At 61.9% G+C, this 51,340-nt stretch carries 52 protein-coding genes and 1 pseudogene (1 of these 53 only partly in view); 30 read left to right on the forward strand and 23 right to left on the reverse strand.

Annotated elements, in window-relative coordinates; translation table 11 throughout:
- From BLP82_RS19685 to BLP82_RS19700, 4 genes are all read left to right on the forward strand, one after another.
- Positions 1–758, forward strand: partial view of a TRAP transporter substrate-binding protein gene (locus BLP82_RS19685; protein WP_092171916.1) — the 3' portion only. 211 nt of this gene lie to the left of the window's left edge; the window shows 758 of its 969 coding nt (coding positions 212–969); its start codon lies beyond the left edge, outside the window; its stop codon occupies positions 756–758.
- A 77-nt stretch (positions 759–835) separates the two neighbouring features.
- The gene (locus tag BLP82_RS19690; protein ID WP_092171919.1) at positions 836–1,363 is read left to right on the forward strand and encodes a TRAP transporter small permease; all 528 of its coding nucleotides are present in this window, start codon (positions 836–838) and stop codon (positions 1,361–1,363) included.
- Positions 1,363–2,643, forward strand: coding sequence for a TRAP transporter large permease (locus tag BLP82_RS19695; protein ID WP_092171923.1), 1,281 nt, complete (start codon positions 1,363–1,365; stop codon positions 2,641–2,643). Before BLP82_RS19690 ends, BLP82_RS19695 begins: the two co-directional genes overlap by 1 nt.
- Positions 2,644–2,860: 217 nt before the next feature.
- Positions 2,861–3,730, forward strand: coding sequence for an aldose 1-epimerase (locus tag BLP82_RS19700; RefSeq protein WP_092171927.1), 870 nt, complete (start codon positions 2,861–2,863; stop codon positions 3,728–3,730).
- Positions 3,731–3,771: 41 nt separating this feature from the next.
- Here BLP82_RS19700 and BLP82_RS30685 read toward each other — a convergent pair.
- Positions 3,772–3,894 (reverse strand): annotated as a pseudogene (locus tag BLP82_RS30685) (sulfite exporter TauE/SafE family protein); the annotation flags it as partial.
- 137 nt (positions 3,895–4,031) lie between these two features.
- On the opposite strand from BLP82_RS30685, the gene BLP82_RS19710 reads away from it, so the two are divergent.
- Complete coding sequence (locus tag BLP82_RS19710) at positions 4,032–4,895, forward strand: MBL fold metallo-hydrolase (RefSeq protein WP_092171937.1); 864 nt, start codon at positions 4,032–4,034, stop codon at positions 4,893–4,895.
- An 87-nt stretch (positions 4,896–4,982) separates the two neighbouring features.
- On the opposite strand, the gene bkdR is transcribed toward BLP82_RS19710, so the two are convergent.
- Positions 4,983–5,471: a Bkd operon transcriptional regulator BkdR gene (bkdR, locus tag BLP82_RS19715; protein WP_003202929.1), complete on the reverse strand. Its 489-nt coding sequence runs from the start codon at positions 5,469–5,471 to the stop codon at positions 4,983–4,985.
- 192 nt (positions 5,472–5,663) lie between these two features.
- Here bkdR and BLP82_RS19720 point away from each other — a divergent pair, with 192 nt between their 5' ends.
- The 5 genes from BLP82_RS19720 to BLP82_RS19740 all read left to right on the forward strand — a co-directional run bounded on the left by BLP82_RS19720 (position 5,664) and on the right by BLP82_RS19740 (position 11,893).
- Positions 5,664–6,899: a 3-methyl-2-oxobutanoate dehydrogenase (2-methylpropanoyl-transferring) subunit alpha gene (locus BLP82_RS19720; protein ID WP_092171941.1), complete on the forward strand. Its 1,236-nt coding sequence runs from the start codon at positions 5,664–5,666 to the stop codon at positions 6,897–6,899.
- A gap of 1 nt (position 6,900) precedes the next feature.
- Positions 6,901–7,959, forward strand: coding sequence for an alpha-ketoacid dehydrogenase subunit beta (locus BLP82_RS19725; protein ID WP_018605866.1), 1,059 nt, complete (start codon positions 6,901–6,903; stop codon positions 7,957–7,959).
- Positions 7,960–9,240 (forward strand): dihydrolipoamide acetyltransferase family protein, encoded by a 1,281-nt coding sequence (locus tag BLP82_RS19730; protein WP_092171946.1) that lies wholly within the window; start codon positions 7,960–7,962, stop codon positions 9,238–9,240.
- Between the two features lie 11 nt (positions 9,241–9,251).
- A complete protein-coding gene (gene lpdA / locus BLP82_RS19735) occupies positions 9,252–10,637 on the forward strand; it encodes a dihydrolipoyl dehydrogenase (RefSeq protein WP_092171951.1) in 1,386 nt (461 codons plus the stop codon).
- Positions 10,638–10,873: 236 nt separating this feature from the next.
- Complete coding sequence (locus BLP82_RS19740) at positions 10,874–11,893, forward strand: branched-chain amino acid aminotransferase (protein WP_092171955.1); 1,020 nt, start codon at positions 10,874–10,876, stop codon at positions 11,891–11,893.
- A gap of 200 nt (positions 11,894–12,093) precedes the next feature.
- On the opposite strand, the gene BLP82_RS19745 is transcribed toward BLP82_RS19740, so the two are convergent.
- Complete coding sequence (locus BLP82_RS19745) at positions 12,094–13,023, reverse strand: DMT family transporter (protein WP_092171958.1); 930 nt, start codon at positions 13,021–13,023, stop codon at positions 12,094–12,096.
- A 110-nt stretch (positions 13,024–13,133) separates the two neighbouring features.
- On the opposite strand from BLP82_RS19745, the gene BLP82_RS19750 reads away from it, so the two are divergent.
- A complete protein-coding gene (locus BLP82_RS19750; RefSeq protein WP_092171962.1) occupies positions 13,134–13,925 on the forward strand; it encodes an AraC family transcriptional regulator in 792 nt (263 codons plus the stop codon).
- A 79-nt stretch (positions 13,926–14,004) separates the two neighbouring features.
- Here BLP82_RS19750 and BLP82_RS19755 read toward each other — a convergent pair whose 3' ends face one another.
- Complete coding sequence (locus BLP82_RS19755; protein WP_092171965.1) at positions 14,005–14,760, reverse strand: ArsR/SmtB family transcription factor; 756 nt, start codon at positions 14,758–14,760, stop codon at positions 14,005–14,007.
- Positions 14,761–14,804: 44 nt separating this feature from the next.
- Positions 14,805–15,146, reverse strand: coding sequence for an FKBP-type peptidyl-prolyl cis-trans isomerase (locus tag BLP82_RS19760; RefSeq protein ID WP_060741696.1), 342 nt, complete (start codon positions 15,144–15,146; stop codon positions 14,805–14,807).
- Between the two features lie 295 nt (positions 15,147–15,441).
- On the opposite strand from BLP82_RS19760, the gene BLP82_RS19765 reads away from it, so the two are divergent.
- Together BLP82_RS19765 and BLP82_RS19770 are read left to right on the forward strand one after the other, a co-directional pair.
- Positions 15,442–16,503: a M4 family metallopeptidase gene (locus tag BLP82_RS19765; RefSeq protein ID WP_092171969.1), complete on the forward strand. Its 1,062-nt coding sequence runs from the start codon at positions 15,442–15,444 to the stop codon at positions 16,501–16,503.
- Positions 16,503–16,826: a protealysin inhibitor emfourin gene (locus BLP82_RS19770; RefSeq protein WP_092171974.1), complete on the forward strand. Its 324-nt coding sequence runs from the start codon at positions 16,503–16,505 to the stop codon at positions 16,824–16,826. The genes BLP82_RS19765 and BLP82_RS19770 overlap by 1 nt, the downstream gene beginning before the upstream one ends.
- A 4-nt stretch (positions 16,827–16,830) precedes the next feature.
- Here the strand turns inward: BLP82_RS19770 and BLP82_RS19775 are convergent, their stop codons facing one another.
- Positions 16,831–17,139 (reverse strand): RcnB family protein, encoded by a 309-nt coding sequence (locus BLP82_RS19775; protein WP_092171978.1) that lies wholly within the window; start codon positions 17,137–17,139, stop codon positions 16,831–16,833.
- Between the two features lie 285 nt (positions 17,140–17,424).
- Here BLP82_RS19775 and BLP82_RS19780 point away from each other — a divergent pair, with 285 nt between their 5' ends.
- Positions 17,425–18,528 carry a DNA alkylation repair protein gene (locus BLP82_RS19780; RefSeq protein ID WP_092171982.1) on the forward strand — a complete coding sequence of 368 codons (1,104 nt, stop codon included), beginning with the start codon at positions 17,425–17,427 and terminating at the stop codon, positions 18,526–18,528.
- 5 nt (positions 18,529–18,533) lie between these two features.
- On the opposite strand, the gene BLP82_RS19785 is transcribed toward BLP82_RS19780, so the two are convergent.
- The gene (locus BLP82_RS19785; RefSeq protein ID WP_092171986.1) at positions 18,534–20,612 is read right to left on the reverse strand and encodes a putative bifunctional diguanylate cyclase/phosphodiesterase; all 2,079 of its coding nucleotides are present in this window, start codon (positions 20,610–20,612) and stop codon (positions 18,534–18,536) included.
- A 582-nt stretch (positions 20,613–21,194) separates the two neighbouring features.
- On the opposite strand from BLP82_RS19785, the gene BLP82_RS19795 reads away from it, so the two are divergent.
- On the forward strand, positions 21,195–21,836 hold the full coding sequence (locus BLP82_RS19795; RefSeq protein WP_092171993.1) for a DUF1345 domain-containing protein: 642 nt from the start codon (positions 21,195–21,197) through the stop codon (positions 21,834–21,836).
- 153 nt (positions 21,837–21,989) lie between these two features.
- On the opposite strand, the gene BLP82_RS19800 is transcribed toward BLP82_RS19795, so the two are convergent.
- The 5 genes from BLP82_RS19800 to BLP82_RS19820 all read right to left on the reverse strand — a co-directional run bounded on the left by BLP82_RS19800 (position 21,990) and on the right by BLP82_RS19820 (position 27,980).
- Positions 21,990–23,291, reverse strand: a complete 1,302-nt coding sequence (locus BLP82_RS19800) for an ATP-binding protein (protein WP_092171998.1) — start codon at positions 23,289–23,291, stop codon at positions 21,990–21,992.
- A gap of 4 nt (positions 23,292–23,295) precedes the next feature.
- Positions 23,296–23,997, reverse strand: coding sequence for a response regulator (locus tag BLP82_RS19805; protein ID WP_060741688.1), 702 nt, complete (start codon positions 23,995–23,997; stop codon positions 23,296–23,298).
- Positions 23,998–24,284: 287 nt separating this feature from the next.
- Complete coding sequence (locus BLP82_RS19810) at positions 24,285–25,466, reverse strand: pyridoxal phosphate-dependent aminotransferase (RefSeq protein WP_092172002.1); 1,182 nt, start codon at positions 25,464–25,466, stop codon at positions 24,285–24,287.
- Between the two features lie 81 nt (positions 25,467–25,547).
- The gene (locus tag BLP82_RS19815; RefSeq protein ID WP_092172006.1) at positions 25,548–26,684 is read right to left on the reverse strand and encodes a glycerate kinase; all 1,137 of its coding nucleotides are present in this window, start codon (positions 26,682–26,684) and stop codon (positions 25,548–25,550) included.
- 171 nt (positions 26,685–26,855) lie between these two features.
- Complete coding sequence (locus BLP82_RS19820) at positions 26,856–27,980, reverse strand: sugar diacid recognition domain-containing protein (RefSeq protein ID WP_092172011.1); 1,125 nt, start codon at positions 27,978–27,980, stop codon at positions 26,856–26,858.
- 184 nt (positions 27,981–28,164) lie between these two features.
- Between BLP82_RS19820 and BLP82_RS19825 the strand changes: the two genes are divergently transcribed.
- The 3 genes from BLP82_RS19825 (at position 28,165) to rarD (ending at position 31,742) form a co-directional block, all read left to right on the forward strand.
- The gene (locus BLP82_RS19825; protein WP_092172016.1) at positions 28,165–29,475 is read left to right on the forward strand and encodes an MFS transporter; all 1,311 of its coding nucleotides are present in this window, start codon (positions 28,165–28,167) and stop codon (positions 29,473–29,475) included.
- Between the two features lie 194 nt (positions 29,476–29,669).
- On the forward strand, positions 29,670–30,683 hold the full coding sequence (locus BLP82_RS19830; RefSeq protein ID WP_092172021.1) for an aldo/keto reductase: 1,014 nt from the start codon (positions 29,670–29,672) through the stop codon (positions 30,681–30,683).
- A 174-nt stretch (positions 30,684–30,857) separates the two neighbouring features.
- Positions 30,858–31,742 (forward strand): EamA family transporter RarD, encoded by an 885-nt coding sequence (rarD, locus tag BLP82_RS19835; protein WP_092172024.1) that lies wholly within the window; start codon positions 30,858–30,860, stop codon positions 31,740–31,742.
- 175 nt (positions 31,743–31,917) lie between these two features.
- Here the strand turns inward: rarD and hppD are convergent, their stop codons facing one another.
- Together hppD and BLP82_RS19845 are read right to left on the reverse strand one after the other, a co-directional pair.
- On the reverse strand, positions 31,918–32,994 hold the full coding sequence (hppD, locus tag BLP82_RS19840) for a 4-hydroxyphenylpyruvate dioxygenase (RefSeq protein WP_092172026.1): 1,077 nt from the start codon (positions 32,992–32,994) through the stop codon (positions 31,918–31,920).
- Positions 32,995–33,244: 250 nt separating this feature from the next.
- Positions 33,245–34,189: a DMT family transporter gene (locus BLP82_RS19845; RefSeq protein ID WP_092172029.1), complete on the reverse strand. Its 945-nt coding sequence runs from the start codon at positions 34,187–34,189 to the stop codon at positions 33,245–33,247.
- Positions 34,190–34,429: 240 nt separating this feature from the next.
- Between BLP82_RS19845 and BLP82_RS19850 the strand changes: the two genes are divergently transcribed.
- The 3 genes from BLP82_RS19850 (at position 34,430) to BLP82_RS19860 (ending at position 37,580) form a co-directional block, all read left to right on the forward strand.
- The gene (locus BLP82_RS19850) at positions 34,430–35,293 is read left to right on the forward strand and encodes a LysR family transcriptional regulator (RefSeq protein WP_092172032.1); all 864 of its coding nucleotides are present in this window, start codon (positions 34,430–34,432) and stop codon (positions 35,291–35,293) included.
- A 152-nt stretch (positions 35,294–35,445) separates the two neighbouring features.
- Positions 35,446–36,990 (forward strand): EAL domain-containing protein, encoded by a 1,545-nt coding sequence (locus tag BLP82_RS19855; RefSeq protein WP_092172035.1) that lies wholly within the window; start codon positions 35,446–35,448, stop codon positions 36,988–36,990.
- Between the two features lie 224 nt (positions 36,991–37,214).
- A complete protein-coding gene (locus BLP82_RS19860; RefSeq protein ID WP_058544518.1) occupies positions 37,215–37,580 on the forward strand; it encodes a histone-like nucleoid-structuring protein, MvaT/MvaU family in 366 nt (121 codons plus the stop codon).
- 107 nt (positions 37,581–37,687) lie between these two features.
- On the opposite strand, the gene BLP82_RS19865 is transcribed toward BLP82_RS19860, so the two are convergent.
- Positions 37,688–38,224, reverse strand: coding sequence for a DUF4946 domain-containing protein (locus BLP82_RS19865; RefSeq protein WP_092172039.1), 537 nt, complete (start codon positions 38,222–38,224; stop codon positions 37,688–37,690).
- Between the two features lie 195 nt (positions 38,225–38,419).
- Between BLP82_RS19865 and gloA the strand changes: the two genes are divergently transcribed.
- A complete protein-coding gene (gene gloA, locus BLP82_RS19870) occupies positions 38,420–38,941 on the forward strand; it encodes a lactoylglutathione lyase (RefSeq protein WP_060741672.1) in 522 nt (173 codons plus the stop codon).
- 176 nt (positions 38,942–39,117) lie between these two features.
- On the opposite strand, the gene ahpF is transcribed toward gloA, so the two are convergent.
- From ahpF to galU, 4 genes are all read right to left on the reverse strand, one after another.
- Positions 39,118–40,680 (reverse strand): alkyl hydroperoxide reductase subunit F, encoded by a 1,563-nt coding sequence (ahpF, locus tag BLP82_RS19875; RefSeq protein ID WP_060741671.1) that lies wholly within the window; start codon positions 40,678–40,680, stop codon positions 39,118–39,120.
- Positions 40,681–40,804: 124 nt separating this feature from the next.
- Positions 40,805–41,368, reverse strand: a complete 564-nt coding sequence (gene ahpC, locus BLP82_RS19880) for an alkyl hydroperoxide reductase subunit C (protein WP_047227636.1) — start codon at positions 41,366–41,368, stop codon at positions 40,805–40,807.
- Positions 41,369–41,615: 247 nt separating this feature from the next.
- The gene (gorA, locus tag BLP82_RS19885; protein WP_092172044.1) at positions 41,616–42,971 is read right to left on the reverse strand and encodes a glutathione-disulfide reductase; all 1,356 of its coding nucleotides are present in this window, start codon (positions 42,969–42,971) and stop codon (positions 41,616–41,618) included.
- Positions 42,972–43,350: 379 nt separating this feature from the next.
- Positions 43,351–44,190: a UTP--glucose-1-phosphate uridylyltransferase GalU gene (gene galU, locus BLP82_RS19890; RefSeq protein WP_003182953.1), complete on the reverse strand. Its 840-nt coding sequence runs from the start codon at positions 44,188–44,190 to the stop codon at positions 43,351–43,353.
- Positions 44,191–44,424: 234 nt separating this feature from the next.
- Between galU and BLP82_RS19895 the strand changes: the two genes are divergently transcribed.
- The gene (locus BLP82_RS19895) at positions 44,425–44,637 is read left to right on the forward strand and encodes a hypothetical protein (RefSeq protein ID WP_060741669.1); all 213 of its coding nucleotides are present in this window, start codon (positions 44,425–44,427) and stop codon (positions 44,635–44,637) included.
- Between the two features lie 115 nt (positions 44,638–44,752).
- Positions 44,753–45,034 (forward strand): hypothetical protein, encoded by a 282-nt coding sequence (locus BLP82_RS19900; protein WP_053122949.1) that lies wholly within the window; start codon positions 44,753–44,755, stop codon positions 45,032–45,034.
- 30 nt (positions 45,035–45,064) lie between these two features.
- Here the strand turns inward: BLP82_RS19900 and BLP82_RS19905 are convergent, their stop codons facing one another.
- The gene (locus BLP82_RS19905) at positions 45,065–45,295 is read right to left on the reverse strand and encodes a hypothetical protein (protein ID WP_072411518.1); all 231 of its coding nucleotides are present in this window, start codon (positions 45,293–45,295) and stop codon (positions 45,065–45,067) included.
- 108 nt (positions 45,296–45,403) lie between these two features.
- Positions 45,404–45,754, reverse strand: a complete 351-nt coding sequence (locus BLP82_RS19910; protein ID WP_053122953.1) for a hypothetical protein — start codon at positions 45,752–45,754, stop codon at positions 45,404–45,406.
- A gap of 201 nt (positions 45,755–45,955) precedes the next feature.
- On the opposite strand from BLP82_RS19910, the gene BLP82_RS19915 reads away from it, so the two are divergent.
- From BLP82_RS19915 to ada, 5 genes are all read left to right on the forward strand, one after another.
- Positions 45,956–46,258 (forward strand): DUF1883 domain-containing protein, encoded by a 303-nt coding sequence (locus BLP82_RS19915; protein WP_003182962.1) that lies wholly within the window; start codon positions 45,956–45,958, stop codon positions 46,256–46,258.
- A gap of 28 nt (positions 46,259–46,286) precedes the next feature.
- On the forward strand, positions 46,287–46,457 hold the full coding sequence (locus BLP82_RS31210) for a hypothetical protein (RefSeq protein ID WP_092172049.1): 171 nt from the start codon (positions 46,287–46,289) through the stop codon (positions 46,455–46,457).
- Between the two features lie 259 nt (positions 46,458–46,716).
- A complete protein-coding gene (locus BLP82_RS19925; protein ID WP_170842346.1) occupies positions 46,717–47,445 on the forward strand; it encodes a 2OG-Fe(II) oxygenase in 729 nt (242 codons plus the stop codon).
- Complete coding sequence (alkB, locus tag BLP82_RS19930) at positions 47,435–48,115, forward strand: DNA oxidative demethylase AlkB (RefSeq protein ID WP_092172060.1); 681 nt, start codon at positions 47,435–47,437, stop codon at positions 48,113–48,115. The genes BLP82_RS19925 and alkB overlap by 11 nt, the downstream gene beginning before the upstream one ends.
- 87 nt (positions 48,116–48,202) lie before the next feature.
- A complete protein-coding gene (gene ada / locus BLP82_RS19935; RefSeq protein ID WP_092172052.1) occupies positions 48,203–49,276 on the forward strand; it encodes a bifunctional DNA-binding transcriptional regulator/O6-methylguanine-DNA methyltransferase Ada in 1,074 nt (357 codons plus the stop codon).
- On the opposite strand, the gene BLP82_RS19940 is transcribed toward ada, so the two are convergent.
- Entirely contained in the window at positions 49,240–49,728 is a 489-nt protein-coding gene (locus tag BLP82_RS19940) for a GyrI-like domain-containing protein (RefSeq protein ID WP_060741664.1), read from the reverse strand. The genes ada and BLP82_RS19940 overlap by 37 nt on opposite strands.
- Positions 49,729–49,877: 149 nt before the next feature.
- Between BLP82_RS19940 and BLP82_RS19945 the strand changes: the two genes are divergently transcribed.
- Positions 49,878–50,951, forward strand: a complete 1,074-nt coding sequence (locus tag BLP82_RS19945; protein ID WP_092172055.1) for an NAD(P)H-dependent flavin oxidoreductase — start codon at positions 49,878–49,880, stop codon at positions 50,949–50,951.
- Positions 50,952–51,028: 77 nt separating this feature from the next.
- On the opposite strand, the gene BLP82_RS19950 is transcribed toward BLP82_RS19945, so the two are convergent.
- Positions 51,029–51,340, reverse strand: a 312-nt coding sequence (locus BLP82_RS19950; RefSeq protein WP_139197885.1) for an integrase core domain-containing protein, incomplete at its 5' end; no start/stop codon positions are given.

The raw sequence follows: 51,340 nt of genomic DNA on the forward strand, positions 1-51,340 counted from the left end.
AAGAAGTCATCGAGCAAATGCAGGCCGGTGCGATCCAGATGTCCCGTGTCAGCCTCGGCATCGTCGGCCCTGTGGTGCCGGACGTGAACGTGTTCAACATGCCGTTCATCTTCCGCGACCAGGCCCACATGCGCGCCGTTATCGACGGAGCGGTGGGCGATGAGATCCTCGACCGCATCACCAACTCTGAATTCGGCCTGGTGGCACTGGCCTGGATGGACGGCGGTACGCGCAACCTCTACACCAAGAAACCGGTGCGCAAGCTCGAAGACCTCAAGGGTATGAAGATCCGCGTCCAAGGCAACCCGATGTTCATCGAGACCTTCAACGCCATGGGTGCCAACGGCATCGCCATGGACACCGGCGAGATCTTCAGCGCCTTGCAAACCGGCGTGATCGACGGTGCGGAAAACAACCCACCGACCATGCTCGAGCACAACCACTACCAGAACGCCAAGTTCTACAGCCTGACCGGTCACCTGATCCTGCCCGAGCCAATCGTGATGTCGAAAATCACCTGGGAAAAACTCACTCCGGCGCAACAGGACATGGTTAAAAAAGCTGCCAAGGCGGCCCAGGCTGAAGAGCGCGTGCTGTGGGACAAGAAGTCGGGTGAGAGTGAAGAAAAACTCAAGGCGGCTGGCGTCGAGTTCATCACCGTCGACAAGAAACCTTTCTACGACGCCACCGCGCCGATCCGGGCCAAGTACGGCGCGCCGTATGCCGACCTGATCAAGAAAATCGAAGCCGTGCAGTAAGCCCCCCTCAATCTGTATCCATGAAAAAGGCCCTGCGCGCCGGATGTTATGGGCGCGCCTGGTTACGGTGAAACCCGATGAAGAATTTGCTGCTGCGTATCAACGATAAAATCTACATGACGTGCATCTGGGTGGCCGGCCTTTCTGTCCTTGCCGTTGCGCTAATGATCCCCTGGGGGGTGTTTGCCCGCTACGTGCTTGGCTCAGGCTCGAGCTGGCCGGAACCTACCGCGATTCTACTCATGATCGTATTCACCTTCATCGGCGCCGCCGCCAGCTACCGCTCCGGCTCGCATATGGCCGTCGACATGGTTACCTCTCGCATGCCGCCGCACCTGAAAACCGCCGCGTCGGTTGTCTCTCAGCTGTTGATGGCAGCCGTGTGCATTTTCATGACCGTGTGGGGCACCAAGCTGTGCATGACCACTTGGAATCAATTCATGAGCGCTATCCCTACCCTGCGCGTCGGCATCACGTACATGCCGATACCGATCGGTGGCTTCCTGACGTTGATTTTTGTGCTGGAAAAACTCTTGCTGGGTGATCAAAGCCAGCGTCGGGTCGTGCAGTTCGACCTGGTTGAAGAAAACGAAGGTGCCGCTTAATGGACGCTCTGATTCTGCTGGGCAGTTTTTTGCTGTTGATCCTGATCGGCATGCCGGTCGCCTACGCGCTGGGCGCTGCCGCCCTGATCGGGGCGTGGTGGATCGATATTCCGTTCCAGGCCATGATGATCCAGGTAACGGGCGGTGTGAACAAGTTCTCGCTGCTGGCCATCCCCTTCTTCGTCCTGGCCGGTGCGATCATGGCCGAGGGCGGTATGTCCCGCCGCCTGGTGGCATTCGCCAGTGTATTGGTAGGCTTCGTGCGCGGCGGCCTGTCATTGGTCAACCTCGTGGCCTCGAGTTTTTTTGGCGCAATCTCCGGTTCCTCGGTAGCCGATACCGCTTCGGTCGGTTCGGTGCTGATCCCGGAAATGACACGCCGGGGCTATCCGCGTGATTACGCCACCGCCGTCACCGTCAGTGGTTCGGTGCAAGCGCTGCTGACGCCGCCCAGCCACAATGCGGTGCTGTACTCCCTCGCCGCTGGCGGCACCGTTTCCATCGGGTCGCTGTTCATGGCCGGCATCGTCCCCGGCATCATGATGAACCTCTGCCTGATGGCGCTGTGCCTGGTTTTTGCGAAAAAGCGCAACTACCCCAAAGGTGAAGTGATCCCGCTCAAGGAAGCGTTGAAGATTTGCAAGGAAGCCATGTGGGGCATGATGACCTTGTTCATCATCCTCGGCGGCATTCTCTCGGGCGTTTTCACCGCCACCGAATCGGCCGCCATTGCTGTGGTGTGGGCATTTTTCGTGACCATGTGCATCTACCGCGACTACAAATGGAGCGAGTTGCCGAAACTGATGCACCGTACGGTACGCACCATCTCCATCGTGATGATCCTGATCGGCTTCGCCGCCAGCTTCGGCTACATCATGACGCTGATGGAAATCCCGGCGAAGATCACCACCGCGTTCCTGACGCTGTCGGACAACCGCTATGTGATCCTGATGTGCATCAACGTGATGTTGCTGCTGCTGGGCACCGTGATGGACATGGCGCCGCTGATCCTGATCCTGACGCCGATCCTGATGCCGGTGATCGTGGGCATTGGTGTGGACCCGGTGCAGTTCGGCATGATCATGCTGGTGAACCTGGGGATCGGCCTGATTACCCCACCGGTGGGCGCAGTGCTGTTCGTGGGCTCGGCCATTGGCAAGGTCAGTATCGAAAGCACTGTCAAGGCCCTGCTGCCGTTCTACGCCATGTTGTTCGTGGTGCTGCTGCTGGTGACTTACATCCCCGCCATTTCCCTTTGGTTGCCGCATCTGGTGTTGTAACAAACGACAAAGTCCCATTGTCGCGTGGGGATCTATCCCCGTTGGGCTGCACAGCAGCCCTAACGCCCAGACCTCGGTGTATCAGACAGATCGGGGTTACTGGTTTTGGGGCTGCTACGCAGCCCAGCGGGGATAAATCCCCTCGCCACAATTTGGGTTCACAAACAGACATCCAATTCTCTGCATAACAGCCTTTCCTCTTTAGCAGACGACTCCCATGACGCCACCCCTTCTCCACCTCGAAGACGAACTGACCCGTCTCACCCTGGCCCCGCACCTGGGCGCCAGCCTGGTCGACTGGACGTTGCGCAGTAACGGCGCCCCGCTACTGCGCCCGCCAGCGCCCCACGCGTTGGAAAACGGCCTGCCTGGCAAGCTCGGTGGCTTCCCGTTGATTCCCTGGTCGAACCGGATCGCCCACGGCGGCTTCGACTGTCCCGGCGGCTGGCTGGCCCTGGAGGCCAACAGCCCCAACGATCCGTTTCCGATCCATGGCAGTGCGTGGCAACAACCGTGGCAGGTGATCGAGCACAGTGCCCAGGAAGCGTTGCTGCAACTCGACAGCCAACAGCCGTTCGCCTACCGTGCCAACCTGCGGGTCCGTCTGAGCGGCGGCCAGTTGCAGCTCGCAATGCACGTCACCCACATGGCCGAACAGGCCGCGTGGCACGGGCTGGGCTTGCACCCGTACTTTCCACGCACCGCCGCCACGCGCCTGCAAACCCGCGCCAACGAGGTCTGGATGTGCGACGCGACAAAACTGCCCACGGAACTGACCAACATTCCTGAACACTGGGATTTCCAGGCGCTCCGTTTACTGCCGGACACGCTTGTCGACAACGGCTTCGGCGGTTGGGACGGGCAGTGCCTGATCCAGCAACCGGACCTGGGTTATGAACTGCAATGCCAGGCCAGCGGCAGCGACTATTTCCTGCTCTACTGCCCCGTGGGTCTGGACTTCTTTTGCATCGAACCGGTCAGCCATCCGGTCAACGCCCATCACCTGCCGGGGCGGCCGGGGTTGCGCTTGCTGGAGCAAGGGCAATCGGTGGCGCTGAGGTTTTCGATGCAATGCAGGTTGCTGTAACACCATTCCCCGGTTGGGGGCTGGAGACATGGACACTTTGTGGCCTGGGTCATGCTCCAGCCCAGGCCCAACACCAACGCCGACACCGCCAGGATGCCGCCACCCGCCCCCGTCAGGCCAAGGACCAGGCCCATGACCACACCAAAAAAACTTGCCAGTAACATTCAGGTTCTCTCAAGCCGCGCACACCTGTGGGCAGGTGTGATCGTATTTGCAGGACGCCTTGGCCCTCACTAAGCTGCGGACCATATGTTGTAAACCTCAAGCGTAGCAACCGCTTCTTCCCCACAGGTCCGCTGTCATGCCCGCGCAGATCCAGAGTTTTCTCGACCCCGCCTCCAAGACCTATACCCATGTTGTGTATGAACACGATGGCGGGCACTGCGCGGTGGTCGATCCGGTGCTCGACTACGATCCGGCCTCGGGCCGCAGCGGCACCGCGCAGGCGGATCGGGTGATCGCGTTTGTGCGGGAACATCGACTGACGGTGCAATGGCTGCTGGAGACCCACGCCCATGCCGATCACCTGTCCGCCGCGCCTTATCTGCGTCGGGAGCTGGGCGGCAAGATCGCCATCGGCGAGTCCATCGGCCAGGTGCAGAACGTGTTCAAGACCCTGTTCAACCTGGAGCCGCACTTCGCCGTCGACGGTTCGCAATTCGACCGCCTGTTCGCGCCCGACGAGTCCTTCCTGATCGGCAACCTCAAGGCCACCGCCCTGCACGTGCCCGGCCACACCCCGGCGGACATGGCCTACCTGATCGACGGCGACGCGATCCTGGTGGGCGACACGCTGTTCATGCCCGACGTAGGCACCGCCCGTTGCGACTTCCCCGGCGGCAATGCCCATCAGCTCTACGCCTCGATCCGCAAGCTGTTGGCCTTCCCCGCCGGGGTACGGCTGTATGTGTGCCACGACTATCCACCGGAGGAACGCGAGCCCCACTGCATGAGCACCGTGGGTGAGCAGCGCCAGCACAACATTCATGTCCGCGATGGCATCGATGAGGCTTCGTTCGTGGCCATGCGTACCCAGCGCGACAAGACACTGGGCATGCCGACGCTGCTGTTGCCGGCGATCCAGGTGAATGTGCGGGCCGGCCATCTGCCGCCGGCCGAGGACAATGGCGTGACGTACCTGAAGATTCCGATCAATCAATTTTAAGATCAAAAGATCGCAGCCTTCGGCAGCTCCTACATTGTGAATGCGATCCTCCTGTAGGAGCTGCCGAAGGCTGCGATCTTTTGATGTTCAGGTTCCCAAGGTCAACCCATTGGCCGGCAACGGCAGCGCGGTCTTGTAGCGCACCTGCTTGAGGGCAAAGCTCGAACGGATGTTCGCCACGCCCGGGACCTTGGTCAGGAAGTCCATCATGAACCGCTCCAGCGACTGGATGGTCGGCACCAGCACGCGGATCAGGTAATCCGGATCGCCGGCCATCAGGTAGCACTCCATCACCTCCGGTCGGTCGGAAATCGCCTCCTCGAAGTGCTGCAACGCCTCCTCCACCTGCTTCTCCAGGCTCACATGGATGAACACGTTGACGTGCAGTCCCAGCAGGTCGGCATCCAGCAGCGTGACCTGCTCGCGGATCACGCCCAACTCCTCCATCGCCCGCACCCGGTTGAAGCACGGCGTCGGCGACAGATTGACCGAACGGGCGAGATCGGCGTTGGTGATGCGGGCGTTTTCCTGAAGGCTGTTCAGAATGCCGATGTCGGTGCGATCCAATTTACGCATGAGACAAATAATCCTGTTTTTTATCGTTGTGCAGATTTTTTATCTGCAAATGATCTGAACAGCAAGCTAACAGAGAAAAATATTCTTCTTCGTCGAGCCTATGATTGTTGTAGGACAATTTCCCCTACCCGGGGACATTCGTCAGCTAGCGCGCCCACTACAAGAAATTCACAAGATCGAGCGTAGAAAGCCATGAACCCAGCGTACGAACCGCTACGCCTGCACGTCCCCGAACCCTCGGGCCGTCCCGGCTGCAAGACCGACTTTTCCTACCTGCATCTGTCCGATGCCGGCACGGTGCGCAAACCTCCCATCGACGTCGAACCCGCCGACACCGCCGACCTGGCCCGCAGCCTGATCCGCGTGCTCGATGACCAGGGCAATGCCTTGGGCGACTGGGCGGCGGACATTCCCGTCGAGATCCTGCGCAAAGGCATGCGCGCCATGCTCAAGACACGTATCTACGACAACCGCATGGTGGTCGCCCAGCGCCAGAAAAAAATGTCGTTCTACATGCAAAGCCTTGGCGAAGAAGCCATCGGCAGCGGCCAGGCCCTGGCGCTGAACATCGATGACATGTGCTTTCCCACCTACCGCCAGCAAAGCATCCTGATGGCCCGCGAGGTGCCGCTGGTGGACCTGATCTGCCAACTGCTGTCCAACGAGCGCGATCCGCTCAAGGGCCGGCAATTGCCGATCATGTACTCGGTCAAGGACGCCGGTTTCTTCACCATTTCCGGCAACCTCGCCACGCAATTCATCCAGGGCGTGGGCTGGGGCATGGCCTCGGCGATCAAGGGCGATACCAAGATCGCCTCGGCCTGGATCGGTGACGGCGCCACCGCCGAATCGGACTTCCACACCGCCCTCACCTTCGCCCACGTCTACCGGGCGCCGGTGATCCTCAACGTGGTCAACAACCAGTGGGCGATTTCCACCTTCCAGGCCATTGCCGGCGGTGAAGCCACGACCTTCGCCGGACGCGGCGTCGGTTGCGGCATCGCCTCCCTGCGTGTCGATGGCAACGATTTCATGGCGGTCTACGCCGCCTCGCGCTGGGCCGCCGAACGTGCCCGCCGCAACCTCGGCCCGGCCCTGATCGAATGGGTCACCTACCGCGCCGGTCCGCACTCCACCTCGGACGATCCCTCCAAGTACCGCCCCGCCGATGACTGGAGCCACTTCCCGCTGGGCGATCCGATTGCCCGTCTCAAGCAGCACATGGTCAAGATCGGCCAGTGGTCCGAAGAGGAACATGCGGCGGTCAGCGCCGAACTCGAAGCCGAGGTGATCGCCGCGCAGAAGGAAGCCGAACAGTACGGCACCCTCGCCGGCGGACAGATTCCCAGCGCCGCGACCATGTTCGAAGACGTCTACAAAGAGATGCCGGAGCACTTGAAGCGCCAGCGTCAGCAGTTGGGGATCTGACATGAACGATCACAACAACAATATTGCGTTGGACACCGCCATGACCACTACCACCATGACCATGATCCAGGCCCTGCGCTCGGCCATGGACGTGATGCTCGAGCGCGACGACAACGTCGTGGTGTTCGGCCAGGACGTGGGCTACTTTGGCGGCGTGTTCCGCTGCACCGAAGGCCTGCAGAACAAGTACGGCACTTCGCGGGTGTTCGACGCACCGATTTCCGAAAGCGGCATCGTCGGCGTGGCGGTGGGCATGGGTGCCTACGGGCTGCGGCCGGTGGCCGAGATCCAGTTCGCCGACTACGTCTACCCGGCGTCGGACCAGATCATTTCCGAGGCGGCACGCCTGCGCTATCGCTCGGCCGGCGAGTTCACCGCGCCGATGACCCTGCGCATGCCCTGCGGCGGCGGCATCTACGGCGGCCAGACCCACAGCCAGAGCATCGAGGCGATGTTCACCCAGGTCTGCGGCCTGCGCACCGTGATGCCGTCCAACCCCTACGACGCCAAGGGCTTGCTGATCGCTTCCATCGAAAACGATGACCCGGTGATCTTCCTCGAACCCAAGCGCTTGTATAACGGCCCGTTCGACGGCCACCACGATCGCCCGGTAACCCCGTGGTCGAAACACCCCTCGGCCCAGGTGCCGGACGGTTACTACACCGTGCCGCTGGACGTCGCCGCCATCACCCGTCCGGGCAAGGACGTGACGGTTCTCACCTACGGCACCACGGTCTACGTCTCTCAAGTGGCGGCCGAAGAAACCGGCATCGACGCCGAAGTCATCGACCTGCGCAGCCTCTGGCCGCTGGACCTTGAGACCATCGTCAAATCCGTGAAGAAAACCGGCCGCTGCGTGGTTGTCCACGAAGCCACCCGCACCTGCGGTTTCGGCGCCGAACTGGTGTCGTTGGTGCAAGAACACTGCTTCCACCACCTGGAAGCGCCCATCGAGCGTGTCACCGGTTGGGACACCCCCTACCCGCATGCGCAGGAGTGGGCGTATTTCCCTGGGCCGTCCCGAGTGGGCGCGGCGTTGAAACGGGTCATGGAGGTCTGAATGGGCACGCACGTTATCAAGATGCCGGACATCGGCGAAGGCATCGCGGAAGTTGAACTGTCGGTGTGGCACGTCAAGGTCGGTGACATGGTGGTCGAAGACCAGGTACTGGCCGATGTCATGACCGACAAGGCCATGGTCGACATCCCCTCACCGGTGCATGGCCGGGTCATCGCTCTGGGTGGCGAGCCCGGTGAAGTCATGGCGGTGGGCAGTGAACTGATCCGCATTGAAGTCGAAGGTGCGGGTAACCTGAAAGAATCGGCCCAACAGGCGCCAACGCCAACGCCAGCGCCGGCTGCGCAGGCACCGAAGCCGGCGCCCGTGGCGACACCTGAACCGGTACTGGAAAAAACCGCCGCGCCGCGCTGCGCCCCGCAAGCGCCTGTGGCCCGCGACCCCGACGAGCGCCCACTGGCCTCGCCGGCCGTGCGCAAACACGCGCTGGACCTGGGCATTCAACTGCGCCTGGTCCAGGGCAGCGGCCCGGCCGGGCGGGTCCTGCACGAAGACCTCGAAGCCTATCTGGCCCAGGGTCCGTCGTCCCAAGCCAAGGGCGGTTCGGGTTATGCCGAACGCCACGACGAGCAGCAGATCCCGGTGATCGGCATGCGCCGCAAGATCGCCCAGCGCATGCAGGAAGCGACCCAACGCGCGGCCCATTTCAGCTATGTCGAGGAAATCGACGTCACGGCCCTGGAAGAGCTGCGGGTTCACTTGAATGAAAAACACGGCGCCAGTCGCGGCAAGCTGACCTTGCTGCCGTTCCTGGTCCGCGCCCTGGTCGTGGCCCTGCGGGACTTTCCGCAGATGAATGCCCGCTACGACGACGAAGCCCAGGTCATCCATCGCTCAGGCGCGGTGCATGTGGGCGTCGCCACCCAGAGCGACGTTGGCCTGATGGTGCCGGTGGTGCGTCACGCCGAAGCCCGTACCCTGTGGGACAGCGCGGCGGAAATCGCCCGCCTGGCCACGGCAGCGCGCACGGGCAAGGCCAGTCGCGATGAACTGTCCGGCTCGACCATCACCCTGACCAGCCTCGGTGCCCTCGGCGGCATCGTCAGCACGCCGGTGCTGAACCTGCCGGAAGTGGCGATTGTCGGCGTGAACAAAATCGTCGAGCGGCCCATGGTGATCAAGGGTCAGATCGTGATCCGCAAGATGATGAACCTCTCCAGCTCCTTCGATCACCGGGTGGTCGACGGCATGGACGCGGCGCAATTCATCCAGGCCCTGCGTGGCCTGCTCGAACAACCCGCCACGCTGTTTGTGGATCAATAATGGGAGCAGGTATGCAACAGACTTTGAACACCACGCTGCTGATCATCGGCGGCGGCCCCGGCGGCTATGTGGCGGCGATCCGCGCCGGCCAGCTGGGCATCCCGACCATCCTGGTGGAAGGCCAGGCGTTGGGCGGGACCTGCCTGAACATCGGCTGCATCCCGTCCAAGGCGTTGATCCATGTGGCCGAGCAGTTCCACCAGACCCGACACCACAGCCAGGGCTCGGCCCTGGGCATCACGGTGGCGGCGCCAACGCTGGACATCGGCAAGAGCGTGGAATGGAAGGACGGTATCGTCGATCGCCTGACCACCGGCGTCGCAGCATTGCTGAAAAAGCACAAGGTCCAGGTCATTCATGGCTGGGCCAAGGTGATCGATGGCAAGACGGTCGAGGTCGGCGATACCCGCATCCAATGCGAACACCTGCTGCTGGCCACCGGTTCGAAAAGCGTCAACCTGCCGATGCTGCCACTGGGCGGGCCGATCATTTCCTCCACCGAAGCCCTCGCCCCCACTTCGGTGCCCAAGCACCTGGTGGTAGTCGGCGGCGGCTACATCGGCCTGGAGCTGGGCATCGCCTATCGCAAGCTCGGTGCCGAGGTCAGCGTGGTCGAGGCCCAGGAGCGGATCCTGCCCGCTTACGACGGCGAGCTGACGCAACCGGTGCACGAGGCGCTCAAGCAGTTGGGCGTGAAGCTGTACCTCAAGCACAGCGTCGAAGGGTTCGATGCCCAGGCCAGCACCTTGCAAGTGCGCGATCCCAATGGCGACACGCTGAACCTGGACACCGACCGGGTGCTGGTGGCGGTCGGGCGCAAACCCAATACCCAGGGCTGGAACCTTGAAGCGCTGGACCTGGCGATGAACGGTTCGGCGGTGAACATCGACAGCCGTTGCCAGACCAGCATGCGCAACGTCTGGGCCATTGGCGACCTGAGCGGTGAACCGATGCTCGCCCACCGGGCCATGGCCCAAGGCGAAATGGTCGCCGAGCTGATCGCCGGCCAGCATCGGGAATTCAACCCGACCGCCATCGCCGCGGTGTGCTTCACCGACCCGGAACTGGTGGTGGTCGGCAAGACGCCGGACGAGGCCAAGGCTGCCGGGCTGGACTGCCTGGTTTCGAGCTTCCCGTTCGCCGCCAACGGTCGGGCCATGACCCTGGAATCGAAAAGCGGTTTCGTCCGGGTCGTGGCACGCCGGGACAACCACTTGATCGTGGGCTGGCAAGCGGTCGGCGTCGGCGTGTCGGAGCTGTCCACCGCGTTTGGTCAGTCCCTGGAAATGGGGGCGCGCCTGGAAGACATCGCCGGCACCATCCATGCCCATCCGACGCTGGGCGAGGCCGTGCAGGAAGCGGCGTTGCGGGCGTTGGGGCATGCGTTGCATCTGTAAAGATGGAGTCCACCGCCAAGGATCGTTCCCATGCTCCGAGTGGGAATGCAGCCAGGGACGCTCCGCGTCCCAAAGCCGAACACGGAGCGTCCGTTGAAGTATTCCCACGCGGAGCGTGGGAACAATCATGTCAGTGAGGCTGCGAAACAGCCCCGGAATGAAGTATTGTTGTTCCCATCCAAAAAACGTCAGAAGCCTTGAACCGTTTCGACGGTTGTTAAGCAATAGAGGGTGTCATGGGTAACGAGAGCATCAATTGGGACAAACTGGGCTTTGACTACATCAAGACCGACAAGCGCTACCTGTCGCACTGGCGCGATGGCGCCTGGGACGCGGGCACCCTGACCGACGACAACGTGCTGCACATCAGCGAGGGCTCCACAGCCCTGCACTACGGTCAGCAGTGCTTCGAAGGCCTGAAGGCCTATCGCTGCAAGGACGGCTCGATCAACCTGTTCCGCCCGGACCAGAACGCCGCCCGCATGCAGCGCAGCTGCGCCCGCCTGCTGATGCCGCAGGTCGACACCGAGCAGTTCGTCGAAGCCTGCAAGCAAGTGGTTCGCGCCAACGAGCGCTTCATCCCGCCGTATGGCACCGGCGGCGCGCTGTACCTGCGCCCGTTCGTGATCGGCGTGGGTGACAACATCGGCGTGCGCACCGCGCCTGAGTTCATCTTCTCGATTTTCTGCATTCCGGTCGGCGCCTACTTCAAGGGCGGCCTGACCCCGCACAACTTCCTGATCTCCAGCTTCGACCGCGCCGCCCCGCAAGGCACCGGTGCGGCCAAGGTCGGTGGCAACTATGCCGCCAGCCTGATGCCCGGCTCCCAGGCCAAGAAGGCCAGTTTCGCCGACTGCATCTACCTGGACCCGATGACCCATTCGAAAATCGAGGAAGTCGGCTCGGCCAACTTCTTCGGCATCACCCACGACAACAAATTCGTCACCCCAAGATCCCCTTCGGTCCTGCCGGGCATCACTCGCCTGTCGTTGATCGAACTGGCCAAATCGCGCCTGGGCCTGGAAGTGATCGAAGGCGACGTGTTCATCGACAAGCTGTCGGACTTCAAGGAAGCCGGTGCTTGCGGTACCGCGGCGGTGATCACCCCGATCGGCGGCATCAGCTACAAGGACAAGCTGCACGTGTTCCACAGCGAAACCGAAGTCGGCCCAATCACCCAGAAGCTCTACAAAGAGCTGACCGGCGTGCAGACCGGCGACGTGGAAGCGCCGGCGGGTTGGATCGTCAAGGTTTGACCTCCCCGGCAGCATCAGGGCTTTCATGACGAGGGAGCCTGCTCCCTCGAACCCGTAAGAGCGGTGCAGAAGCTAGCTGTGTAGGAGCTGACGAGTGAAACGAGGCTGCGATCTTTCCCGAGACACTTGAGTCCCAAGCGAAAGATCAAAAGATCGCAGGCTTCGCCAGCTCCTACAGGCCCCAGCGTCTGCTACTCCCATTACTCCCGCCGCAATACCAACCATCGCCCCCAGCGCTGGTGAAACCAGCCGTAACCGCTGACCAGCAAGATCCCGCCCAGCACCAGGACCGCGCCAACGATAAAGTTCGGCTCCAGCGGCTCGTCCAGCAACCAGACACCAAAACCGATGCCAAACAGCGGCGTCATGAACGACAGCACGCCCAATTGCGAGGCGAGGTAACGGCGCAGCAGCGAGAACCAGATCAGGAAACTGGCGAAGGACACCAGCAACACCTGGAACGCCAGGCTGGCAATGAGTTGCGGCGTGGGGTTGATCGTCGTTTGCGCCAACGCCACGGACATCCCGATCAGCAGCACCCCGGCGCCCACCAGTTGATACAGCAGTGTCTGGCTGGCGGGCAGGTCCGTCAATCGCGAACAACGGACCGTCACCGTGGTCGCGCCCCACAGCGCACCGGCCAGCAAGCCCATTCCGTCACCGAGCAACGAGCTGCCGTGCGCCGCCCCCGAGCCGCCACTGAAGGCCACCACGATCCCGCCGAAGGCAACCGCGATGCCCAGCCATTGCGCCGGCTTGAGGCGTTCGCTCGGCAGTTTCCAGTGCAAACCGAGTGCGGCGAACATCGGGGCGGTGTACAGGAAAATCACCATGTGCGAAGCCGTCGTATGCCGCAGGCCTTCGCCCACCATCACGAACTCCAGGGCAAACAACAATCCCACCAACAGGCCAGGACGCCAACTGCCATCGGCCAGGGACAGGCGTTCACCTCGCGCCAGCACCAACAGCCAGACCAGTACCGCGGCAATGGCCGAGCGCACGCCCAGTTGCAGCATCGGCGCCATGTCGGCGGCGCTGGCCTTGATCGCGACTTGCTGGAAACCCCAGATGGCACAGAGTCCGGTCATCAGGGCACTGACCCGGCCATCCAGGGCGCGGCGGGTGGTCATGGGAAAAGTCCTTTGGGCAGAAATGGATGAAAGGATTGTCTGCCTGACACCTTTGCTGGATATAGTGATTACCCGACAAGCCATCCCGGTAATCCGCCATTGCGGTCGATATGCAGCCTCCAGCCCAACATCTGAAAATGCCTCCGTTCGACGCGGCTCTGCCCTCGCCGATTTTCTTTCGCAGCGCCTGCATGCCGGCCCATGCCACTTACCCCCGGCATCGGCATGCCTGGGGTGAGTTCGTCTACTCCTACAGTGGAGTGATGGAAATCGAGATCGCCCAGCACCATTACCTGGCGCCACCGCAGTACGGCATCTGGCTGCCGCCGGACATGGAACACGTTGGGTTCAATCGGCATGAGGCCTGCCATTGCTCGTTGTACTTGGCGGCCGAACTGTGCGCTGCGCTGCCGGCCGTCCCCTGCGCGCTGACCTTGAGCCCACTGATCCGCGCGTTGCTGGAAGAGCTGCGCAGCGACCCGCCGAGCCAACCGCAGACACCCGAGCAGCAGCGCTTGTTGCAGGTGCTGGTGGACAAGCTGACTCAGGCACCCCAGGCCGGTAGCTACCTGCCCTCCTCGGATGATCCATTGCTGGGCCCCGTATTGCGGGCCCTGGAGGCGAACCCCAGCGACCCGCGCTCCTTGCCGCAACTGGCCCGCGCCGCCAACACCACCGAACGCACGCTGATGCGCCGGGCCCAACGGGACCTGGGCATGTCCCTGGTGGAATGGCGCCAGCGCCTGAAAGTCATCGAGGCCCTGGCCCTGCTCGAACGTGGCCAGAGCGTGGAAACCATTGGCCTGGACCTGGGCTACAGCAGCGCCTCGGCGTTCATCAGCATGTTTCGCAAAATGATGGGCACCACGCCGGATGAGTATCGACGTAGGCATATGGCTTGATGATGGGGGGTGATGCTGAAATGGCTATCGCGAGCCAGCTCGCTCCCACAGGGTCTGTCGGCGGACATCAACCCTGTGTTCAGCGCAGACCCACTGTCGGAGCGAGCTTGCTCGCGATAGCGCCAGTGGGTATGCCGTCGATTTCGGCACTGATCCCAAACCGCCCCGCCAGCGCCCGACGCCCACTGGCCGTCACCCCCAGTGCCCGGCTATCCAGGTCCTGGATCACCCACTTGCGCTTGATCGCCACTTGCAGCAACGCCGCTCCCAGGGCGCCGCCCAGGTGCGGACGGCGCATGCTCCAGTCCAGGCAGGGGCAAGCGAATCGACGGCGTTTCGCGGCGAGGGCCTGGAGGTCAATGCCCAACCCCTCGAACAGCCCCACGCCGGACTCACTCAACCGATAGCCCTGTTCTGGCACCTCCACCAGCCACCCGGCCTCGATCAGGCGATCATGCAGCCGCACCGCCAGGGTGCCAGCCATGTGGTCGTAGCAGGTGCGGGCGAATTGCAGGCGATCCGGTGTGTGTGGCGTGAAGGTCGGCGCAGCGTTCTGGCCGATCACCATCAGCGCTTCGAGGGCCTGGGCGACACGTGGGTCCGCCAGGCTGTAGTAACGATGCCGGCCCTGGATGTGCAGGCGCACCAAGGTCAGGTCCTTGAGTTTCGCCAGGTGGGCACTGGCGGTCGAGGCGCTGACCTCGGCGATGCTCGCCAATTCGGTGCTGGTGCGGGCATGGCCATCCATCAAGGCGCAGAGCATTCGGGTACGGGCCGGCTCGGCAATCGCTGCGGCCACTTGGGACACGCCTACGTCATGACGTTCTGCGTTCATCTTTCACTCCACAATGGAACAAGCGCACCGATCGGTTTCTGCCCTCAATCGTCCCGGGTCAGCACTTCCAGCAACTCGATTTCAAAGATCAGGTTGGCGTTGGGCTTGATGTGGGCGCCCATGGACCGTTCACCGTAGGCCAGGTGGGCCGGCACCAGCAACTTGCGCTTGCCGCCGACTTGCATGCCCATCAGGCCCAGGTCCCAGCCCTTGATGACACGCCCCGTGCCGATCACGCATTGGAAGGGTTTGCCCCGACTGTAGGACGAATCGAATTCGGTGCCGTCTTCGAGGGTGCCGCGGTATTGGGTGGTGATCAGCGCACCTTTGACTACGCTTTTGCCGTCGCCCTGGTGCAGGTCGATGATTTGCAGTTCTTCATTCATGGCGTATTTCCGTGTCGTTTCAGGCGCCGGTTTTTCGCAGAATTCCAGGCATATGGCAATCCTTTGTGGCGAGGGGATTTATCCCCGCTGGAGTGCGAAGCGCTCCCAGACGCTACGGCCATATAGAAATTTCTGGGGGTCGCTCCGCAACCCAGCGGGGATAAATCCCCTCGCCACAGCCCCCATAGCTTCGTATGGAACTGTGTTTTATCAGGCTATTCATGCAATAGGGAACCGCAACGGCCTATTCGGTTCACATGGGTATCGACCCTGCATTTCAGATAAGGACCTTCTGATGATCGACTCTCGCCCGCACCACGGTTTCATTCCCCCGTACATCCTCAACCGCATCATCGCCCACGGTTCCGAACAGCAACGTTCCAGCGCCCTCGGCACCTTGACTCATGTGCGCAGCCTACGACACAACCCTGGCCCACCCAGCACCCCGCCCGTCGCGGCAGCGCTGCCCAAGTCCGGCAAGGCCGGACACCCGCAACGCAGCGTGCACGATGCCCAGAACGGCATGGAACTGCCCGGCCAGCCGGTACGCCTGGAAGGCCAGCGGGCCAGTGGCGACCCGGCCGTGGACGAGGCCTACGATGCCCTGGGCGCCACCTATGATTTTTTCTGGAAGGTCCTGGGGCGCGATTCCATCGACAACAAAGGCTTCGCCCTGGTGGGCAGCGTGCATTACGGCCAGGGCTATGAAAACGCCTTCTGGAACGGTGCACAAATGGTGTTTGGCGACGGCGACGGCGAAATCTTCCAGCGCTTCACCCGCTCCCTGGACGTGGTGGCCCACGAACTGGCCCATGGCGTCACCGAAAGCGAAGCCGGGTTGATCTACGCCAACCAGTCCGGTGCGCTGAATGAGTCCATCTCCGACGTGTTCGGTGTGTTGGTCAAGCAGTTCGTGCTCGAACAGACCGCCGACCAGGCCGACTGGCTGATCGGCGCCGACCTGCTCACCGACAAGATCAACGGTGACGGCCTGCGCAGCATGTCCAACCCCGGCAGCGCCTACGATGACCCACTGCTGGGCAAAGACCCGCAACCGGCGCACATGCGCGAATTCGTCATTACCCGTGAAGACAACGGTGGCGTGCACATCAACTCCGGCATTCCCAACCGAGCCTTTTATCTGGTGGCGACCACGCTGGGCGGATTTGCCTGGGAAAAGGCCGGCCGGATCTGGTATGACACCTTGTGCGACCGAAGACTGCCCAATGACGCGTCCTTCAGCGCCTTCGCCCGCTTGACCGTCGAGCATGCCCGCCAGCGCTTCGGCACGCGGGAAGTGCAAGCGGTACAGAACGGCTGGACCCAGGTCGGCGTTGACCTGACACAGGAGAGCTGATGAAAACCCTTCCAGACCTCGACGACAAAGCCGTGGTACGGCTGTCGCGCCAGGGCGGCGTGGCCGCCATCCATGCACTGACCCGGCCACGGGAAATCGAGTTCGCCCAGTGCGACCTCGACCAGCGCACACGCATCTGTTCGGTCCTGGAGGGCTGCCTGCCGCTGACCTCCTCCACGCCCGGGCGCGGCGACCAGCGGTTTTTCCAGATCGAGGTGCGTTATCGCGCCAACGACCAGGACGACGAGATGGTGCTGCAGGTGCCCGAGGACCGGGCACCCGGCGAGCTGGTTCAGCTATGGGACAAAGGCGAAGTGCTCTGAAGATTTAACGTGTGGCCGGCACGATCTTGACGATCGCGCCGGACACGGTTTCGATCAGCAGGTACTTGTCGTCGATCTGCACCCATTGCTGCTCGCTTGTCGGCTGTTCCAGCTTCTTCTGTTTCCAGTCTTTCATGGCCCTGTCCGCGCGCTGATAGTCCGCCGGTACCCGGTCGTTCTCCACCAGCCTGCGGCCATTGCTCGGCGAATGCTCCAGGGCGTCTCCGGTTTTCTCGACCGCTTGCGCAACAGGCCCAAGGGTTCCAAGGCCGGCAATCAGGACCAGGCTGGCGATCAGGGTGGGTTTGCGCATAGAAAAAACTCCAGTTATTCGAGGGACTGAATCTGGGACTTCGCGGGCGGCAAATCATTCCTTTTACCGTAGAAGCTCGTAGGAATTCGCAGGAGCTCGTAGGAGCTCGTAGGAGCTCGTAGGAGCTGTCGAGTGCAACGAGGCTGCGATCTTCCCCAAGACACTTGAATCCCAAGCGAAAGATCAAAAGATCGCAGCCTTCGGCAGCTCCTACAACGCAGCCGAGCGGGAGCAAGCGCCCTCGCCACAGGATATAGTGACAAGCCCTGCACGACGGACCCTGCCATGACGACTTCGACCACTGCCTCCCCTGCCCTCAAGGAAATCTTCAACAACGCCCGCCTGGAACACATCGCCAGCGAAATGCGCGCGGTGTATCCGGCCTTCGACACCAAGGCGTTCCTGAACATGGCCAACGACGGGCTGGCCGAGTTGTCGGTGATGCAGCGCATGGCCCGGGTCAGTGAGTGCCTGCACGCAGTGCTGCCTCTCGATTACGAGGCATCGCTGGAAGTGCTGCGGGCCCTGGCCCCGCGCCTGAACAGCATGTTTGTCAGCATGTTCCTGCCGCACTACGTGGCGTCTTACGGTCGCAATCACTTCGACGTGTCGTTGGACGCGCTCCAGTATTTCACCCGGTTCGGCTCGTCGGAGTTCGCCGTGCGGCACTTCTTGCGGGACGACCTGGAACGTACCCTCAAGGTCATGCACGACTGGGCACTGGACGCCAACGAGCACGTGCGCCGCCTGGCCAGCGAAGGCAGCCGGCCGCGCCTGCCGTGGTCGTTTCACTTGGAGCCAATCCAGGCCAACCCCGACCTGGCCGCCGCGATCCTCGACACGCTCAAGGCCGACGACAGCCTTTATGTGCGCAAATCCGTGGCCAACCACCTCAACGACGTCACCAAGCAGCATCCCGACTGGGTGCTGGACCAGATCGAAGGCTGGCCATTGCAAGACCGCCGCACCGCGTGGATCGCCCGGCATGCGCTGCGTAGCTTGATCAAACAAGGCAACCCCAGGGCACTGGGGGTCATCGGTGCCGGCGGCAAGGCGCAGGTCCAAGTGCTGGATTTGCAGGTGACGCCGGCGGTGATCCGCTTGGGAGAACAGGTCACACTGTCCTTCACGGTGCAATCAACCCTCGGGCAGAGCCAGCGCCTGGTGATCGACTATGCCGTCGACTACGTGAAAGCCTCGGGCGGCACCTCGGCCAAGGTCTTCAAACTCAAGACCTTCGACTTGCCCGCCCAGGGTCGCGTCAACCTCAGCCGTTCGCAACGTATTCGCGAGCTGACCACCCGCAAACACTACGCGGGCCGGCATGCCGTGCACCTGTTGGTCAACGGCGAGCGGCTGGGCAGCACGGCGTTCGATATCGTCTCCTGAGAGGGTCAGGCTATCGCCACGGTTTTCGCCTGGCGGATGTTCTGCAGAAAACGCTCGGCCGGCAGCGGATGGCCCAACAGATAGCCCTGCAGCGAATCGCAGCCCAGCTGGGTCAGGAAGTCTTGTTGCACGTCGGTCTCCACGCCTTCGGCGACGATCCGTAGGCCCAGGGCCTGGCCGAGGGCGACGATGGCCGAGACGATGGCCGCGTCATCGCTGTCATGCTCCAGGTCCCGCACGAAGCCACGATCGATCTTCAGCTCGTTGGCCGGCAGGCGCTTGAGGTACATCAGGCTCGAATAGCCGGTGCCAAAGTCGTCGATGGACAAATCCACGCCCATGTCCGAGAGCAGTTGCAACACCGTCATGCTCGCGTCCGCATCGCTCATGGCGGTGGTTTCGGTGATTTCCAGGGTCAGGCTGTTGGCGGGCAGCTTATGCGTTTCCAAGGCCTTGGCCACGCTCTGCACCAGACCGGTGTGACAGAACTGCAAGGCCGAGAGGTTCACCGCGATGCGCCAGTCGGTATAACCGAGCACGTACCATTCGCGCATCTGCCGACAGGCTTCGTTCAACACCCATTCGCCGATGGGAATGATCAACCCGGTCTTTTCCGCCAGGTCGATGAATGTGTCGGGCATCAGCATGCCTTGGGTCGGATGGGTCCAGCGCAACAAGGCTTCGGCCCCGACCGGACGACCATTGGCCGCGTCGAACTTGGGCTGGTAATGCAGGCTGAACTGCCGCTGTTCGACGGCCATGCGCAAGTCTTGCAGCAGCTGCAATTGCTTGCGAGCGTTACTGTTCATCGAGGCGTCGAAAAAACTGTAGCCATTTTTGCCGGCGCCCTTGGCGTGGTACATCGCCGCGTCGGCGTTCATCAGCAGCTCTTCGGCGCTCTGGCCGTTGCCAGGGTAAAGGGCGATGCCGACGCTGGCGGAGATCTGCAAGTCATGTTCAGACACCCGGAACGTGCGCCCGATCAAGCCGACCTGGCGTGCCGCCAGTCGCAGGGCATCGTCGGGCTCGGCCAGTTGCACCAGCAGCACGAACTCATCACCACCGATCCGCGCCAGGGTGTCCTGGCTGCGCAGGTCTTCGCGCAGGCGCAGAGCCACGTCCCGTAGCAACAAATCGCCCATGTGGTGACCAAAGGCATCGTTGACCGGCTTGAAACCATCGAGGTCGATGAACATCAAGGCGAAGCAGCCGCCCTGCTCTTGCACCCGATGCATGGCCTGGTCGATCCGGTCGGCCAACAACACACGGTTGGGCAGCCCGGTGAGGGGGTCGTGCAGGGCCAACTGGGTCAGTTCCCGGTTGGCCCGGGTCAGGGACTGGGCCAGCTCGGCGGTGCGGGCTTCCAGGCGTGCGTCGAGAATCGAGGTCAGCAAGGCAATGGCCAGCACCGCCAGGGTGGTGATCAACACCAGATTGTCCAGGCCCTTGCCGCTCAAGCCGTCCAGAGAACCACAAAAGCTGCCCTCGCTGAATCGCGCCCCGGCCATGCCGGTATAGTGCATGCCGACGATGGCGATGCCCATGACCACCGCGGCGCCCGCACGAGCCAGACGCACGTGGGGGCTGTTCTGGCGCAGGCGAAAGGCAATCCACAGTGCCGCCGCCGAGGCGCCGACAGCTATCACCAGCGAAGCCCCGAACAGCGTCGGGTCATAATCGATGCCCGGCTGCATCCGCAGCGCGGCCATGCCGGTGTAATGCATGGCGCTGATTCCGGCGCCCATGATCAGCGCTCCGAAGGCCAACTGCCACGCCGGCAATCGCGGTTGGCTGACCAGCCACAGGGCAAAACCGCTGGAAAGAATGGCGGTCAGCAGTGACAGCGCGGTGATCGGGACATCGTAGCCAAGCTCAACCGGCAAGGTGAACGCCAGCATGCCGATGAAGTGCATGGACCAGATGCCCACCCCCATCGCCAGCGCGCCCCCGGTCATCCAAAAATGCGCGGCACGCCCCTGGGCGGTGGCGATACGCCCGGCCAGATCCAGGGCGGTGTAGGAAGCCAGCACGGCAACAAACAAGGAAATCGAAACGAGGGCGGGGGAATAACTGCCGATGAGCATGGTTTTTTCTCGTAACAGAAGAGCCGTACTGCTTCCATGCCCGGTTGGAGGTCGGCGATTGTACTGAATCGTGACAGGGACGCACGAACCAAATGTCAAAAAGCCATCAAACCTGAAATATTTTCGACGAAAGACACGACCCCGTGCAGGGAGATTTTTTCTGCAAGCCATCCATCATGTGTTCACCGCAGCTCCAATGTGGGAGCGGGCTTGCTCGCGAAAGCGGTGGGTCAGCTTGCATCAATGTTGAATGGGCCGCCGTCATCGCGAGCAAGCTCGCTCCCACAGTGGGATTTGGGCCGGGCGCAGGTTTTAGATTCACTGGAGATCCAGTGTGGGAGCGAGCTTGCTCGCGATAGCGGTGAGTCAGTCTACACACGGGCCCCGGGCCGTTCAGCTACCATGCCAAGCTGGTCATTCGCAAAGGCTGCAACCCGGACATCGACAGGGAGGCTCGATGGAGGCGGCGATCCGGCGGATGCAGGAAGCGGGCGTGCAGTTGATCGAATCCAGCGCGATAGACAGTCGCCCCTTCGCTTGATGGCTCATACTAGGCGCCTCTTTTCCGGACAGTGAGCCTCCATGCCCTTCCTCGCCCGTACCCATCCGCGTCTTTCCAGCGCCACGGTCCTTGGCCTGGCGGTGGGTATCCTGGTTCCCGTGGACTCGATCATCAGCAAGATCCTGATCGGCTGGAATGCCGGGGTCTGGACCTACCTGGTGCTGATGTTCTGGCTGACCGTGCGGGCCAAGGCGCCCGATGTGAAGCGCATCGCCGAAATCGAAGATGAAAATGCCGGGGTGGTGCTGCTGACGGTCTGCGTCGCGGCATTGGCCAGCCTGGCGACCATCACCTTCGAGCTGGCCGGCAGCCGCGACCTGCAAGCCGCTGGCAAGCTGTTGCATTACGGCTTCACGGCAATGACCGTGATCGGCTCATGGTTGCTGATCGGGGTGATTTTCAGCGTTCACTACGCACGGCTGTATTACACCTGGGAGGGCAAGGAGCCGGCACTGCGCTTTGCCGAAGGGCTGACCACGCCCAACTATTGGGATTTCCTGTATTTCTCTTTCACCATCGGGGTCGCGGTGCAGACGTCCGACGTGGGGGTCGCCACCCGGCAACTGCGCAAGATCGTATTGGCGCAGTCGTTGATCGGGTTTGTGTTCAATACGGCGATCCTGGGGTTTTCGATCAATATTGCGGCGGGGTTGTTTGGGTAAGGGGCTACCTTGCGTAGGAGCTGCCGAAGGCTGCGATCTTTTGATCTTGATCTTGATCTTGATCTTTTGCTTGCGACTCAATTGTCTGGGGCAAGATCGCAGCCTCGTTTCACTCGTCAGCTCCTACGAGCTCCTACGGGGGTCGAGGATGCATCAGGGTGGTGTTGGCAGCCATAGTCTGAAGCGCGCGCCACCCAAGGGAGAGGCTCCCACCGTCAAGGTGCCGCCCTGGGCTTCCAGGGCCCGGCGGCTGATGGCCAGGCCGAGGCCGAAGCCGCCCGTGGCGCGGTCGCGGCTGCGGTCCAGACGGTAGAACGGCTCGAACACACGCTCGCGTTCGCTGTCGGGAATGCCGATGCCGTCGTCGTCGACCCAGATCTCACAGCCTCGATCACCCACCAGCACGCCGATCTGGATGTGCTTTTCGCAATACCGCATGGCATTGCGCAGCAGGTTCTGCAACGCCCGTGCGGTCAGCCGTGGGTCCAGCACAAAACGCTCCAGCGTCCCATGCAACAACACATCAATCACCACGTCCGGCGCCGTCAGGTCCTCGTCGACGCTGCCCAGGATGCTGTCGATGAATTCGTCCAGCGCCACTTCGACCCGTTCGGGCAAGTGCTGCGGGTTTTGCAACCGGCTGTAGGACAGCAGCTCCAGCACCAACTCATCCAGCTCGCGAATGTGCGCCACCAGCCCTTGCAGACGCTCGCGACTCGGTGCCGGCAGATCATCGGACAGCGCCAGGGCCAGGCCGAAGTCGAGTCGCGTCAGGGGCGTGCGCAGTTCGTGGGACACAGCGTTGAGCAGATCCCGCTGTTGGTTGAGCAGGTTCTCGATGTCCCCCGCCATCGTGTCGAACACATGGGCCAGGCTGCCGATGTTCGAACTGGAGGCAATGTGCGTACGCTCCCCCAGATGACCTTTGCCGAAACGCTCGGCGGTGCGCCGCAGGCGTTCCAGGTCGCGCCAGTGAGGCCGCAGCCAGAGCAACAGGCAGGCCAGCATCGTCGCGCCGATCAACACGTTGATGCTCCAGTACAACCAGCTGACATCGGCCGGGTCCGGCGGCACGACCATCTTCACCGCCGTGCGCTCATCCAGCGGTGCCGCCGCCAGGGTTCGCCAGGCCCATTCGCCAAGGCGCACCACATTCTCGCCACGCTTGAGACGCGCCTGCTCCTCGGCGCTGAAACCGTTGTCACCGATGGCGGCCAGCTCAATGCGCAGCGGGTTGAATTCCTTGTCCATCTGCGCCGCCAGCGTCGGCCACTGTTCGCTGGGCACAGCGCGGAACTGCTTGACCAACAAGGTTTGCAGGCCCCGGGAATAATCGAGGTTGTAGGTCAGGAAACGCTCATGGAATAGGCGCACCACCAGTTCCGGCATCAGGTAGATCGCCGCGCTGTAGGACACGATGGTGACCAGGTAGAGGCGGATCAGCAGCTTCCACATCGGTTCAGCATTCCCACTCGGAACGGCTGAACAGATAGCCCTTGCCCCACACGGTCTTGATCTTGCGGGCTTCGTCGGCGTTGTCGTCGAACTTGCGCCGCAACTTGGAAATCGCCACGTCCACCGAACGGTCGGTGCCGTTGAATTCAATACCCCGCAAGCGTTGCAGGATCTGGTCGCGGCTCAGCACTTCGCCGGAATGCCGGGCCAGCACCACCAGCAGGTTGTATTCACCGCTGGACAATTCCACCGCCTGCCCGCGCCAGGTCACCGTGCGCTCGGACAGGTCGATGCACAGGTTGCCCACCAGGATGCGGTCGTTGGCCGTCTGCGGCTCGATGAGGCTGCTGCGCCGTAACAAGGTGCGCACCCGCGCCAGCAATACTCGGGGCTCGCACGGTTTGGTGACGTAGTCGTCAGCGCCCATCTCCAGGCCCAGGACCTGGTCGTGGCTGTCGTCCCGGGCGGTGAGCATCAGGATCGGCAAGGTCGCCGAGTCGGCCCGCAGCAAGCGGCAGACCTGCAAGCCGTCCAACCCCGGCAACATCAGGTCGAGGATCACCAGGTCCGGCGGATCGACCCGCGCCCGCTCACGCACATGATCGCCACGGCTGAGGACACTGACCTGATAGCCGTTGCGCTCCAGGTAACTGGCGATCAGTTCAGAGAGTGCGGTGTCGTCTTCCACCAGGAGGATGTTGGGCATGGTGTTTCCAGAAAGTGCTGTGGCGCCGGCCATGCCGCTATCGCGAGCAAGCTCGCTCCCACAAGGGTCTTGGGGACGACACAAAACCACTGTGGGAGCGAGCTTGCTCGCGATTGCGGTGTAACAGGTGCAGAAAAACCTCAAGCTGCCAAGGATATACGCCCTCACCCACCCAGAGCCAAACCCCTTACACAATTTCACACACTGTCTACAAAGCTTTACCGGATTACCCCTTTTCTGGATCGTGAGCTCTTTGTGAATACACTGCGATTGAGCATTGTGAAACTTCAGCGCACTTGTAAAGACTGACCGGCACACGAGGCAATCCGCCTACACGCCTCCGCCAGTTTCACCTGATCGACCACCAACCCGATCCGAATATGCCCCGCCGCACTCGGCCCGAACGCCTCGCCGGCCAGCACCGACACGCCATACCCGTCCAACAGCCGCTCGGCAAACGCCTGGGCGTCGAGGCCCGTCTGGCGCACGTCGACCATCACGAACATGCCGCCATCGGGCCGCACCGGCTTGAGGCCCGGGCAGTCATCGAGCATGGCGCAGACCAGGTCGCGGCGCTGGCGATATTCCTCGTGCATCTGCGCCACCTCAGGCAGAGCCTGCTCCAGCGCGACCTGGGCGGCGCGTTGCACGAAATCCGGCAAGCCGAACAGCATGCACAGCGACAGGTTCGCCAAGTGCCCGGCCAGCGCCTGCGGCCCGATGACCCAGCCGATGCGCCACCCTGTCATGGCGTGGGATTTGGATAGGCTGTTGATCGTCGCGGTGCGCTCGGCCATGCCCGGCAGGCTGGCCGGGCTGATGTGTTCGCCTTCGTAGATCAGGTCGCTGTAGACCTCGTCACTGATCAGCCACAGGTCATGTTCGATGCACAACCGTGCCAAGGCTTGCCAGGTGGACATCGGCAGGCTGGCGCCGGACGGGTTGTTCGGGCTGTTGAGCAGCATCGCCCGGGTACGCGGGGTCACAAGACGGGCAACGTCCGCCGGTTCGACCCGAAAACCGTTCTCCGGGCGAACCGCCACCGGCACCACTTTTGCCCCGCAGGCACCGAACACCGCTTCGTAGGTGACATACATCGGCTCTGCGACGATGACTTCGTCGCCTGCGTTGAGCAGGCATTGCGCGACCGCGTACACCGCGCATTGCGCCCCCGGCAGCACAACCACATGTTCGGCGCCTACCCCCTGGCCGCAGCGCAGGCGGTGACGCCGGGCAATGCTGGAACGCAGGGTGTGCAGGCCGCGGATGTCCGAATAATGAGTGTCGCCAGCCCGCAGGCTGCCCACCGCCGCATCGACGATGGCCCGCGGTGTATCGAAATCCGGGTCACCCACTGACAGCAACAACACATCCATGCCCTGTTCGCGCATGGCCAGCGCCCGGTCGTGAATATCCCAGGCAGCGGCACCGTCGCCGGTGATGCGTTGGGTCAAGGCTGAAAAGCGCATGTACGTCTCCTGGTCGCGCGGAATCCAGCCTCAACCCTATCTCAAATCCCACTCCGCGCCAGCGCTTTTGTGGCGAGGGCGTTATCGGGCCGCCACCCGCCACAGCCGAGCGATGTCCTGGGCGCGCTCGCTCAGCAGGCGCGGGGCGTCGGCGCAGGCTTCTTGCAGAGTCATCGGCCCGCTGACCAGGGCAAAGGCGGCGTCGATACCGTGTTCGTACAGCGCCTGGTAACCCTCCCCCAGCGTGCCGGCAATGATCACCACCGGTACGCCCTGCTGGCGGGCGATGCGGGCCACGCCGAAGGGGGTCTTGCCGCGCAGGGTCTGGGCGTCGAAACGGCCTTCGCCGGTGATCACCAGGTCGGCGCCGCTGATTGCCTCGGCCAGCCCGGTCAACTGGGCGACGACGTCCACGCCGGTCCGAAACTGCGCCCGCAGGAATGCCTTGGCCGCGAAACCCAGGCCGCCAGCGGCACCGCTGCCCGCCTCGTCGCGCACATCCTTGTTCAATGCCTGGGCACACTGTTCGGCGAAATGCCCCAGGGCCCGGTCCAGTGCCTGCACTTGAGAGGCCGAGGCGCCCTTCTGCGGACCGAAGACGGCGGATGCGCCATGGGGTCCGCACAGCGGGTTATCGACGTCGGCGGCGATCTCGAAACTGACGTGGGCCAGGCGTGGGTCGAGGTCGCTCAGGTCGAGGCGTGCCAGGTTCGCCAAAGCCAGTCCGCCGGGAGGAAGGGGTTGGCCCTGGTCATCCAGCAATGCCACGCCCAAGGCCTGCAGCGCACCGGCGCCGGCGTCGTTGGTGGCACTGCCGCCAATCGCCAGGATCACCCGTTCGACGCCTTCATCGAGGGCTGCGCGAATCAGCTCGCCGGTGCCGTAGGTGCTGCTGGCACAGGCATCGCGCTGCCCCGGCGCTACCAATTGCAAGCCACTGGCCTCGGCCATCTCGATGATCGCGGTGCGGCTCTCGGCCAACCAGCCCCAGCGTGCCTCGACGACGACACCCAACGGACCACGAACACGGGTGTGGCGCCACTGACCGTTGCAGGCTGCCAGCACCGACTCCACCGTCCCCTCCCCGCCGTCGGCCATCGGGCACTTGATCAACTGCGCATCCGGCCAGACCTGGGCCAGCCCCTGGGCGATGGCATCGGCGACGCCCTGGGCGCTGAGGCTGTCCTTGAACGAGTCGGGGGCGATGATTATTTTCATATTATTCTCCGGTTCCGATGCACAGCATGCTGCCAGTTGACCGCAGCCGTGACGCCGGTCTGCCGCACAAAAGACACCGGGCATTATTGTTCAATTTCACAAATACCGGTTTTCCAGGAAGATTCAGGTTGAAGCTGCCGGCCTCATCGCGAGCAAGCTCGCTCCCACAGGTTATGGGGTGATCTCGGCGGTCTGGGGCAACAGTTGCACCCCCAGGTACAGCGCCAGCATCCCATCCAGCCGCAACGGATCCACGCCGCTGAGTTCGGCGATGCGTTCCATGCGGTAGCGCAGGCTGTTGCGGTGGATGCCCAACGCGTCGGCGCAGGCCTGGCTCTGGCCGTCGTGCTCGCACCAACTGCGCAAGGTGGCGAGCAATTGGCCGTTGCTGTCCTTGGCGATGACCTTGCGCAAAGGGCTCAGCAATTCATCCAGGGCATCGTCGCTGCGATGGCGCCAGAGCATCACCGGCAGGCGATAACGGGCAAGCGTCAGCAGGCGCGACTGCGGCAACACATCGCGCCCGTAGGCCAGCAGGTCCCCAACTCGCCGGTAGCAACGACGCAGGCCCGCGAGCCCTTCGGCCTGGCCGCCCATCGCCACGCGCAGAATGCTCCAGCCCAACCCGTCGAGCTTGGCCAGCAACCGTTCGTTCTCCACCGAGGCGGTCACCGGCCGGCACCAGAGCAAGGAAGATTTGGACGACGTCAGGCACCAACTGTCCGGATAGCGCGACATCAGCCAGGCGCTCAATGTCTCGACGGTCTGGCCCGGTCCATGCTCCAGGCCCAGCTCGAACAGGTACGGCACCCGCGACAATTGTGGCTTGAGCCCCAATTGCCGGGCTTCGTCCAGCAGTCGCGGCGAATCCCCAGCGTCCCCCAGCAGCAACGCCAGCAAGTCATCACAACGCTGGCGGCGCCATTGCTGTTCGGCCTGTTGGTTGCGCTGGCCCACCAGCATCTCGGCGGTCATGCGCACCAGTTCGGCATAGGTACGCAGTTGCGCAGGCTCGCCGGTGATGCCCAGGACGCCGATCAGCCGTTGATCGAGCATCAGCGGCAAGTTGATCCCCGGCTGCACGCCCTTGAGGTGCATCGCGGTGTGCTCGTCGATTTCCACCACCCGGCCATTGGCCAGGACCAGTTGCGCGCCTTCGTGGCGGGTATTGACCCGCTCGCGCTCGCCACTGCCGAGAATCAGTCCCTGATTGTCCATGACATTGACGTTGTACGGCAGGATCGCCATCGCCCGGTCGACGATGTCCTGTGCCAGGTCGTGATCGAGTTCGAACATGGACGGTGTTCCTTGCAGGCGGCGTGGATTGTTGTTTCAGGCACGGGTTTGGTCAGGCGCACAGGGTCTGCCTCCAAACCCTGTGCCCAGGCACAAAGACATGGGCCCTTGGGCTGGCCGAGACTCAAGGGGCGGTCAACGTTACCCCTTGGCTCGCCAAAATCATAATAAAGAGAGACCCGCCATGTCCCAGAGCGCAACAGCCCTCCTGGCTACCCCCGACGAAAAAAATACCGTCTACAAGCGCATCACCCTGCGCTTGATCCCGTTCATTTTCATCTGCTACCTGTTCAACTACTTGGACCGGGTCAACGTTGGCTTCGCCAAGCTGCAGATGCTCGACGCCTTGAAATTCAGCGAAACCGTGTACGGCCTCGGCGCCGGGATTTTCTTCATCGGCTACGTACTGTGTGGCGTGCCGAGTAACCTGGCCCTGACCCAATTCGGCCCACGGCGCTGGATCGCGCTGATGATGATCACCTGGGGTACCTTGTCGACCTGCCTGTTGTTCGTCACCACCCCCACCCAGTTCTATACCTTGCGGCTGTTTACCGGCGCCGCTGAAGCCGGGTTCTTTCCTGGCGTGGTGCTGTACCTCTCGCAATGGTTTCCGACGTTCCGCCGCGGCCGGATCATGGCGTTGTTCATGTCGGCCATCCCGGTGTCCGGCCTGTTGGGCAGCCCGTTTTCCGGCTGGATCCTCAACCACTTCGCCGCGGGCCAGGGCGGCCTGGCGGGTTGGCAGTGGATGTTCCTGCTGCAAGGCATTCCGACGGTGATCCTCGGCGCGCTGGCGTTCTTCCTGCTCAGCGACACCTTCGCCAACGCCAAATGGCTGACCGCCCAGGAACGCGCCGTGCTCACCGCCGACCATGCCGAAGACCTGGCCAACAAGCCAAAAAGCACCACCGATTCGTTGCTCGCGGTGTTCAAGAACCCGGCGATCTGGGCCTTCGGCCTGGTGTACTTCTGCATCCAGAGCGGCGTTTATGCAATCAACTTCTGGCTGCCGTCGATCATCAAGAACCTGGGTTTCAGCGATAACCTGGTGATTGGCTGGCTGAGTGCGATTCCTTACCTGCTGGCAGCGGTGTTCATGTTGCTGATGGGCCGCTCGGCGGACCTGCACAAGGAACGTCGCTGGCACTTGGTGGTGCCGATGCTGATGGGTGCGGTCGGGCTGCTGATCGCCGTCAACTTCGCCACCACCCCGGCCATCGCCATCATCGGCCTGTCCATCGCCACCATGGGTGCCCTCACCGGCCTGCCGATGTTCTGGCCGGTGCCCACGGCCCTGCTCAGCGCCGGAGCCGCCGCCGGTGGCTTGGCCTTGATCAATTCCATGGGGCAGATGGCCGGCTTCCTCAGCCCATACCTGGTGGGTTGGGTCAAGGACGCCACCGGTTCGACCGACGCGGCGTTGTACCTGCTCGCCGGGGTGATCGTGTGTGGCAGCCTGCTGGCACTGCGCATGACCCGCACCTTGCGCACCTGACGCCCTTTTTTCCCTGTGGGAGCGAGCTTGCTCGCGATAGCGCCGGATCAGTCGGCATTGATGTTGACTGTTCGACCGCTATCGCGAGCGAGCTCGCTCCCACAGGGATTCAGCTGTGTTTAATAAATCCGTTTGATCCGCACGCCTGTTCTGGGGTTTGATTGAGCCTTTCCCATGGATGAAAGGATCTTGTCATGAGCTACCGCACGCTAGGCCATTCCGGGTTGCAAGTCTCGACGTTGACCCTGGGCACGATGATGTTCGGCGAACAGACCAGCACCGAGGATTCGCTGCGGATCATCGACAAGGCCTGGGACCAGGGCATCAATTTCATCGACACCGCGGACGTCTACACCAACGGTCGCTCCGAGGAAATCGTCGGCGAGGCGATCGCCCGTCACCGCCATGAATGGGTTCTGGCCACCAAGGTCGGCTTCGGCCCGCCGGACGGCGTGCCCAACCGCAGCGGCCTGAGCCGCAAGCACCTGTTCAATGGCATCGAAGCCAGCCTGACGCGCCTGGGCACCGATTACCTGGACATCTACTACCTGCACCGCGAAGACCACAACACCCCGCTGCACGTCACCGTGTCGGCCATCGGCGACTTGATTCGCCAGGGCAAGATCCGCTATTGGGGCCTGTCGAACTACCGTGGCTGGCGCATCGCCGAGGTAATCCGGATCGCCGACAGCCTGGGCATCGACCGCCCAGTGATCAGCCAACCGCTGTACAACATCGTCAACCGCCAGGCGGAAACCGAGCAGATCACCGCCGCGCAGAATTACGGCCTCGGCGTGGTGCCGTTCAGCCCGCTGGCCCGCGGCGTGCTCAGCGGCAAGTACGCGCCGGATGTGGCACCAGACGCCAACAGCCGTGCCGGACGCCAGGACAAACGCATCCTGGAAACCGAATGGCGGGTCGAGTCCCTGCGCATTGCCCAGCAGATCCTGCAATACACCCAGGGCCGGGGCGTGGGCATCGTCGAGTTCGCCATCGCCTGGGTGCTGAACAACAGCGCCGTGACCTCGGCGATCGTCGGGCCGCGCACCGAGGAGCAGTGGGATTCCTACATAAAGGCGCAGGCAGTGAAGATCAGCGCGGAAGATGAAGCCTTCATCGATTCACTGGTGACGCCGGGGCATGCGTCGACACCGGGGTTCAATGATGTGAGTCATTTCGTGCCGGGGCGAGTGCCGCGTACGTCATAAGATCGTTGAAGTGCACCCTCTGTGGCGAGGGGATTTATCCCCGCTGGGCTGCGAAGCAGCCCCCTGGGCCTGGCACCACGAAATCTCAGGTTTCACGAACGGGGGCTTCGCCCCCAGCGGGGATAAATCCCCTCGCCACAAAGGGTGCTAGTTGCTCCCCTCAAGAGAATAAAAGTGTCCAAAGGCATCGCTCTATCGGTCTCGGCCTCTGCGCTGTTCGCCGTCATGTACTACTACACCTCATTGCTCTCACCCCTGAGCGGCGTGGAGATCTTCGGTTGGCGCATGCTGCTGACGATGCCATGCATGACCGCCTTCCTGCTGGTGACGCGGGACTGGCACCTGGTCACGGCGCTGATCCAACGCCTGGTCGCCACACCAAGGCTATTGATCGCGGCAATCGTCTCTTCGGCCCTGATGGGCGCGCAGCTGTGGCTGTTCATGTGGGCGCCGCTCAATGGCTACAGCCTGGACGTGTCACTGGGGTACTTCCTGCTGCCGCTGTCGATGGTCCTGACCGGGCGCATCGTCTATGGCGAGCGCCTGTCCTACCTGCAGAAAGTCGCCGTGTTCTTCGCCACCCTTGGCGTGTTCAACGAGTTGTACCGGGTGGGTGGTTTTTCCTGGGCAACCTTGCTGGTGGTGATCGGCTACCCGATCTATTTCATCCTGCGCAAACGCATCAAGACCGACAACCTCGGCGGACTCTGGCTGGACATGACCCTGATGCTGCCCGTGGCGCTGTGGTTCGTGCAAAGCGGTGAACAGGGGTTCCACGTATTCGATCAATACCCGCGGCTGTCGCTGCTGATCCCGTTGCTCGGGGTGATCAGCGTCAGCGCGCTGGTGTCTTATATCGTCGCCAGCCGGCTGCTGCCGTTCAGCCTGTTCGGCTTGTTGAGTTACGTCGAGCCGGTCTTGCTGCTGGGCGTTGCGCTGCTGTTGGGCGAAAGCATCAAGGCCGGTGAATGGCTGACCTACATCCCCATCTGGATGGCCGTGGCGGTGTTGGTGTTCGAAGGCTTCAAGCACCTGGTGCGGCAGCGGCGCAGGGCTTGAGGCCAACATCAACCCCTGTGGGAGCGAGCTTGCTCGCGATGGCGTCGGATCAGCCAATATTGATGCAAGCCGACCCACCGCTATCGCGAGCAAGCTCGCTCCCATAGGGGGTTGCGTCGTTCAATAAAAAGCCCGCCTGGCAACACTGCCAGGCGGACTTTTTTGCACTCAGGTGTCACTCGGTCGCCAGCACACCACGACGCACCTGGTCGCGCTCGATGGACTCGAACAGCGCCTTGAAGTTGCCTTCGCCAAAGCCGTCGTCGCCCTTGCGCTGGATGAATTCGAAGAACACCGGCCCCATCAGGGTTTCCGAGAAGATCTGCAGCAGCAGGCGCTTATCACCCTGCTCGGAAGCACCATCGAGCAAAATGCCCCGCGATTGCAGTTCATCCACCGGTTCGCCGTGGTTCGGCAGGCGGCCTTCGAGCATTTCGTAGTAGGTGTCCGGCGGCGCGGTCATGAAGCGCATGCCGATGCTCTTCAAGTGGTCCCAGGTCTTGATCAGGTCATCGGTGAGGAAGGCCACGTGCTGGATGCCTTCGCCGTTGAACTGCATCAGGAACTCTTCGATTTGCCCTGCGCCCTTGGACGACTCTTCGTTCAACGGGATGCGGATCATGCCATCCGGGGCGGTCATGGCCTTGGAGGTCAGGCCGGTGTATTCGCCCTTGATGTCGAAGTAACGGATCTCGCGGAAGTTGAACAACTTCTCGTAGAAGCCGGCCCAGTAGGCCATGCGCCCGCGGTACACGTTGTGGGTCAGGTGATCGATGATTTTCAGGCCCGCGCCCATCGGGTTGCGGTCCACACCTTCGAGGAACACGAAATCGATGTCATAGATCGAGCTGCCTTCGCCAAAACGGTCGATCAGGTACAGCGGCGCACCGCCGATGCCCTTGATGGCCGGCAGGTTCAGCTCCATCGGGCCGGTCTCGATGTGGATCGGCTGGGCGCCGAGTTCCAGGGCGCGCTTGTAGGCCAGTTGCGAATCCTTGACCCGGAACGCCATGCCGCACACCGACGGGCCGTGCTCGGCGGCAAAGTACGAGGCCACGCTGTGGGGTTCGTTGTTGAGGATCAGGTTGATCGCGCCCTGGCGATACAGGTGCACATCCTTGGAACGGTGGGTGGCCACTTTGGTGAAGCCCATGATCTCGAAGATCGGCTCCAGGATGTTGGGGGTCGGGGATGCGAATTCAATGAATTCGAAGCCCATCAGGCCCATGGGGTTTTCGTATAGATCTGCCATGTCGGCACCTCATCATTCTGGTCAATTAACAAAAAACGTTAGTTGCAGGCCATGCTGAGGACACGGGGCGGCGCGCAGGAAATGCCACGAACGCTGCGGGCGAGGAAATCGCCGTAGATCAGTTGAAACCCAAGTATCTTCATTGTCGACCCAAGGCTCTTGCGGGCGAGGCTTCTGCTGCCAGAAGACGCTATTCTTATATGCGTAAATCGATTCTACACAGCGTAACCGGATTTGTCCGCCTTCTGAATCAAATCGCCTTTTCCTCCGACCGCGCAAGGGGTTTGTTGCACAGGAAAATACCCACCAGGATCACGCCCCCGCCGACGCACATCAAGGCCGTAAGCCGTTCGTCCAGCAGCAACGCCCCCAGCAGCACCGCCGTCAGCGGGTTGAGCGCGATGAATACGCCAGAGCGGGTCGCGCCGATCCGGCGAATGCCGTCATACCAGGCGATATAGGCCAGGGCCGAGCCCAGCACGCCGAGGTACAACAGGCTCAGCCATTGCTCCATATCCAGTGCACGCAGGGCGTCGAGCCGAACCTCGCCCGCCACCGCGCAGGTCAGCCACAACATCAGCGTGCCCAGCAGAATCGACCAGGTCACGGTCTGCAAGGGGCCGAGGCTGTCATTGAGTTTTTTCGAAAACAGCGAATAGATGCCCCAGCCCAGCACGCAGCCAAAAATCAACAGGTCGCCGATCCAGCCCTGCGTCGCGCCTTGTAGCAAGGACGGATCACGACTGACAATCACCAACCCCGCCCCGCCGATGCACAGCACGATGCCCGCCACTTTCAGGCGGCTGAGCCGCTCCTTGAACAACCACCAGGATGCCAGCCCGATCACCGCCGGGTTCAAGGCCACGATCAGCGAAGCCCGCGATGCATTGATGTACTGCAAACCATAGAAGAAGCACAGGTTGTAGAAAAAGATGCCGAAGAACCCCAGCGCCGCCAATTGCAGCCCCTGCTTCACAGTGGGCCTGGCCAGCGGGATCCCGGCCAGGGCGAGAAACGCCAGCAGCGCGAGACTCGCCAGCAGGAACCGCAGGCTGGCGGCAAACATCGGCGCCAGGGCATCGGCAAGGATCCGGCCGGCCACGAAGGTCCCGCCCCAGATCATGGTGACCATGGCGAGCTTCAGGTAGACCGGCAGGTCCGACGGGATCGGGACGGTTTGTTCGAGGGTTTTCATGGTGCACCGAAACCTGTAAGTGAAGTCACTTACAAAACCTGTGGCGAGGGGATTTATCCCCGCTGGGCTGCGCAGCGGCCCCAAACCTGACGACTCGGTGTGTCTGGAGTTCGAGGGGGCCGCTTCGCGCCCCAACGGGGATAAATCCCCTCGCCACAAAGTTCTGTATTGCTTTCTGATTCGAATCAGATGCCTCATCATCAGGCTCATGCTTTGTCATCGTAAAATGAGCGATCACTCATGACCCTCACTCAACTCGAAATCTTCTCCCTGGTCGCCGAGCTGCGGGGTTTCACCGCCGCGGCCACGCGCCTGGGCATTGGCCAGTCCGCGGTGTCCCACGCCATCAAATCCCTGGAACAAGAGTTGGGCGTGGAATTGCTCAGGCGCCATCAGTCGGTGGTGGAGCTCAGCGACATTGGCCAGCAGCTACTGCTGCGGGCCCGGGCCATGCTCGGGCTGGCCAACACCTTGCGTCAGGAAGCCGCCGATGCCCGGGGCATGCGCCGAGGCACCTTGCGTATCGGCTCGTTCGGGCCGACGTCATCGATGAAACTGCTACCCGGGATCCTGCGGCGCTATCGAGCCTTGCATCCCGGGATCGAAGTGCACATCGACGAAGGGCCCGACAGGCAGGTCATCCAATGGCTGGACGAACGGCGGATCGACGTCGGTTTCGTGGTGCTGCCCGAGGAGCGTTTCGATACGTTCGCGTTGCTGGAAGATCAGATGGTCGCCCTGCTGCCCGCCTCACATCCCCTCGCCGCCCAGGCCAGCCTGAGCCTCAAGGACCTGTGCAACGACCCCTTCGTGCACACCGAGGCCGGATCGTCGGAGCTGGTCACGCGCCTGTTCAATGCCGCCCGGCTGACACCGAACGTGCGTTTTCGTTGTACGCAGTTGCTCAGCACCCTGGATGTCGTCGGGCGTGGCGAGGCAGTGAGCGTGGTGTCCGAAGGGTCGTTGCCGGACGATGGAAATCCCGGTTACGTCGCCCGGCCCCTGTCGCCGCGGGTGCCGCGCCAGATCGGCCTGGCGGTATTGGACAGCCGCCAGGCCTCGCCCGCCACCCTGGCGTTCATCGAACTGGCCCGACAGTCATGAGCCTGTGCTAGGGGCAGAGCTTGCTCGCGATGGCGGTGGGTCAGCTTGCAACAATTACGGGCATGTTCACAGACAGGCAAGTCACCGACAGGCCATCTATCATGGTCGGCATCCGACGCTCCCCTCCTCCCCCTTTTCCTCAGGTTGTGCCGATGCCCTTGACCGCCACCCGCTCGCACACCCGTTCCCGTCGCTATCTGGTCACCCTGCTTTGCGGCCTGGTGCCGATCCTGTCGGGGCTGGCCATTTTGTACATGCAGGCCGAACGGACGCTGGCGCAACACACCCGGCAGACCGCCGAGGAGTCGGTCAGGCAGATCGAACTGATGCTCGACAACACCGTGTTGGCGGCCCGTGAACTATTGCCCCTGGCCGGCCAACCCTGCGAAGCGGTGGAGCTGGCCTTGCGCGAACAGGTGACGCGCCGGCCCTTTGTCCGCTCGACCAACCTGATCTGGGACAACAACCTCTATTGCAGCTCGCTGTTCGGGGCCTTCGAGGAACGCGTCAACCCGAGCGACTATCACCAAGGCACGCTGTGGCTCCTGGACGGCAACCCGGTCACGCCGGACACCGCGTTGCTGATCTACCGGCTCAATGAGGGCCGGCAAGGCGCCTTGGCCACCCTTGACGGGTATCACCTGGACAACGTCCTGCGCCTGATCGGTCGCCAGACCCGGCTGCGGCTGCAAGTCGGGCCGAATTGGCTGGCGGCGGACGGCAAGGTCCGGTCAGCGCCCTTGCCCGGGTCGCCTGTGGCCCAGACCGAACTGGGTTCAGCGCGCTACGCCTTCAATGTGGAAGCCGGATTCGACGAGGGTGAAACCTGGCGCTACATGGCCAGGGAATATCCGCCGCTGTTCAGCTTGCTGATCTTCTTCGGCGTTGTGGCCGGGACGCTCGGACACTGGCTGCAAAAGCGCGCCTCGTCTCCCAGCCGTGAATTGCAACGGGCGCTGGAAGCCGGCGAGTTCGTGCCCTACCTGCAACCGGTGGTGCACAGCGACAGCAAACGCTGGGCCGGCGTCGAGGTGCTGATGCGCTGGAACCATCCCAAGGAAGGCTTGGTCCGCCCGGATCTGTTCATTCCCTTCGCCGAACACAGTGGCGTGATCGTGCCAATGACCCGCGCGCTGATGCAGCAAACCATGCACCTGCTGGTGCCGCTTGCGCCTCGACTCGAAGCGCCGTTTCATGTCGGCATCAACATCACTGCCCGCCACTGCCGGGATCTGGCGCTGGTGGACGATTGTCGCGAGTTTCTCAATGCCTTCGCGCCGGGCGCGATGACCCTGGTGCTGGAGTTGACCGAGCGCGAGCTGATCGAACCGACACCCGTGACCCGCCAACTGTTCGACCAACTGAGGGATTTGGGTGTCAAGATCGCCCTCGACGATTTCGGCACCGGGCATTCCAGCCTGGCGTACTTGCGCCAGTTCAATGTGGACTTCCTGAAGATCGACCAGAGTTTCGTCGCGATGATCGGTGCCGACGCCCTGTCGCGCCACCTCCTCGATAGCATCATCGAACTGTCGGGCAAGTTGGACCTGGATATGGTTGCCGAGGGTGTCGAAACCGTCGAACAAAGCGACTACCTGAGCGCCCATGGGGTGAACTTTCTACAAGGCTATCTATTTGGCCGACCGATGAGCGGGCAGGCGTTCGTTGAGACCTTGACCGGCACTAATGGCAGTTAACTGCCGTCGATCTATTGACGATGTCCTGCCAATTGATAAAAGCGTTTGCTGTTGTTACATAACGAAAAAGTTACGATTTACACTTTCTGGATTAACTACTACAATTTTTCTACCTGTGCCACATAACAGGAGAGAGTCATTAACACCGAGTCGCTTCAAGGCGCTTGGCTTATAGCTTTGTTTGCGGTTGGTATCAGCCAAATATTTTGATTGGAGTAATCATTTTGTCCAGACTCGCTGAATTTCGTGCAGCCGAAAAGGCCCTTCAAGAACAGCTCAAGCAGCTGGAATCGCTGAAGAACGATGCCGGGCTCAAGAAGGAAATCGAATTCGAGGAAAAGCTCCAGGGACTGATGAAAACCTACGGCAAGAGCCTGCGCGACATCGTCGCGATCCTCGATCCGAACCCGTCCAAGGCGAGCCTGCAATCGACCAAGCCCACCAAGACACGCCGTGCGCGAGTGGTGAAGGTTTACCAGAACCCGCACACCGGCGAGTTGATCGAAACCAAGGGCGGCAATCACCGCGGCCTGAAAGCCTGGAAAGAACAGTACGGTGCAGCGACCGTCGATTCCTGGCTGCGTGGTTGACAGTGCTTGGCTGACAACCCCCAAGACACAAAAAAGCCCTGAACACTCAGGGCTTTTTATGGGCTGGACTTTAGGATTAAACCCATTGGCGTACTACGCTAAAGGTCTCATAGTTTCAAACTGTTTCGCACCAACTGTATTTCATCCTGGCTTTCAACAAACACCTGCGCCTGCCCTGCATAGGACAGCACATAAGCCTTGCCCTCATTTAGTGCCGCGACGAGTGCCTGAGACAATACATGTCGTCCGTTTTGCGTGATCGTGCAAGTGGTTTCCAATGCAGTTACGCCGCCCAACATGGAGGCATGGACCTTAGTGCATACACTTTGGTAACCACCTTGGAAAAAATCCTTCTGGATTGACTTGCGCATTTCCAGCAATACGCCTTGCAAGTTGACCTGATGATCGGGCTCGACGGGGGTGGTGGTCAGTTCCATGACCATCACGGCGTTGCCTGCCGGATCACTTTTGGTTGCCCGTTGGCGCAGGGTTCCGGGTGGTGCCGAGGCCGACGCGTCTGCCGGCAGCGGTTCGACAATCCAGCCCTGGGGCCACTGGATCTGCGGTTCGGCGGCCTGGACACCACCGACACCCGCAACACTGGCAAACAGCAGGACAAACAGCGAAAGGAACGGTCGAATCATTGCGAGGCCACTCAAGGACGAATCGTAAAGTCTGAAGCCCGGGGCAGCACCAGGCAATAGCCACGTGCGGTTTGGCGACACCGCGCCCCTTGCGTATCATGGGCGCGCCTGCAAGGAAGCCGTCTGACGCAAGCCCAGGAACCGTCGCGACCACGCTTGCGACGCCGTTTGCCCCACTTATTTTCCGGAGGGCCCATGAGCCTGCACGAACTCAATACTTTCCCTGGCGTTACCGCACAACCTGACGCCGCCACGGCCAGGTTCGTCTTCAACCACACCATGCTGCGGGTCAAGGACATCACCAAGTCCCTGGATTTCTACACCCGCGTGCTGGGTTTCTCGCTGGTGGAAAAACGCGACTTCCCGGAAGCCGAATTCAGCCTGTATTTCCTGGCGCTGGTGGACAAGAACCAGATCCCGGCGGACGCGGCGGCGCGCACCGAATGGATGAAATCGATCCCTGGCATCCTGGAACTGACCCACAACCACGGCACCGAAAACGACCCGGCGTTCGCCTACCATAACGGCAACACCGACCCACGGGGTTTCGGCCACATCTGCATCTCGGTACCGGACGTCGTCGCAGCCTGCGAGCGCTTCGAAGCACTGGGCTGCGACTTCCAGAAACGCCTGAGCGATGGCCGCATGAAAAGCCTGGCCTTCATCAAGGACCCGGATGGCTACTGGGTCGAAATCATCCAGCCCGCGCCGCTGTAAGCTCTACTGACGCCCATTGTGGGAGCGAGCTTGCTCGCGATGAGGGCAGCACATTCAGCATTGATGCAAGCTGATCCACCGCCATCGCGAGCAAGCTCGTTCCCACAGAATGATGGGCGATAAAAAACCCCATGAGCCAAGGCTCATGGGGTTTTGCTTTTGCTGCGATCGACCGCTCAGGCCGGCGCGGAAGTGCGGATCAGGTGGTCGAAGGCGCTCAGCGAAGCCTTGGCACCCTCGCCCACGGCGATCACGATCTGCTTGTACGGCACAGTGGTCACGTCACCAGCGGCGAACACGCCCGGGATCGAGGTTTCACCACGGGCATCGACGATAATCTCACCCCTCGGCGACAGCTCGACGGTGCCTTTGAGCCAATCGGTGTTGGGCAACAGGCCGATCTGCACGAAGATCCCTTCCAGTTCCACGTCCCGCACTTCACCGCTCGGACGGTCCTTGTAGCGCAAGCCATTGACCTTCTGGCCGTCCCCCGTCACTTCGGTGGTCTGGGCGTTGGTCACCACTGTCACGTTCGGCAGGCTGTGCAGTTTGCGCTGCAACACCGCGTCGGCACGCAGTTGCACATCGAACTCCAGCAACGTGACGTGGGCCACGATACCCGCCAGGTCGATGGCTGCCTCAACGCCGGAGTTACCGCCGCCGATCACCGCCACGCGCTTGCCTTTGAACAGCGGGCCGTCGCAGTGCGGGCAATACGCCACGCCCTTGTTGCGATATTGCTGCTCGCCCGGCACGTTCATTTCGCGCCAGCGGGCGCCGGTCGCCAGGATCACGGTCTTGGCCTTGAGGCTCGCACCGCTGGCGAACTTGATTTCATGCAGGCTGCCGTCCTTGCCCGGCAGCAAGGCGTCGGCACGCTGAAGGTTCATGATGTCCACGTCGTACTGCTTGACGTGTTCTTCCAGGGCAACAGCCAGTTTCGGCCCTTCGGTTTCCTGGACCGAGATGAAGTTCTCGATGGCCATGGTGTCGAGCACCTGGCCGCCGAAACGTTCGGCCGCCACACCGGTGCGGATGCCTTTACGGGCCGCGTAGATCGCCGCCGAAGCGCCAGCCGGGCCGCCGCCGACCACCAGCACATCGAAGGCATCCTTGGCACTGATTTTCTCAGCCTGGCGTTCGATGCCGCTGGTGTCGATCTTGGCGAGAATCTCTTCCAGGCCCATGCGGCCCTGGCCGAAGTTCACGCCGTTCAGGTAAATGCTGGGCACGGCCATGATCTGGCGCTCATCGACTTCGGCCTGGAACAGCGCGCCGTCGATGGCGACGTGGCGAATGTTCGGGTTCAGCACCGCCATCAGGTTCAGCGCCTGGACCACGTCCGGGCAGTTCTGGCACGACAGCGAGAAATAAGTCTCGAAGTTGAACTCGCCTTCAAGGGCGCGGATCTGTTCGATGACCTCGACACTGGCCTTCGATGGGTGGCCGCCGACTTGCAACAGGGCCAACACCAGCGAAGTGAATTCGTGGCCCATGGGAATGCCGGCAAAACGCAGGCTGATATCGGCTCCCGGGCGGTTCAACGAGAACGACGGCTTGCGCCCATCGGTACCGTTGTCGAGCAAGGTAATCTGGTGGGAAAGACTGGCAACTTCTTGGAGTAACGCGAGCATTTCCTGGGATTTCGCACCGTCGTCGAGGGAAGCGACGATCTCGATCGGCTGGGTGACCCGTTCCAGGTATGACTTCAACTGAGCTTTAAGATTGGCGTCCAACATACGGGCGATTTCCATTTTGTGAATTCAGAAAAAAACAACGCCCGAGCGAATCTCGCCCGGGCGTTTTTTGGGGCGAAGCGGCTTACTTGATTAAGAGCGGATCGCCCTCGGATGACTCATAGACTTAGATCTTGCCGACTAGGTCCAGGGACGGAGCCAGGGTGGCTTCGCCTTCTTTCCACTTGGCTGGGCAGACTTCGCCCGGGTGAGCGGCAACATACTGAGCGGCCTTGACCTTGCGCAGCAGCTCGGAAGCGTCGCGGCCTACACCACCGTCGTTGATCTCGACGATCTTGATCTGGCCTTCCGGGTTGATCACGAAAGTACCGCGGTCAGCCAGGCCGACTTCTTCGATCAGCACGTCGAAGTTGCGGGAGATGACGTGAGTCGGGTCACCGATCATGGTGTACTGGATCTTGCCGATGGCTGGCGAAGTGTTGTGCCAGGCGGCGTGGGCGAAGTGAGTGTCGGTGGAGACGCTGTAGATCTCGACGCCCAGTTTCTTGAATTCGGCGTAGTTGTCAGCCAAGTCTTCCAGCTCGGTTGGGCAAACGAAAGTGAAGTCGGCTGGGTAGAAGAACACGACAGACCATTTGCCTTTCAGGTCGGCATCCGACACTTGGACGAATTCGCCGTTTTTGAAGGCGGTAGCGTTGAACGGTTTAACTTGGCTGTTGATGATAGGCATCGATGTTTCTCCATCAGGGTTGAGAAGTTGATGGAGGGAATCTTAACCACTCATCCCCCGGCTGGCTCATTGGCAAACCTGATGTGAATGATTGGTTTTGGCTATCAGGAATCTATATAGATAGAAAAAATCTGTAGGCGCTGGTGGAGGCTGCGATCTTTCGTTTGGGACTCAAGTGTCTGGGGAAAGATCGCAGCCTCGTTTCACTCGTCAGCTCCTACGTTTCTACGCTACGGCTCGGGCCGCGTCAGGCGACGGGCGTACGCATTGTCACGAACTCTTCGGCGGCGGTCGGGTGCACGCCGATAGTCTCGTCGAAGTCGCGCTTGGTGGCACCGGCCTTGAGGGCGATGGCCAAGCCTTGGACGATTTCACCGGCATCCGGGCCGACCATGTGGCAACCCAGGACCTTGTCGGTCCGGGCATCCACCACCAGTTTCATCAGCGTGCGCTCCTGGCAGTCGGTCAAGCTCAGCTTCATCGGCCGGAAACGGCTTTCGAAAATCTCGACCTCATGCCCCTCTTCCTTGGCCTGCTCCTCGGTCAGGCCCACCGTGCCGATGTTCGGCAGGCTGAACACGGCGGTGGGGATCATCCGGTAATCCACCAGTCGATATTGCTCGGGCTTGAACAGACGCCGCGCCACCGCCATGCCTTCGGCCAGGGCAACGGGGGTGAGCTGGACACGACCGATCACGTCGCCAATGGCCAGGATCGACGGTTCGGTGGTCTCGTATTTTTCGTTGACCTTGACAAAACCCTTCTCGTCCACCGCGACGGTGGTGTTCTCCAGGCCGAGATTGTCGAGCATCGGCCGCCGGCCGGTGGCGTAGAACACACAATCAGTGATCAACGTTTTGCCATCCTTGAGCTCGACCCTCAGGCTGCCGTCGTCCAGTTTTTCGATGGACTTGATGTCAGCGTTGAATTGCAGGTCCAGGCCACGACGGGTCAGCTCTTCGGCCAGGTGCTTGCGCACCGCACCGTCGAAACCGCGCAGGAACAGTTCGCCGCGATACAGCAACGACGTCTGCGCCCCCATGCCGTGGAAGATCCCGGCGAACTCCACCGCAATGTAGCCACCGCCCACCACGATGACGCGCTTGGGCAGTTCCTTGAGAAAGAACGCCTCGTTGGAGCTGATGGCGTGCTCGCGCCCCGGAATGTCCGGGATCACCGGCCAGCCGCCGGTGGCGATCAGGATATGCCTGGCGGTGTGACGCTGGCCGTTGATCTCGACCTCATGGGGCCCGGTCAGCCTGGCGTGACCTTCGTGCAGCGTGACGCCGCTGTTGACCAGCAGGTTGCGGTAGATGCCGTTGAGGCGATTGATTTCCTGGTCCTTGTTGGCGATCAGCGTGGCCCAGTCGAAACTTGCCTCGCCCGCCGTCCAGCCGTAGGCCGACGCTTGCTCGAAGTCCTCGGCGTAATGCGCGCCGTAGACCAGCAGTTTTTTCGGCACGCAGCCCACGTTGACACAGGTCCCGCCCAGGTAACGGCTTTCCGCCACCGCCACCTTCGCCCCAAAACCGGCGGCGAAGCGCGCAGCCCGCACACCACCGGAACCGGCGCCAATCACATACAAGTCAAAATCGTAGGCCATTTTCTATCTCCTTCGGCAGGTCATCAGCATACCTGCTGTTTTCACCTGAGGCAGCGTTGCGGTTGGTTATGGGGGCGGAAAACGAAAAAGCCAGCCGGACTGCGCGACCGCTTTCTTGTGGCAGAGTGACGACCCAAGGCCTGCCTCACCCACTTGTGGCGAGGGGATTTATCCCCGCTGGACTGCGCAGCAGTCCTAAAGCCTGCAACTGCGGTGTATCAGGCTGATCGCATCCGGATGTTGGGGCTGCTGCGCAGCCCAGCGGGGATAAATCCCCTCGCCACAGGGTTCTGTGTGCCTATCGGGCTTGGACTGCCCGGTGGTTTTCCAAAAAAAACGCCCCGAACCAGTCGGGGCGTTTTTCAAGGCGCGGCGGCTATCAGTAAGCCTTGCCGGTCTTGTAGAAGTTCTCGAAGCAGAAGTTGGTCGCGTCGATGTAGCCTTCGGCGCCACCGCAGTCGAAACGCTTGCCCTTGAACTTGTAGGCCATGACGCAGCCGTTCTGGGCCTGTTTCATCAGGGCGTCGGTGATCTGGATTTCGCCGCCCTTGCCTGGCTCGGTCTGTTCGATCAGGTCGAAGATGTCCGGGGTCAGGATGTAGCGACCGATGATCGCCAGGTTCGACGGTGCGTCTTCAGGCTTTGGTTTTTCAACCATGCTGTGAACACGGTAGATGTCGTCGCGGATCATTTCGCCGGCAATCACGCCGTACTTGTTGGTTTCCTGCGGATCGACTTCCTGGATCGCCACGATGGAGCAGCGGAACTGCTTGTACAACTTGACCATCTGGGTCAGGACGCCGTCGCCTTCGAGGTTGACGCACAGGTCGTCCGCCAGGACCACGGCGAACGGTTCGTCGCCGATCAGTGGGCGGCCGGTCAGGATCGCGTGGCCCAGGCCTTTCATTTCGGTCTGGCGGGTGTAGGAGAACGAGCACTCATCCAGCAGTTTGCGGATGCCGACCAGGTATTTTTCCTTGTCGGTGCCTTTGATCTGGTTTTCCAGCTCGTAGCTGATGTCGAAATGGTCTTCCAGCGCGCGTTTACCACGGCCAGTCACGATGGAGATTTCAGTCAGGCCCGCATCGAGGGCTTCTTCGACGCCGTACTGGATCAGTGGCTTGTTCACCACCGGCAGCATTTCTTTGGGCATGGCTTTAGTCGCTGGCAGGAAGCGAGTACCGTAACCGGCTGCTGGGAACAAGCATTTCTTGATCATATAAGTCCTTGAAAAGGCGGTGTGTACGAGTTTCGGCGCAGTCTAATCAGGCGACGGGCACCTTACAATGCCCGCACTGGCCAACCGGTGCCATCATAGAGAAATAAAAAACGGCGGATAGTTCAATCGCCTTTCGTTTCGATGGCGGCAGCGGTCCACTGTACGCCAGTGGGCGCTGTTTGCGAGCATTTGACGTATCATGGCGTCCTTGATCACGCCAATTGAGGCAGTTAGATGTCGGCAAGAAACGCAAACGGTTATTCGGTCAGCCAGGGCAAGGACGGCCAGTGGTGGATTATCAACTACCACGGCGAGCAGGTCGCCGGTCCCTTGCCCAGCAAGGCCATGGCAGTGGAAGTGGCTGCGGTATTCCAGGACGAACGCGCTGCCCCCGCGACGAAAGAGCGCGAAAGCGCCCCCGCACGCAGCCCCCGCCGCAAGAAATAACCAGACCGGCCTCCAGTAGATGCCACCCGGGCATCGAACGAGGCTGGTTTAGCTGTACCGCAATGGCCATTCGCTATAATCTCGCCGTTGCCCTTCCCTCCTCGATGACGATCTCATGAAGACACTTCTGGCGCTGTTTACAGTCCTGGCCCTGGCGGGCTGTGCCTCGGCCGAAAAAACCTATCTCGATAATGGCGAGCAGGGCTTGGCCATCGACTGCTCGGGCGAGGCCAATTCCTGGGCGACTTGCTATGAAAAGGCCGATGCGTCCTGTGCCGGCACCGGCTACCGGATCGTCGGCACCGACGGCACACCCCAGGCCAAGGAAAGCGAGAAGACCCTGGGCGTCGACGTCGGCAACTTCAGCAGCCGCAGTGTCGTGGTGGTCTGTAAATAAGCGAGTGTCCAGTATTGGCGATACAGGACACTAGATGTGAATCTCGGCGGTCTTGATGCCCAGCCCGCGTATGGTCTCGATCAGGTCATCGAGTTGGCTGAAGGACTCGACTTCGTCCTGCTCATCCACCAGGAAAAAACTGCGCCCTGCGCTTTTCTTGAAGAACACGACCCATTCGCCCGGGTTCGCCGGGTTCTGAATCACGTGGGTGGCATAAATAAGGCCTTCTGCATGGCGCTCGCGCACCTGCTCGCGTTTCATCGACTGACTCCATGAATGACAATGCCGCCAACGTTGACCGTGGCGGCATTTTTTGTCGAGGGCGCCAGTCTATCCGATGGCCGCCCGCTCGTCAGGCGCTGACGGTGTTCAGCCGGAAATACAGGCGTTGGCCGCATCCTGCACGTCGCCCGGACGCACCGGCACGTTGGACATGCTTTCGTGCAGCTTGATGCTGCTGCCACTGGAACGCTCGTCGATGTCGAACACCGCCGCCGGCAGGGTCGACAATTTGCCCGGGACGATCAGCCGCACGCCGTTCTTGTGCGGCTCCATTTGCAGCGAGCCACGGCTGCTGGCCAGCTTGTCGGCAACGCACTTGGCATATTCGTGTGGTTTCTTTCCGGAGATGACGCTCATGGTGGGAGGCGTCTGGTTGATGTCCGATACCGATGCACATCCACTCATGGCCAATGCCAACACCCACACGCTGCGCTTCATATGTTTCCTCCAATAAAGATCCTCCGACAGTGCAGACGCCGTTTTGCTCCGGTGTCGCACCGCTTTTTTTCCCGCTACCTGCGATAAATGAACAAAGCCTGGAGCGCGGGCCGGATATTAACACTCGAGGCTGATAAACTGCGCCTCATTGCCCCTTGCTATCGTTTTGATTTTGTAGAAAAAGCCCTTCTGGAGGCGCCCATGAAATTCATTCACCAGCGCGAGCACCTGAACGAAGACGACATTGTCGTCATCGAATGCTCCCAAATGTGCAACATCCGTTTGATGAACGACGCCAACTTCCGCAGCTTCAAGAACGGCGGCCGGCACACCTATCACGGTGGCGCGTTCGACACTTTCCCGGCCAGGATCACGGCGCCGAGCACCGGTTTCTGGAACATCACCATCGACACCGTCAACCGCCGTGCAATCAGCGTCACGCGCAAGCCGACCCTGACCCACAAGATCAAAATCATCCGGCGGTCCAGCTCGAAACTGAGCTGAGCATCGCCCTTTCAAGAAAGGCAAAACCGTGGCCCAGACGACCAAATACGTCATCAAGTACAAGCTCAATGGCGAACGCCGCTTCGAATTCGCGCAGCTGGAAACCGGCACCGAGGAAGAAGCCCGGGCCGCGTTGCAAAAGCTGCATGGCGAAACCGACGATGTGATCAGCGACGTCAGTGTCAGTAAAGCGCTGTAACCACCTCGTCGGCGTTGATCGTTCCCACGCTCTGCGTGGTAATGCATCCCGTGACGCTCTGCGTCACCTTGCAGAAGCGGAACGCGGAGCGTCCCTGGCGGCATTCCCACGCGGAGCGTGAGGAACGATCTTCCACCGTCCCCGCGACCCGATCGTTCCCCTCCTCCGCGCCGAATGAAACATTGACCGCAAGTCCCGGAGTGCCCCGCAACGAAGCCCACGCCAGACTGACCAATCCTTCCCACTAAGGTTTGTGCTCATGTCCACTTCCCTGCAAGCCCCCTCGCTGATCCCGCCCATGGACGACCTTGACTGGTCTGCCGTGGAGGGCAGCCTCGAGCAGGACGGCAGCGCAGTCCTGCGCAACCTGCTCACCGCCAGGCAATGCCAGAGACTCAGCAGCTTGTATGCCCAGCCCGGGCTTTTTCGTTCGAGGGTGATCATGGCCCGCCATGGATTCGGGCGCGGCGAGTATCAGTATTTTCGTTACCCGCTGCCTGACCTCGTCCAGCAACTGCGTCAGTCGTTGTATCCGCTGCTGGTACCGCTGGCCAACCGCTGGAACGCGTGCATGGGCCTCGAGGTGCGCTATCCCGACCGGCATGCCGATTTCATCCAGCGCTGCCATGCCGCCGGGCAGCAACGCCCGACGCCATTGTTGCTGCAATACGGCCCCCAGGACTACAACTGCCTGCACCAGGATCTGTACGGCGAGCAGGTGTTCCCGCTGCAGGTCGCGATCCTGCTGTCGGCACCGGGCCAGGACTTTACCGGCGGCGAGTTCGTGCTGACCGAACAACGTCCGCGCATGCAGTCGCGACCCCAGGTCATCGATCTGAAACAGGGCGACGCCGTGGTATTTGCCGTGCACCAGCGGCCGGTCGAAGGCGTTCGCGGTTACTATCGGGTGAACATGCGCCATGGCGTCAGCCGCGTGCACAGCGGCAGGCGGCACACCTTGGGAATCATTTTTCATGATGCACAGTAGTAATGACACACCGATCACATTGGACCTGTTCGCCGACCAGGCGCCCACCACGTCCGGCCAGATCGAACAGATTGGCCAACAGTCCTTCGTACTGCGGGGGTTCGCCTTGCCCTGGCTCGACCGTTTGCTGCCGACGTTGGAAAGCGTCCTGCAGGCTGCGCCGTTCCGACAGATGGTCACGCCCGGCGGCTTTACCATGTCGGTGGCCTTGAGCAGTTGTGGCGCGCTGGGCTGGACCACCGACCGCAGCGGCTATCGCTACACCGCCCATGACCCGCAGACCGGCCACCCCTGGCCCGACATGCCGGCGGTGTTTCGCGAATTGGCCCAGGCCGCCGCCCGGCAGGCGCAGTTCGAGCATTTCGAACCCGACAGCTGCCTGATCAACCGCTACGTGCCCGGCGCGCGGATGTCGCTGCACCAGGACAAGGACGAACGCTCCCTCGCCGCGCCCATCGTCTCGATCTCCCTGGGCTTGCCAGCGGTGTTCCAGTTCGGCGGCTTCGAGCGCAGCGACAAGAGCCTGCGCATCCCGTTGCTCCATGGTGACATCGTGGTTTGGGGCGGCGTGGACCGGTTGCGTTACCACGGCGTGCTGCCGCTCAAGGAAGGACAACACCCGCGCCTGGGCACCCAGCGGATCAACCTGACGTTTCGCACCGCCGGATGAAAGTACAGAATTCAACCGCAAGACCCGGAGTGTCGTCACTTGGATGGCTCGCTACTGTAGGCAAAACGGGCCAATGGAATAACGACCATGAACAGCACTTCAAACAATCTTGCCCCTGAACTGGATCCCCGCTGGGCCGCCGTGCTGGCCCGGGACCCCCGCGCCGATGGGCAATTCGTCTATGGCGTGAAAACCACCGGCATCTATTGCCACCCCAGCAGCCTGTCGCGCCTGCCCAACCCGCGCAACGTCGAATTTTTCGACACGCCGGAACAGGCCCAGGCCGCCGGCTACCGGCCCAGCAAGCGCCTGGCCCGGGACCAGACCCAGATCGCCGCCCAACAAGCGGCCCGCGTCGCGGCGGCCTGCCGGCAAATCGAGGCGGCCGAGCAACTGCCAGGCCTGAATGAACTGGCAGCAAGCGCCGGCTTGAGCCCCTTCCATTTTCATCGGGTCTTCAAGGCTGTCACCGGCCTGACGCCCAAGGGTTACGCCGCCGCCCATCGTTCACGCAAGGTGCGCGAACGCCTGGCCGATGGCGGCACGATCACCGAGGCGCTGTACGACGCCGGTTTCAACTCCAACAGCCGCTTCTATGAAGCCGCCGACAAAGTGTTGGGCATGAAGCCTACGGACTACCGCGCCGCCGGGCAGAACACCGACATCCGTTTCGCCGTCGGCCAATGCTCCCTCGGGGCGATCCTGGTGGCGCAAAGCGAGCGTGGCGTGTGCGCGATCCTGCTGGGAGACAATCCGGACACGCTGGTGCGGGACCTGCAGGACAAATTCCGCCGGGCCAACCTCATTGGCGCCGACCGCGAGTTCGAGCAATTGATCGCCCAGGTGGTGGGCTTCATCGAAGCGCCGGCCCTGGGCTTGGACCTGCCCCTGGACCTGCGCGGCACCGCCTTTCAGGAACGGGTCTGGCAAGCGTTGCGGGACATTCCCGCGGGCAGCACCGCCAGCTATGCCGAGATCGCCCAGCGCATCGGCATGCCCAAGGCCGTGCGCGCCGTGGCCCAGGCCTGCGGCGCCAACAGCCTGGCGGTGGCGATCCCTTGCCATCGGGTGGTACGCAGCGACGGCAACCTGTCGGGCTATCGCTGGGGCGTGGAACGCAAGCGTCAGTTGCTGGCGCTGGAGCGCTCGGCCGGGGACTGAACGCCGATGTAGATCGCCACCGAGTCGGGGCTGCCGTAGACCTCGAAATCGGTGGTGAAGCGGCGCAGGGTTTGCGGGTTATCCGCGAAGTAGGCCCAGATCAGGCCCCAGGTCTGGACCACGCAATCGGGCATCGGCCCCTTGGCCGAAAACACCAGGTAATCCCCGCCCTCGATGTCCACGGCGGGGTAGCCTGCGCTGGTCGCATCCACTTGCACACCGGCCGTCACGTCGAAGTGGCCGGTGGCGTCGGACTCGTAATTGGAATACACCCCGTAGACGAACGACTCCGACTGCCTGGCCGGGATCGTGTCGAACAGCCCTTCGGTGAAGAACCGCTGCCACATCGGGCCGATCCTGGCCGTGTCGGGCTGCTGCTCGTCGGTGTTGCGGGTACGCACCTGCAAACCGGCCACGGTGAAGGGTTCGACGGTCTTGAGTTTCACGTCCATGGGTCAGGCTCCTTGATAACTGAAGCCCGCATGGTAACCCTCCCGCCGTCGGGATCAAGTTGCGGCGCACGATTGAAAAACTCGACTGGCCCTCGCCGACCCACACCTGCTAAAAACGCTGTTTCCTTCTGCCGTCGGAGATCCCGCCCATGAGCCAGTGGCCAGACACTCGCATTCTTGACCTGCTCGGTATCGAGCTGCCCATCATTCAGGGGCCGCTGGCCGGGGTGACCGGGCCGGCCATGGTGGTCGCGACCTGCAATGCCGGCGGGCTGGGTTCGATGCCGGCGGCGATGCTCGATGTCGAACAACTGCGCCAGGCGCTGACGACCATCGGCGAGCAAACCGACAAGCCGTTCAACGTGAATTTTTTCTGTCACCAGCCGCCGGCCTTCGACGAACAGCGGGCCGAAACCTGGAAGCAACGGCTCAAGCCGTACTATCAGGAACTGGGCGTCGACTTCGACGCACCGACCCCGGTGTCCAACCGCACCCCCTTCGATGATGCCGCCTGCCGGGTGTTGGAGGAGATGCGTCCCAAGGTGGTCAGTTTCCACTTTGGCCTGCCGGAAAAATCCCTGCTGGACCGGGTAAAGGCCACCGGTGCGAAAATCCTCTCTTCGGCCACCACCGTCGAGGAAGCCATCTGGCTCGAACAGCACGGTTGCGACGCGATCATCGCCATGGGCTATGAGGCCGGCGGGCATCGCGGGATGTTCCTCAGCGACGACCTCAACACCCAGGTCGGTCTGTTTGCCTTGCTGCCGCAGGTAGTGGATGCGGTGAAGGTACCGGTGATCGCCACCGGCGGCATTGGCGATGCCCGCGGAATTGTCGCGGCATTCGCCCTGGGCGCCTCGGCGGTACAACTGGGCAGCGCCTACCTGTTCACCCCCGAAGCGAAAATCAGCGCGTCCCATCATCGGGCGTTGCGCACGGCCAAGGAAAGCCAGACCGCTGTCACCAACCTGTTCACCGGCCGTCCGGCCCGGGGCATCGTCAACCGGGTGATGCGCGAAGTGGGTCCGATGAGCCCCCTCGCGCCGGCATTCCCCTTGGCGGGCGGCGCGTTGATGCCGTTGCGCGCCAAGGGCGAAGCGGACTTCAGCAACCTCTGGGCCGGCCAGGCGTTTCCCCTGGGCCGCGAGCTGTCGAGCGCCGAACTGACCCGGCGGTTGGCTGAAGAGGCGTTGGCCCGATTCGACAACTGGGGGCGGTCCTGACAGTCGTCATCGCCTGTCAGGCCGCCATCGCGAGCAAGCTGAACTGGTCAAGTAATCCCGGACACCGATTACGGTGTTTATGCCGCTTTTTGCTCCATGGCTATTGGCGACAGGTAGTTGTTGTAGCTGTGGAGCCTGGTGCGGTTGTAGTACATGAAGAAACGCACCATGTCCGTTTTTGCCTCCTCGATCAGGCTGTAGCCATTGCGAGGTACCCACTCTGACTTCAGCGTGCCGAAAAAACGCTCTGTTGGAGCGTTGTCCCAGCACTGTCCCCGATGGCTCATGCTTTGCACAATGCCGTGGCGGGTCAGTTCTTCTTGAAACTTGCGACTGGTGTACTGACATCCTTGGTCTGAGTGAAACATCAGCCCTGGGGGACACGTTCG

The sequence above is a fragment of the Pseudomonas sp. NFACC37-1 genome (assembly GCF_900101575.1).
Lineage (GTDB): Bacteria > Pseudomonadota > Gammaproteobacteria > Pseudomonadales > Pseudomonadaceae > Aquipseudomonas > Aquipseudomonas fluorescens_AA.

Excerpts from the sequence above, each read along its gene's own strand:
- BLP82_RS19690 (WP_092171919.1), top strand. The coding sequence starts at position 836 with ATGAAGAATTTGCTGCTGCGTATCAACGATAAAATCTACATGACGTGC.
- BLP82_RS19695 (WP_092171923.1), top strand. The coding sequence starts at position 1,363 with ATGGACGCTCTGATTCTGCTGGGCAGTTTTTTGCTGTTGATCCTGATC.
- BLP82_RS19700 (WP_092171927.1), top strand. The coding sequence starts at position 2,861 with ATGACGCCACCCCTTCTCCACCTCGAAGACGAACTGACCCGTCTCACC.
- BLP82_RS19710 (WP_092171937.1), top strand. The coding sequence starts at position 4,032 with ATGCCCGCGCAGATCCAGAGTTTTCTCGACCCCGCCTCCAAGACCTAT.
- bkdR (WP_003202929.1), bottom strand. The coding sequence starts at position 5,471 with ATGCGTAAATTGGATCGCACCGACATCGGCATTCTGAACAGCCTTCAG.
- BLP82_RS19720 (WP_092171941.1), top strand. The coding sequence starts at position 5,664 with ATGAACCCAGCGTACGAACCGCTACGCCTGCACGTCCCCGAACCCTCG.
- BLP82_RS19725 (WP_018605866.1), top strand. The coding sequence starts at position 6,901 with ATGAACGATCACAACAACAATATTGCGTTGGACACCGCCATGACCACT.
- BLP82_RS19730 (WP_092171946.1), top strand. The coding sequence starts at position 7,960 with ATGGGCACGCACGTTATCAAGATGCCGGACATCGGCGAAGGCATCGCG.
- lpdA (WP_092171951.1), top strand. The coding sequence starts at position 9,252 with ATGCAACAGACTTTGAACACCACGCTGCTGATCATCGGCGGCGGCCCC.
- BLP82_RS19740 (WP_092171955.1), top strand. The coding sequence starts at position 10,874 with ATGGGTAACGAGAGCATCAATTGGGACAAACTGGGCTTTGACTACATC.
- BLP82_RS19745 (WP_092171958.1), bottom strand. The coding sequence starts at position 13,023 with ATGACCACCCGCCGCGCCCTGGATGGCCGGGTCAGTGCCCTGATGACC.
- BLP82_RS19750 (WP_092171962.1), top strand. The coding sequence starts at position 13,134 with ATGCAGCCTCCAGCCCAACATCTGAAAATGCCTCCGTTCGACGCGGCT.
- BLP82_RS19755 (WP_092171965.1), bottom strand. The coding sequence starts at position 14,760 with ATGAACGCAGAACGTCATGACGTAGGCGTGTCCCAAGTGGCCGCAGCG.
- BLP82_RS19760 (WP_060741696.1), bottom strand. The coding sequence starts at position 15,146 with ATGAATGAAGAACTGCAAATCATCGACCTGCACCAGGGCGACGGCAAA.
- BLP82_RS19765 (WP_092171969.1), top strand. The coding sequence starts at position 15,442 with ATGATCGACTCTCGCCCGCACCACGGTTTCATTCCCCCGTACATCCTC.
- BLP82_RS19770 (WP_092171974.1), top strand. The coding sequence starts at position 16,503 with ATGAAAACCCTTCCAGACCTCGACGACAAAGCCGTGGTACGGCTGTCG.
- BLP82_RS19775 (WP_092171978.1), bottom strand. The coding sequence starts at position 17,139 with ATGCGCAAACCCACCCTGATCGCCAGCCTGGTCCTGATTGCCGGCCTT.
- BLP82_RS19780 (WP_092171982.1), top strand. The coding sequence starts at position 17,425 with ATGACGACTTCGACCACTGCCTCCCCTGCCCTCAAGGAAATCTTCAAC.
- BLP82_RS19785 (WP_092171986.1), bottom strand. The coding sequence starts at position 20,612 with ATGCTCATCGGCAGTTATTCCCCCGCCCTCGTTTCGATTTCCTTGTTT.
- BLP82_RS19795 (WP_092171993.1), top strand. The coding sequence starts at position 21,195 with ATGCCCTTCCTCGCCCGTACCCATCCGCGTCTTTCCAGCGCCACGGTC.
- BLP82_RS19800 (WP_092171998.1), bottom strand. The coding sequence starts at position 23,291 with ATGTGGAAGCTGCTGATCCGCCTCTACCTGGTCACCATCGTGTCCTAC.
- BLP82_RS19805 (WP_060741688.1), bottom strand. The coding sequence starts at position 23,997 with ATGCCCAACATCCTCCTGGTGGAAGACGACACCGCACTCTCTGAACTG.
- BLP82_RS19810 (WP_092172002.1), bottom strand. The coding sequence starts at position 25,466 with ATGCGCTTTTCAGCCTTGACCCAACGCATCACCGGCGACGGTGCCGCT.
- BLP82_RS19815 (WP_092172006.1), bottom strand. The coding sequence starts at position 26,684 with ATGAAAATAATCATCGCCCCCGACTCGTTCAAGGACAGCCTCAGCGCC.
- BLP82_RS19820 (WP_092172011.1), bottom strand. The coding sequence starts at position 27,980 with ATGTTCGAACTCGATCACGACCTGGCACAGGACATCGTCGACCGGGCG.
- BLP82_RS19825 (WP_092172016.1), top strand. The coding sequence starts at position 28,165 with ATGTCCCAGAGCGCAACAGCCCTCCTGGCTACCCCCGACGAAAAAAAT.
- BLP82_RS19830 (WP_092172021.1), top strand. The coding sequence starts at position 29,670 with ATGAGCTACCGCACGCTAGGCCATTCCGGGTTGCAAGTCTCGACGTTG.
- hppD (WP_092172026.1), bottom strand. The coding sequence starts at position 32,994 with ATGGCAGATCTATACGAAAACCCCATGGGCCTGATGGGCTTCGAATTC.
- BLP82_RS19845 (WP_092172029.1), bottom strand. The coding sequence starts at position 34,189 with ATGAAAACCCTCGAACAAACCGTCCCGATCCCGTCGGACCTGCCGGTC.
- BLP82_RS19850 (WP_092172032.1), top strand. The coding sequence starts at position 34,430 with ATGACCCTCACTCAACTCGAAATCTTCTCCCTGGTCGCCGAGCTGCGG.
- BLP82_RS19855 (WP_092172035.1), top strand. The coding sequence starts at position 35,446 with ATGCCCTTGACCGCCACCCGCTCGCACACCCGTTCCCGTCGCTATCTG.
- BLP82_RS19865 (WP_092172039.1), bottom strand. The coding sequence starts at position 38,224 with ATGATTCGACCGTTCCTTTCGCTGTTTGTCCTGCTGTTTGCCAGTGTT.
- gloA (WP_060741672.1), top strand. The coding sequence starts at position 38,420 with ATGAGCCTGCACGAACTCAATACTTTCCCTGGCGTTACCGCACAACCT.
- ahpF (WP_060741671.1), bottom strand. The coding sequence starts at position 40,680 with ATGTTGGACGCCAATCTTAAAGCTCAGTTGAAGTCATACCTGGAACGG.
- ahpC (WP_047227636.1), bottom strand. The coding sequence starts at position 41,368 with ATGCCTATCATCAACAGCCAAGTTAAACCGTTCAACGCTACCGCCTTC.
- gorA (WP_092172044.1), bottom strand. The coding sequence starts at position 42,971 with ATGGCCTACGATTTTGACTTGTATGTGATTGGCGCCGGTTCCGGTGGT.
- galU (WP_003182953.1), bottom strand. The coding sequence starts at position 44,190 with ATGATCAAGAAATGCTTGTTCCCAGCAGCCGGTTACGGTACTCGCTTC.
- BLP82_RS19895 (WP_060741669.1), top strand. The coding sequence starts at position 44,425 with ATGTCGGCAAGAAACGCAAACGGTTATTCGGTCAGCCAGGGCAAGGAC.
- BLP82_RS19900 (WP_053122949.1), top strand. The coding sequence starts at position 44,753 with ATGAAGACACTTCTGGCGCTGTTTACAGTCCTGGCCCTGGCGGGCTGT.
- BLP82_RS19905 (WP_072411518.1), bottom strand. The coding sequence starts at position 45,295 with ATGAAACGCGAGCAGGTGCGCGAGCGCCATGCAGAAGGCCTTATTTAT.
- BLP82_RS19910 (WP_053122953.1), bottom strand. The coding sequence starts at position 45,754 with ATGAAGCGCAGCGTGTGGGTGTTGGCATTGGCCATGAGTGGATGTGCA.
- BLP82_RS19915 (WP_003182962.1), top strand. The coding sequence starts at position 45,956 with ATGAAATTCATTCACCAGCGCGAGCACCTGAACGAAGACGACATTGTC.
- BLP82_RS19925 (WP_170842346.1), top strand. The coding sequence starts at position 46,717 with ATGTCCACTTCCCTGCAAGCCCCCTCGCTGATCCCGCCCATGGACGAC.
- alkB (WP_092172060.1), top strand. The coding sequence starts at position 47,435 with ATGCACAGTAGTAATGACACACCGATCACATTGGACCTGTTCGCCGAC.
- ada (WP_092172052.1), top strand. The coding sequence starts at position 48,203 with ATGAACAGCACTTCAAACAATCTTGCCCCTGAACTGGATCCCCGCTGG.
- BLP82_RS19940 (WP_060741664.1), bottom strand. The coding sequence starts at position 49,728 with ATGGACGTGAAACTCAAGACCGTCGAACCCTTCACCGTGGCCGGTTTG.
- BLP82_RS19945 (WP_092172055.1), top strand. The coding sequence starts at position 49,878 with ATGAGCCAGTGGCCAGACACTCGCATTCTTGACCTGCTCGGTATCGAG.